The organism is Coleofasciculus sp. E2-BRE-01, from assembly GCF_040221695.1.
GTDB lineage: Bacteria > Cyanobacteriota > Cyanobacteriia > Cyanobacteriales > Coleofasciculaceae > Coleofasciculus.
Window position 1 is genome coordinate 1 of record NZ_JAVKEA010000011.1, and the last position, 57,671, is coordinate 57,671.

53 protein-coding genes and 1 tRNA gene (1 of these 54 running past the window's edge) are annotated in these 57,671 nt (G+C 45.6%); 28 read left to right on the forward strand and 26 right to left on the reverse strand.

The window, feature by feature from the left end; all coding sequences use genetic code 11:
* Both RIG66_RS01635 and RIG66_RS01640 read left to right on the forward strand, forming a co-directional pair.
* The coding region (locus RIG66_RS01635; RefSeq protein ID WP_446374580.1) for a transposase at positions 1-224 on the forward strand (224 nt) is incomplete at its 5' end.
* A 164-nt stretch (positions 225-388) separates the two neighbouring features.
* Positions 389-655 carry a hypothetical protein gene (locus RIG66_RS01640; RefSeq protein ID WP_044204786.1) on the forward strand — a complete coding sequence of 89 codons (267 nt, stop codon included), beginning with the start codon at positions 389-391 and terminating at the stop codon, positions 653-655.
* Positions 656-854: 199 nt separating this feature from the next.
* On the opposite strand, the gene RIG66_RS01645 is transcribed toward RIG66_RS01640, so the two are convergent.
* The 4 genes from RIG66_RS01645 to RIG66_RS01660 all read right to left on the reverse strand — a co-directional run bounded on the left by RIG66_RS01645 (position 855) and on the right by RIG66_RS01660 (position 5,383).
* Positions 855-1,658, reverse strand: a complete 804-nt coding sequence (locus RIG66_RS01645) for a sulfite exporter TauE/SafE family protein (RefSeq protein WP_446374582.1) — start codon at positions 1,656-1,658, stop codon at positions 855-857.
* A gap of 137 nt (positions 1,659-1,795) precedes the next feature.
* The gene (locus tag RIG66_RS01650; protein ID WP_446374584.1) at positions 1,796-3,277 is read right to left on the reverse strand and encodes a M16 family metallopeptidase; all 1,482 of its coding nucleotides are present in this window, start codon (positions 3,275-3,277) and stop codon (positions 1,796-1,798) included.
* A gap of 257 nt (positions 3,278-3,534) precedes the next feature.
* Positions 3,535-5,127, reverse strand: a complete 1,593-nt coding sequence (locus tag RIG66_RS01655) for a M16 family metallopeptidase (protein WP_446374586.1) — start codon at positions 5,125-5,127, stop codon at positions 3,535-3,537.
* 55 nt (positions 5,128-5,182) lie between these two features.
* On the reverse strand, positions 5,183-5,383 hold the full coding sequence (locus tag RIG66_RS01660) for a hypothetical protein (protein WP_446374588.1): 201 nt from the start codon (positions 5,381-5,383) through the stop codon (positions 5,183-5,185).
* A gap of 155 nt (positions 5,384-5,538) precedes the next feature.
* On the opposite strand from RIG66_RS01660, the gene RIG66_RS01665 reads away from it, so the two are divergent.
* Both RIG66_RS01665 and RIG66_RS01670 read left to right on the forward strand, forming a co-directional pair.
* On the forward strand, positions 5,539-6,153 hold the full coding sequence (locus RIG66_RS01665; RefSeq protein ID WP_006098675.1) for a TetR/AcrR family transcriptional regulator: 615 nt from the start codon (positions 5,539-5,541) through the stop codon (positions 6,151-6,153).
* 67 nt (positions 6,154-6,220) lie between these two features.
* Positions 6,221-6,784, forward strand: a complete 564-nt coding sequence (locus RIG66_RS01670; protein ID WP_446344056.1) for a Uma2 family endonuclease — start codon at positions 6,221-6,223, stop codon at positions 6,782-6,784.
* 20 nt (positions 6,785-6,804) lie between these two features.
* Here RIG66_RS01670 and RIG66_RS01675 read toward each other — a convergent pair whose 3' ends face one another.
* Complete coding sequence (locus RIG66_RS01675) at positions 6,805-7,239, reverse strand: DUF4332 domain-containing protein (protein WP_446374591.1); 435 nt, start codon at positions 7,237-7,239, stop codon at positions 6,805-6,807.
* A gap of 170 nt (positions 7,240-7,409) precedes the next feature.
* Between RIG66_RS01675 and RIG66_RS01680 the strand changes: the two genes are divergently transcribed.
* Both RIG66_RS01680 and RIG66_RS01685 read left to right on the forward strand, forming a co-directional pair.
* Positions 7,410-9,497 (forward strand): thioredoxin domain-containing protein, encoded by a 2,088-nt coding sequence (locus tag RIG66_RS01680; RefSeq protein WP_446374593.1) that lies wholly within the window; start codon positions 7,410-7,412, stop codon positions 9,495-9,497.
* A 246-nt stretch (positions 9,498-9,743) separates the two neighbouring features.
* Positions 9,744-10,823 carry an Rpn family recombination-promoting nuclease/putative transposase gene (locus tag RIG66_RS01685; protein ID WP_446374595.1) on the forward strand — a complete coding sequence of 360 codons (1,080 nt, stop codon included), beginning with the start codon at positions 9,744-9,746 and terminating at the stop codon, positions 10,821-10,823.
* Between the two features lie 277 nt (positions 10,824-11,100).
* Here the strand turns inward: RIG66_RS01685 and RIG66_RS01690 are convergent, their stop codons facing one another.
* Genes RIG66_RS01690 through RIG66_RS01700 form a run of 3 tightly spaced genes read right to left on the reverse strand, consistent with a single transcriptional unit; the run spans position 11,101 to position 12,782 of the window.
* Positions 11,101-11,571 carry an N-acetyltransferase family protein gene (locus RIG66_RS01690; protein WP_446374597.1) on the reverse strand — a complete coding sequence of 157 codons (471 nt, stop codon included), beginning with the start codon at positions 11,569-11,571 and terminating at the stop codon, positions 11,101-11,103.
* A gap of 20 nt (positions 11,572-11,591) precedes the next feature.
* Positions 11,592-11,888, reverse strand: a complete 297-nt coding sequence (locus tag RIG66_RS01695) for a hypothetical protein (RefSeq protein WP_446374599.1) — start codon at positions 11,886-11,888, stop codon at positions 11,592-11,594.
* Positions 11,889-12,782 carry a hypothetical protein gene (locus RIG66_RS01700; RefSeq protein WP_446374601.1) on the reverse strand — a complete coding sequence of 298 codons (894 nt, stop codon included), beginning with the start codon at positions 12,780-12,782 and terminating at the stop codon, positions 11,889-11,891.
* Positions 12,783-12,837: 55 nt separating this feature from the next.
* Here RIG66_RS01700 and RIG66_RS01705 point away from each other — a divergent pair, with 55 nt between their 5' ends.
* Both RIG66_RS01705 and RIG66_RS01710 read left to right on the forward strand, forming a co-directional pair.
* Positions 12,838-13,044, forward strand: a complete 207-nt coding sequence (locus RIG66_RS01705; RefSeq protein ID WP_446363316.1) for a hypothetical protein — start codon at positions 12,838-12,840, stop codon at positions 13,042-13,044.
* Complete coding sequence (locus RIG66_RS01710; protein WP_446374603.1) at positions 13,028-13,477, forward strand: type II toxin-antitoxin system VapC family toxin; 450 nt, start codon at positions 13,028-13,030, stop codon at positions 13,475-13,477. Before RIG66_RS01705 ends, RIG66_RS01710 begins: the two co-directional genes overlap by 17 nt.
* A 46-nt stretch (positions 13,478-13,523) precedes the next feature.
* On the opposite strand, the gene RIG66_RS01715 is transcribed toward RIG66_RS01710, so the two are convergent.
* The 7 genes from RIG66_RS01715 to RIG66_RS01745 all read right to left on the reverse strand — a co-directional run bounded on the left by RIG66_RS01715 (position 13,524) and on the right by RIG66_RS01745 (position 20,022).
* Positions 13,524-13,760: a DUF3179 domain-containing (seleno)protein gene (locus tag RIG66_RS01715; protein WP_446374605.1), complete on the reverse strand. Its 237-nt coding sequence runs from the start codon at positions 13,758-13,760 to the stop codon at positions 13,524-13,526.
* Positions 13,761-13,979: 219 nt separating this feature from the next.
* On the reverse strand, positions 13,980-15,332 hold the full coding sequence (locus tag RIG66_RS01720) for an NAD(P)/FAD-dependent oxidoreductase (protein ID WP_446374607.1): 1,353 nt from the start codon (positions 15,330-15,332) through the stop codon (positions 13,980-13,982).
* Positions 15,333-15,467: 135 nt separating this feature from the next.
* Complete coding sequence (locus RIG66_RS01725; RefSeq protein WP_446374609.1) at positions 15,468-16,187, reverse strand: TVP38/TMEM64 family protein; 720 nt, start codon at positions 16,185-16,187, stop codon at positions 15,468-15,470.
* Between the two features lie 137 nt (positions 16,188-16,324).
* A complete protein-coding gene (locus RIG66_RS01730; RefSeq protein ID WP_446374611.1) occupies positions 16,325-17,299 on the reverse strand; it encodes a hypothetical protein in 975 nt (324 codons plus the stop codon).
* Positions 17,300-17,640: 341 nt separating this feature from the next.
* Entirely contained in the window at positions 17,641-18,159 is a 519-nt protein-coding gene (locus RIG66_RS01735; protein WP_446346802.1) for a phage tail protein, read from the reverse strand.
* Positions 18,160-18,318: a hypothetical protein gene (locus RIG66_RS01740; protein WP_446374613.1), complete on the reverse strand. Its 159-nt coding sequence runs from the start codon at positions 18,316-18,318 to the stop codon at positions 18,160-18,162.
* A gap of 3 nt (positions 18,319-18,321) precedes the next feature.
* Positions 18,322-20,022, reverse strand: a complete 1,701-nt coding sequence (locus tag RIG66_RS01745; protein ID WP_446374615.1) for a CHASE2 domain-containing protein — start codon at positions 20,020-20,022, stop codon at positions 18,322-18,324.
* 523 nt (positions 20,023-20,545) lie between these two features.
* On the opposite strand from RIG66_RS01745, the gene RIG66_RS01750 reads away from it, so the two are divergent.
* Positions 20,546-21,424 carry a DUF928 domain-containing protein gene (locus RIG66_RS01750; RefSeq protein ID WP_446374617.1) on the forward strand — a complete coding sequence of 293 codons (879 nt, stop codon included), beginning with the start codon at positions 20,546-20,548 and terminating at the stop codon, positions 21,422-21,424.
* A gap of 123 nt (positions 21,425-21,547) precedes the next feature.
* Positions 21,548-22,387: a DUF928 domain-containing protein gene (locus RIG66_RS01755; protein WP_446374619.1), complete on the forward strand. Its 840-nt coding sequence runs from the start codon at positions 21,548-21,550 to the stop codon at positions 22,385-22,387.
* 95 nt (positions 22,388-22,482) lie between these two features.
* Here RIG66_RS01755 and RIG66_RS01760 read toward each other — a convergent pair whose 3' ends face one another.
* The 4 genes from RIG66_RS01760 to RIG66_RS01775 form a co-directional block, all read right to left on the reverse strand.
* Positions 22,483-23,469 carry a 3'(2'),5'-bisphosphate nucleotidase gene (locus tag RIG66_RS01760; protein ID WP_446374621.1) on the reverse strand — a complete coding sequence of 329 codons (987 nt, stop codon included), beginning with the start codon at positions 23,467-23,469 and terminating at the stop codon, positions 22,483-22,485.
* A 501-nt stretch (positions 23,470-23,970) separates the two neighbouring features.
* On the reverse strand, positions 23,971-24,771 hold the full coding sequence (locus RIG66_RS01765) for an inositol monophosphatase family protein (protein WP_446374623.1): 801 nt from the start codon (positions 24,769-24,771) through the stop codon (positions 23,971-23,973).
* Positions 24,772-24,913: 142 nt separating this feature from the next.
* Positions 24,914-26,398, reverse strand: a complete 1,485-nt coding sequence (locus tag RIG66_RS01770) for a BCD family MFS transporter (RefSeq protein ID WP_446374625.1) — start codon at positions 26,396-26,398, stop codon at positions 24,914-24,916.
* Positions 26,399-26,647: 249 nt separating this feature from the next.
* Positions 26,648-27,832: an RRXRR domain-containing protein gene (locus RIG66_RS01775; RefSeq protein WP_446374627.1), complete on the reverse strand. Its 1,185-nt coding sequence runs from the start codon at positions 27,830-27,832 to the stop codon at positions 26,648-26,650.
* Between the two features lie 403 nt (positions 27,833-28,235).
* Between RIG66_RS01775 and RIG66_RS01780 the strand changes: the two genes are divergently transcribed.
* Positions 28,236-28,712 carry a DNA-binding protein gene (locus RIG66_RS01780; protein ID WP_446374629.1) on the forward strand — a complete coding sequence of 159 codons (477 nt, stop codon included), beginning with the start codon at positions 28,236-28,238 and terminating at the stop codon, positions 28,710-28,712.
* A 264-nt stretch (positions 28,713-28,976) separates the two neighbouring features.
* Here the strand turns inward: RIG66_RS01780 and RIG66_RS01785 are convergent, their stop codons facing one another.
* A complete protein-coding gene (locus tag RIG66_RS01785) occupies positions 28,977-29,225 on the reverse strand; it encodes a nucleotidyltransferase domain-containing protein (protein ID WP_446374631.1) in 249 nt (82 codons plus the stop codon).
* A gap of 369 nt (positions 29,226-29,594) precedes the next feature.
* Between RIG66_RS01785 and RIG66_RS01790 the strand changes: the two genes are divergently transcribed.
* The 7 genes from RIG66_RS01790 (at position 29,595) to RIG66_RS01820 (ending at position 39,655) form a co-directional block, all read left to right on the forward strand.
* Positions 29,595-30,542 carry an aldo/keto reductase gene (locus tag RIG66_RS01790; protein WP_446374633.1) on the forward strand — a complete coding sequence of 316 codons (948 nt, stop codon included), beginning with the start codon at positions 29,595-29,597 and terminating at the stop codon, positions 30,540-30,542.
* 119 nt (positions 30,543-30,661) lie between these two features.
* Positions 30,662-33,982 carry a ribonucleoside-triphosphate reductase, adenosylcobalamin-dependent gene (gene nrdJ / locus RIG66_RS01795; RefSeq protein WP_446374635.1) on the forward strand — a complete coding sequence of 1,107 codons (3,321 nt, stop codon included), beginning with the start codon at positions 30,662-30,664 and terminating at the stop codon, positions 33,980-33,982.
* A 225-nt stretch (positions 33,983-34,207) separates the two neighbouring features.
* A complete protein-coding gene (locus tag RIG66_RS01800; protein ID WP_446374637.1) occupies positions 34,208-34,432 on the forward strand; it encodes a DUF167 domain-containing protein in 225 nt (74 codons plus the stop codon).
* A 717-nt stretch (positions 34,433-35,149) separates the two neighbouring features.
* A complete protein-coding gene (locus tag RIG66_RS01805; protein WP_446374639.1) occupies positions 35,150-36,073 on the forward strand; it encodes an NF038130 family PEP-CTERM protein in 924 nt (307 codons plus the stop codon).
* Positions 36,074-36,519: 446 nt separating this feature from the next.
* Positions 36,520-37,524 (forward strand): NF038130 family PEP-CTERM protein, encoded by a 1,005-nt coding sequence (locus tag RIG66_RS01810; protein WP_446374641.1) that lies wholly within the window; start codon positions 36,520-36,522, stop codon positions 37,522-37,524.
* A gap of 209 nt (positions 37,525-37,733) precedes the next feature.
* Positions 37,734-38,702: a PEP-CTERM sorting domain-containing protein gene (locus RIG66_RS01815; RefSeq protein ID WP_446374643.1), complete on the forward strand. Its 969-nt coding sequence runs from the start codon at positions 37,734-37,736 to the stop codon at positions 38,700-38,702.
* A gap of 197 nt (positions 38,703-38,899) precedes the next feature.
* Positions 38,900-39,655 (forward strand): PEP-CTERM sorting domain-containing protein, encoded by a 756-nt coding sequence (locus RIG66_RS01820; protein ID WP_446374645.1) that lies wholly within the window; start codon positions 38,900-38,902, stop codon positions 39,653-39,655.
* A gap of 304 nt (positions 39,656-39,959) precedes the next feature.
* Here the strand turns inward: RIG66_RS01820 and RIG66_RS01825 are convergent, their stop codons facing one another.
* A complete protein-coding gene (locus RIG66_RS01825; RefSeq protein WP_446374647.1) occupies positions 39,960-40,373 on the reverse strand; it encodes a fasciclin domain-containing protein in 414 nt (137 codons plus the stop codon).
* A gap of 81 nt (positions 40,374-40,454) precedes the next feature.
* The gene (locus tag RIG66_RS01830; RefSeq protein WP_446374649.1) at positions 40,455-41,726 is read right to left on the reverse strand and encodes a lipid-A-disaccharide synthase-related protein; all 1,272 of its coding nucleotides are present in this window, start codon (positions 41,724-41,726) and stop codon (positions 40,455-40,457) included.
* A 150-nt stretch (positions 41,727-41,876) separates the two neighbouring features.
* Between RIG66_RS01830 and RIG66_RS01835 the strand changes: the two genes are divergently transcribed.
* The 7 genes from RIG66_RS01835 (at position 41,877) to coaBC (ending at position 46,631) form a co-directional block, all read left to right on the forward strand.
* Positions 41,877-42,053, forward strand: a complete 177-nt coding sequence (locus RIG66_RS01835) for a hypothetical protein (protein ID WP_446374651.1) — start codon at positions 41,877-41,879, stop codon at positions 42,051-42,053.
* Between the two features lie 310 nt (positions 42,054-42,363).
* Entirely contained in the window at positions 42,364-42,825 is a 462-nt protein-coding gene (locus RIG66_RS01840; RefSeq protein ID WP_446374653.1) for a hypothetical protein, read from the forward strand.
* A gap of 280 nt (positions 42,826-43,105) precedes the next feature.
* Entirely contained in the window at positions 43,106-44,254 is a 1,149-nt protein-coding gene (locus tag RIG66_RS01845; RefSeq protein ID WP_446374655.1) for a hypothetical protein, read from the forward strand.
* A 58-nt stretch (positions 44,255-44,312) separates the two neighbouring features.
* Complete coding sequence (locus RIG66_RS01850) at positions 44,313-44,684, forward strand: DUF1818 family protein (protein ID WP_446374657.1); 372 nt, start codon at positions 44,313-44,315, stop codon at positions 44,682-44,684.
* A gap of 260 nt (positions 44,685-44,944) precedes the next feature.
* Positions 44,945-45,018: transfer RNA gene (locus tag RIG66_RS01855), tRNA-Pro, on the forward strand.
* A gap of 204 nt (positions 45,019-45,222) precedes the next feature.
* Positions 45,223-45,435 carry a protein IsiD gene (gene isiD, locus RIG66_RS01860; protein WP_446374659.1) on the forward strand — a complete coding sequence of 71 codons (213 nt, stop codon included), beginning with the start codon at positions 45,223-45,225 and terminating at the stop codon, positions 45,433-45,435.
* The gene (gene coaBC / locus RIG66_RS01865; RefSeq protein WP_446374661.1) at positions 45,432-46,631 is read left to right on the forward strand and encodes a bifunctional phosphopantothenoylcysteine decarboxylase/phosphopantothenate--cysteine ligase CoaBC; all 1,200 of its coding nucleotides are present in this window, start codon (positions 45,432-45,434) and stop codon (positions 46,629-46,631) included. Before isiD ends, coaBC begins: the two co-directional genes overlap by 4 nt.
* A gap of 63 nt (positions 46,632-46,694) precedes the next feature.
* Here the strand turns inward: coaBC and RIG66_RS01870 are convergent, their stop codons facing one another.
* The 4 genes from RIG66_RS01870 to RIG66_RS01885 form a co-directional block, all read right to left on the reverse strand.
* Positions 46,695-47,462 (reverse strand): response regulator, encoded by a 768-nt coding sequence (locus RIG66_RS01870; RefSeq protein WP_446374663.1) that lies wholly within the window; start codon positions 47,460-47,462, stop codon positions 46,695-46,697.
* Between the two features lie 10 nt (positions 47,463-47,472).
* Positions 47,473-47,919, reverse strand: coding sequence for a response regulator (locus tag RIG66_RS01875; RefSeq protein ID WP_446374665.1), 447 nt, complete (start codon positions 47,917-47,919; stop codon positions 47,473-47,475).
* Positions 47,903-53,740 carry a protein kinase domain-containing protein gene (locus tag RIG66_RS01880; protein ID WP_446374667.1) on the reverse strand — a complete coding sequence of 1,946 codons (5,838 nt, stop codon included), beginning with the start codon at positions 53,738-53,740 and terminating at the stop codon, positions 47,903-47,905. The genes RIG66_RS01875 and RIG66_RS01880 overlap by 17 nt, the downstream gene beginning before the upstream one ends.
* A 314-nt stretch (positions 53,741-54,054) precedes the next feature.
* Positions 54,055-54,654, reverse strand: a complete 600-nt coding sequence (locus RIG66_RS01885; protein WP_446374669.1) for a gamma-glutamylcyclotransferase — start codon at positions 54,652-54,654, stop codon at positions 54,055-54,057.
* Positions 54,655-55,061: 407 nt separating this feature from the next.
* Between RIG66_RS01885 and RIG66_RS01890 the strand changes: the two genes are divergently transcribed.
* From RIG66_RS01890 to RIG66_RS01900, 3 genes are all read left to right on the forward strand, one after another.
* Positions 55,062-55,577, forward strand: a complete 516-nt coding sequence (locus RIG66_RS01890) for an LptA/OstA family protein (protein ID WP_446374671.1) — start codon at positions 55,062-55,064, stop codon at positions 55,575-55,577.
* A 250-nt stretch (positions 55,578-55,827) separates the two neighbouring features.
* On the forward strand, positions 55,828-56,556 hold the full coding sequence (gene lptB, locus RIG66_RS01895; RefSeq protein ID WP_446374673.1) for an LPS export ABC transporter ATP-binding protein: 729 nt from the start codon (positions 55,828-55,830) through the stop codon (positions 56,554-56,556).
* A gap of 103 nt (positions 56,557-56,659) precedes the next feature.
* A protein-coding gene (locus RIG66_RS01900) for an LptF/LptG family permease (RefSeq protein ID WP_446374675.1) crosses the window boundary here: on the forward strand, positions 56,660-57,671 show its 5' portion. It continues 131 nt past the right edge of the window; 1,012 of the gene's 1,143 nt are visible here — the first part of the coding sequence; it begins with the start codon at positions 56,660-56,662; the stop codon falls past the right edge of the window.

The following is a 57,671-nucleotide window of genomic DNA, read 5'->3' on the forward strand; positions in this document are numbered from 1 at the left end:
ATTGGTTAGATAAGGCTCAAATTTACTATAAAAAAAGTGCATCAGCAATAAAACGATGGTTTGCTGAAGTTGTGGGGTATTTTGAAAGTAGAACAACAAATGGAGTAGTTGAAGGAGTTAACAATAAGCTGAAACTATTAAAACGGTGTGGATTTGGCTTCAGGAACTTTAATGATTTTACAATACGCGCTTTACTTTTGTTGAATTATTTAAACAGTTTATAACACTAAGTCCGGAAGGCCCAAATCCGCATCATACCATCCCCTATGCTGAATAGCTCTATTTTGACAGAGCTTTTCGGAGATGTCATGGTATTCAGCCCCCCCAGTAAGGGCAAACGCCTTCCGGCTAAAGGTTAGGATTGAGAGTAGTGCATTCTGATTAAAGTATGGCAAAGCAGAAACAACCCCTCACCGGAAAAGCACTGATTAAGGAAGTTTGTCGGCGGATTCGGGTTGCCCGTAGCTACTGGGATGCTCACAATAATCCTGCCTGTCGCCGAGAACGCGATCGCGCTTTAGCTCTTTATAATACCCTGACCAAAGAACAAAAAGAACAGATTCCTCAAGTGTTGCGAGTGTGGCTTCGCTACCGCAGTGAAAAATACTTCGGCGCACACCGAACACCGCCCAAGTCGAAACGAAAGTCGAAATAATACCCTTGATCCGGATTTCTCACAAAAGAGAGAAAACAACCCGTAGTCCTGGCGGGAAAAATTACATTTAATCGTCTGGAAAATTGTCCAGAAACATTAACCAATCGAGTGGAGAGCAGATATCATCGAATTGGACACGAGGCAGAATAGCCGACTCATACAATTGACCATGGAAACCCAGAAGAAAGCCTGTGCCAGTTCAGCTATAACTTTGCCATGCCTGCCAGAAAAAGTAAATGGCTAAGATAGCCAGTAATGCACTAAATGCCAAACTAACCACTTGATCTGGTAATTTAGGCAAAAAACGGGTACTGATTTGCGCTCCCAATAAACCCCCTGTACCCAGAAGTAATCCCTCAATCCATAACACATTCCCTTGTACAGCATGACCAACACAAGCCGAAATTGCGGTAATCACAATCACCCCTAAACTTGTCTGAATTGCCGTTTTAATGCTCTCTCCCAACAGTAAAATTTGCAAGGGAACTAGAATCACACCGCCACCCACACCAAATACACCAGCGAGTAAACCTGCTGTACTTCCTGTGCCAATTCTGGCTAATGCTGCTTGGCTTTTCGAGTGCGGAGTTTGTCGGGAAGTTCCTGTTTCGGGAGAGTCTTGCTTTTCTCTGGCTTTCAAACGTTTGCGGAGTCGAACTAAGTAAATATTAAGTAGGAGTAATAGTCCAAATGCCGCCTTTAACCAGTAGTCGGCAAATAATTCTGTTAAATAAGCGCCAATTGGCGCTGTTATAATAGCTGGAAAGCCAATGACTATGATCCGTTTAAAATTTATGTTACCCAGCCGCCAATTCTGTAATGTACCCGAAATCGCTGTAATCACGATTGACAAGGTACTTGTAGCAACGGCTTGTTGATAGTCATATCCTAAGGTTACTAATAAAGGTACAAGAACTGTACCGCCACCGATTCCCAAAAAGCCGGCTAGGATTCCGGCAAATAAGCCAGCAGATGCAAAAATTAATAACTGGGTCGGTGTCATTGGTTATTGGTCTTATGTCATTTGTCTGGTGCGTTACGCTACGCTAACGCACCAGACAGGGTTCGTAGTGAGGGCTTTAGCCCTCTCCGGCTAGGCTTTAAAGCACTAAAGTGCTCACTACAAACAAATTTACATCACTAACTGCTTTGTTCGGGAATGGTGATATCTAACGATGTAACATTGTTCGACAGACTGGTTAACGGAGGCTGAATCGCATCCGTATTCCCAACGACTAATGTAACCAGTTGATTGGGTTGGAGATACTTTTGAGCCACCCGTTGGACATCTTCAATCGTCGTCTCTTTCACCTTCTGCTGATAGCGGAAGAGAAAATCTTCGGGATACCCATAATATTCATACCGCATCAGCCGCGATAAGGTTTGGCTGGGATCTTGGAAGTTAAACACAAATGAGTTTAAAACTTGGTCTTTAGCAGACTCAAGTTCGTCTGGGGTGACAGGGGTGGTGCGGATTTTCTCTATTTCTGAGCGAATCGCTTGAATCAAGGATACAGTTGCTTCAGAACGAGTTTGTCCACCCGCAACAAACATTCCAGGATAGTCATGGCGAGGACTCCAGAAGCCATAGACGGAATAGGCTAACCCTTGGCGCGATCGCACTTCGTTAAATAACCGTCCGCCAAACCCATTCAGGATCTGATTCATTACATCCAACGCCGGATAATCAGGGTTATCAAATTCTCCGCCAATATGCCCCAGATACACATAACTTTGGGTGAGTTGATCCTGATCCACGACAAATAAACCCTCTTCCTTTGCCTGGGATGCAGAGGGTACGGTTATTTCTGGGGGAGGGGATGGGGGGTTCCAGTTACCAAACTTCTCCTGAATCCGCGATCGCATCTCATCGGAATCAAAATCTCCCACGATACCCAAAATCATCCGTTCTGGATGGAAGTAGTTCTGATAAAATTCCACCACATCGTCACGGGAGATATTGGCTAGGGTTTCATATTCGATCGTGCGGGCATAGGGACTCTGATTCCCATAAATCAGTTTAGTAAATTCGCGACTGGCAATATCTTTAGGATCATCATTGCGACGGGCAATTTGTCCCGCTTGTTGCTTTTTCGCCAACTCCAGCTTATCTTCGGCAAAGGCAGGCTTTTGAATCACCTCAGCAAATAAGTCAAACACCATATCCACATCTTCGCTGAGGGCATTGAAACTAGCGCTACCACTTGACGTGCTAATCCCTGTTTCCACAGACGCCGCTCGTTGTTCGAGTAACTGATTTAGTTCATCCGGCGAATGTTCTGTTGTTCCACCAGTGCGGAGAACTTCTCCCGTAATATTGGCTAAACCCACCTGATCAGCGGGTTCAAGGCGATCGCCTGTCCGAATCATCGCGGTTCCACTCACCAAGGGCAATTCGTGGTCTTCCATTAAATAGACAACGATGCCATTATCCAGTTGATAGCGAGTATACTCCGGGATCTGAATTTCTGACAGAGGCGGAAAGGTTAACTCGGTATAGTGCTTCGCCGTAGCCGCCACAGCAGGCGTGCGCGATACGACAACCAACAGCATTGTGGCAACCAGTAGTCCACACCAGCGCCAAGCTTTTCGACGGAATCTGTTCAATGTAAGATTGCTCATTAGATAAGTAGATGGGAAAAATTAAAGTTAACGGCTCTTATTGTCATTGGTCATTGGTGCTTATGTCTTATGTAAGGGTTTGAGGAATATAGCAGCTACCTTGGCAGGTTAGGACATTCTTTACTGTTCTCGGTTACACACCAAGCGTGTTACCGAGCGAAGTCGAGGTAAGCCGAAGTAAGCCGAGGTAAGCAGAGGTGTTCCCTATTCCCTGTTCCCTGTTCCCTGTTCCCTGTTCCCTGACATAAGACATAAGACTATTGACTCGACAACAATCGTCCAATGGTGCGATTGTCGGGTGTAAACGTCGATTGAGCCACCCGTTGGATATCAGCCGGTGTAACTTTGGCGATTGCCTGGAGTTCATTAAACAGATTGCGCCAGTCGCCTGTTTTCACCTGATATTCCACTAAATTACGTGCCATTCCCATATTAGAATCGAGCGATCGCAATAAGCCAGCACGGGCTTGGGTTTTCACTCGTTCCAACTCTTGGGCTGAAACGGGTTCGGTTTTGAGTTGCTCAATTTCTTCTCGCAGGGCTGTCGCTACTTCTTCAACGGTATGTCCTGGTGCAGTTAGGGCATATAACAGCATCAGATTGGGATACTTATCTCCCGGAAACCCGCTAAATCCGGCGGCGGAGAGGGCGACTTGTTTTTCTTGAACCAACGATTCATACAGGCGAGAGGTGCGACCATCGCTGAGTAAACGCCCGATAATTTCATAGACTACATGGTCAGGATGGGTACGAGAGGGTCGATGGTATCCTTCTAAATACCAGGGTTGAGACTGTAGTTCCAACGTCACCTCCCGCGTTTGTTGCTGGGGAGGTTCGACAATGTTTACTTCAGGGGCAGGGGGTTTTGCCTCATAGCGTCCGAAGTACGTTTGAGCTAACTCTTTAACCTCATCAGGATCAACATCACCCACTACCGCCATGGTTAATTCACTGGGAACATAATGAGTTTCAAAGAATTGCCGCACATCGTCGCGAGTCAGGTTGCGGATGTCTTCGTCATACCCAATTACAGGACGCCGATAGGGATGGACTTGGAACGCGGTATCCAGAAACGCCTCGATCATTTTACCGATGGGCGAGTTGTCGGTTCGCAGACGCCGTTCTTCCAGAATCACCTCTTGTTCTTTATAAAATTCCCGAAACACAGGTTCTAGAAAGCGTTCCGACTCTAAAGACATCCACAGTTCCAGTTTGTTGGAGGGGAAGCTGTAGAAATAAACAGTCGCATCGGCTGACGTGGCGGCATTTAATCCGACACCTCCAGCTTGTTCAACGATTTGACCAAACTCATTTTGCTTGACCAAGCTAGCAGCTTGGGCTTCAACTTGGGCAAACTCCTCTTTTAATTCGGCAACCTTTGCCTCGTCCCCTGCCTTTTTCGCGGCTTTAATTTGTGCCGCTAACTGATCCAAGCGGTTTAACAGGGGTTTTTCTGCCTGATAATTTCGGGTGCCGATTTGGTTGGTTCCCTTAAAGGCTAAATGTTCCAGAAAGTGAGCCACACCCGTTTTGCCTACAGGTTCATCAACGCCACCGACATCAGCATAGGTGGCAAAGGAGACAACGGGGGCTTGATGGCGTTCTAGAACAATGAACTTCATCCCATTATCCAGGCGAAACTCCGTCACCTGGTCAACGACGCCATCCAAGTAAGGTTGGATTGATTCGGCGTTCGTCGGTGGAGTTTCGCTGCGAGCCAAAGCCCCCAACGGGATACTACTCCATACTAAAGTTACGACTAAGAACGCTCCTAGGATGGAGCGCCAGGGGTATTTTTTCAAGTGAACAGTCCAACGCAGAAAACGCAAAATAGATCGGTTCTTTGTCATTTGTCATTCGTCATTTGTCATTTGTCATACTCGCTCCCTTGAGAAGCAAGCTACGTCATTCGTGATTTTTAATGTTTTGGGTTAGGGGAGACAAAATATCATAGGACAGGACTTTATCTAGTTTAGCTCCCCCATCTCCCCCATCTCCCCCATCTCCCCCATCTCCCTCATCTTCCCCATCTCCCTCATCTCCCCCATCTTCCCCATCTCCCCCATCTTCCCCATCTTCCCCATCTCCCTCATCTTCCCCTACCATGCGGCTTGTCGTTCATGACAACTAACTTTTTGTAAATTTTCACCCGTTTGGGGGAAGAAATAACCTAGTGTAAAATACGTCTGATCTTAAAAGCGTGCCTTTTCTGGCATAGATAACCTGTCGCCCATAACCCTTGCAGCTCATTTTGGAGTCCAATGCGAATCTTACATCAGCCCCCTCAATCAGAAACAGAGACAAAGCAGCGTATCCTAGATGCTGCCCAACGTTTATTTGCCAGTCGAGGGTATAACGGGACAACAACCCGTGACTTAGCGGCAAAAGCGGGTGTTGCTGAAGGGACTCTATTTCGCCATTTTGAGAATAAGAAAGCCATATTAGTCGAGGTGGCGACTCAAGGATGGGTGGAATTGCTCACGGATTTGCTGACGGAATTGAGCGAAATGGGGAGTTATAAAGCCGTGGCGCAGGTGATGCGGCGACGGATGATGCGGATGCATGAAAATGCGGATATGATGCGGGTTTGTTTTATGGAAGCCCAGTTTCACCCCGATTTACGCGATCGCATCCAGTCGGAAGTCATTGCTAAAATGTCCGATGTGGCAGAAGCGTTCTTTGAAACGGCAATGGAGCGGGGGATCTATCGGCGGACTAACCCCAAGGTTGTAGCCAGGGTATTTTTAGGCATGTTTGCTGTGGCGGGGTTTAGCGATGAGACGATTATGGAACCAGGAGCCTCCCTCAAAGATGTGCAAGACATGGCAGAAGGCATTGCTGATATTTTCCTTAATGGTGTGTTAGCGAAGGATTAGGAATTAGCAATTGAAAGTTGATCTACTCTAATAAGAATCAGTCTGTCAGTCTTGGAGGCAATCCAAAATGGTACAAGCACCTTACGTACCTTTGACACTGGAAGAGTTTCTGCAACAACCAGAAACCAAACCTGCCAGTGAATACATTGATGGTAAGATTATTCAAAAACCGATGCCCCAAGGAAAACACAGTACGATTCAAGGTGAACTTGTACCTGCGATTAATGCCGTTGTCAAACCTAAACGCATAGCGCGTGCGTTCCCAGAGTTGCGTTGTACCTTTGGTGGGCGTTCAATTGTCCCCGACATCGCTGTTTTGGTTTGTAGCCGGATTCCCCGTGACGACAATGGACAAGTTGCTAACACGTTTCCTATCGCTCCAGATTGGACAATTGAAATTTTGTCACCGAATCAAAGCCAAACAAAAGTTACGAAAAACATCCTTCATTGCTTGAAGTATGAAACTCAAATGGGTTGGTTAATTGATCCGGATGAGCAAACCGTTTTTGTTTATCGTCCCAGACAAGAAACTGAAGTGTTTGATCAGCCAGAAGCATTGCTTCCTGTACCATCTTTTGCCAGTGAGTTGCAAATTACAGTCGGAGATTTATTGGCTTGGTTGTTGGAGTAGAGACGCGCCCTAGCCCATCTCTATAATTCCCGCGCTTGTTGAATCCAGGCGGCGACTTGATCAACAGTAGGACTCAGATCACGCCGTTGCATTGTTGCCACTTGCAGTCGTAAAACTTGCTGGTGTAACTTGTGAGTCGGTGTTTGAGCAAGCTGCTTGACTGAAATAATGCCCGCGTGCAGCAATAACCCACAGTATTCATAGCCAATACTGGGTACGCGAGCTAAATCAGCCAGTGCGACCCATTTATACACATATTGTGCCTTGATTTGCAGTTGATTAGCTAACGCTTGTTGAGATTGGCGACTATTCGCTACTTTGAGGAGTTGATCTGTTGTCGTAATTCCCTGCTGCTGAAGTTTAGCGCAATCTTGCTCACTCAATCCAGGAAGATGTTCAATGGCGCGATCGCGGACGGCATTACTACGGTGATGGATTTTACTATGATTAGACATTCTGGGGATTGGGGAACAGGTGATTAAGATGTAAGGACTTTAGCCTATCATCATTACATTAGGTGGGTTGCGATCGCGAACCGCACGAAACTTCGTCCCACTGGGGAAGACCAAAACCGCGAACCGCGATACACTGATCCAGAGAGCATCAAGAGTCACTAAGAGTCACTATGACCAATCGCCTTGCCCAATGCCAAAGCCTTTATCTGCGTAAGCATGCGGAAAACCCCATCGATTGGTGGCCCTGGAGTGATGAAGCTTTATTCACTGCCAAAGCAGACAATAAGCCAATTTTCTTGTCCATTGGTTACTCAAGCTGCCACTGGTGTACGGTGATGGAAGGGGAAGCCTTTTCTGATCCGGCGATCGCACAGTACATGAATGCCAATTTCTTGCCGATTAAGGTAGACCGGGAAGAACGCCCAGATATTGATAGCATTTATATGCAGGCGTTGCAAATGATGACGGGTCAAGGGGGTTGGCCCCTGAATATCTTTCTGACGCCAGAGGATCGGGTTCCCTTTTACGGCGGGACGTATTTCCCTGTCGAACCGCGCTATGGGCGTCCGGGCTTTTTACAGGTATTGCAAGCGATTCGCCGCTTCTATGATGTGGAAAAGACCAAGCTGCAAAACTTTAAACAAGAAATTCTTGGTCATCTGCAACAGTCGGTTCTCCTCCCCGCTTCAGGACAACTCACGGCTGAGTTACTGCGCCAGGGGATGGACAAGACAATCCGGATTGTAGATAGTGGGAGTTATGGACCAAGTTTTCCGATGATTCCCTATGCGGATTTAGCCTTGCGGGGAATTCGCTTCCAGGAAATGTCCGAGGTTGATGCGTACCAAGCGTCGCGATCGCGTGGGTTAGATTTAGCCAAAGGGGGAATCTATGATCATGTTGCAGGCGGCTTTCATCGCTACACCGTAGACGCCACTTGGACGGTACCCCACTTTGAAAAAATGCTCTACGATAATGGGCAGATTGTCGAGTATCTGGCGAATCTGTGGAGTGCGGGGATTAAAGAATCTGCATTTGAACGGGCAATATCGGGAACCGTGCAATGGCTGACACGGGAAATGACCGCCTCGTCCGGCTATTTTTACGCCGCCCAAGATGCCGATAGTTTCACCGAACCCAGCGCCGCCGAACCGGAAGAAGGGGCATTTTATGTCTGGAGTTATGCCGAATTGCAGCAACTCCTCACCGTTGATGAATTGGCAGAATTGCAAGAACAATTTACGGTTACTTCTGAGGGAAATTTTGAAGGACAAAATGTGTTGCAGCGCCGTTATTCGGATCAGTTAAGCGATACCTTAGAAACGGCATTAGCAAAACTATTTACTGCCCGTTATGGTTCCCCTCCCGATAGCTTAAAAACCTTCCCCCCCGCCCAAAACAATCAGGAGGCAAAAACCAAGAATTGGTCAGGTCGGATTCCGGCGGTTACAGATACGAAAATGATTGTGGCATGGAATAGCCTGATGATTTCTGGTTTAGCCAGGGCGTATGGCGTATTTCGTAAACCCGAATACCTGGAATTAGCTACAACAGCCGCTAAATTTATTCTGGAGAATCAATGGGTTGATCAGCGTTTCCATCGGCTGAATTACGAAGGTCAAGCGTCTGTATTGGCACAGTCGGAAGATTATGCGTTATTTATTAAAGCGTTATTAGATTTGCATCAAGCCTCACTAGGATTAGCAACGGCACAGGAGTCTTCCCAATCGCCAATCCCGGATATTTGGTTAGAGGAAGCGATTAAGGTACAGGACGAATTTGACGAATACCTGTGGAGTGTGGAACTCGCAGGCTACTATAACGCTGCTAATGATAGTAGTGGGGATTTATTAGTACGGGAACGCAGTTATACCGATAATGCCACACCTGCGGCGAATGGTGTCGCGATCGCGAATTTGGTGCGTCTGACGTTACTCACGGAAAACTTGGCTTATCTTGATCGCGCAGAACAAGCCCTGAATGCGTTTAGTAGTGTGATGAACCAGTCATCCCAATCCTGTCCTAGTCTGTTTACGGCTTTAGATTGGTTCCGCAATTCTACCTTAATTCGCACCAGCGTGGCTCAGATTTTATCCCTAATGACTCAGTATTTTCCGGCGATTATGTATCGATTAGAACCCAGTCTTCCGGAGGATTCCGTTGGCTTAGTTTGTCAGGGACTCAGTTGTAAACCTACGGCTCATACCCAGGAACAATTATTGGCGCAAGTCGAGAAAAGTCAAACCCGGGGCTATTGATGTGAGCAAGTTTAAGCGTTTTTGTTGCATTGAGTAAAGGGCGACCCAATCCAATTGAGTGGAGTAGTTTGTTAATTGATGCAGGCGGGTCGCCCCTACACGGTTTCCACAGGTGCGATCGCGTCGTCTGTCCTGGCTTAACTCATAATCCGTTTAATTTGTCAAGATTGTGGTGATAGGAATTTTCCGCTTCTGGGGTGACAAAGTATTAATCGTCAACTGTGTGATGGAAAGCCCAAGGAGAACGTGAAAACTGACAGCATTTTTTATCGCTTGTTCAAAGGGTTTCCCAGTATCTTCTTTGAACTGATCAACCAATCCGCAGAACAAGCCGAGATGTATGAATTCACATCCCGTGAAATTAAGGAACTGTCATTTCGACTCGATGGGTTGTTTCTGCCGAAGAATGAACAATCAAACGAACCCTTTTATGTGGTCGAGGTTCAGTTTCAACCGGATGAGAATTTATATTATCGTGTATTTACGGAACTGTTTATTTTTCTGAAGCAATACAAACCTGCCCATCAATGGCGGGTTGTGGTCATTTATCCCACTCGTCGGATTGAAAGGGAACAACCGTTACACTTTAGGGAACTTTTCATCCGGGTTACTCGGATATACTTAGATGAGTTAGGAGAGGAGGCATCGGATTCTCTGGGGGTTAATGTTGTTAAGCTAGTGATTGAGAGGGAAAAGACAGCCCCGGAACAAGCAAGACGCTTGATTGAACAAGCCCAAGTCCAGATAACCGATGAGACGACTAAACAGAATCTGATTGATTTAATCGAGACAATCATCGTTTACAAATTACCGCAAAAAAGCCGAGAGGAGATACAAGCTATGTTCGGGTTAAGTGAACTCAAACAAACCAAGGTTTATCAGGAAGCGCAAGAAGAAGGCAGACAAGAAACCAAGTTAAAAGCCATACACCGCCTAATGCAGTTAGGTTTGAGTGTGGAGATGATTGCTGAAGGATTGGATTTGCCTGGGGAAGTAGTTCAACCAGCCGCACGGTTATTTGCTGAACAAAATGTTGTGGCTTTTATTGAACTGTTACAGCATCAACGATCGCTTTTTTCGCCTCAAGAGTTGGCTGAGTTGGCTGAGTTGATTGAACCGTTACCCAATAAGATAGAAGATTTATCTGAGGCGATCGCACAATGGTGTAAGCAGGATGGACATTCCCTACAGCGTCAGGCTTGGCGTGATCGTGTCTCTGGGAAGGTGGCAGCTATGGTAGAGGAATTATTGGCGACGAATCTTGCATCCCTGGAAACTTTGAGACCTTCGGTTAATAAAGCAATCCTACAACAGGCGATTGAGTAGGGTGGGCAATCATTGCCCACCTACCATCTGCGGTTGCTGGCTGTTGCTTTTAGATCAACTCTTGGCAGTTGAATTCAGCTAGATTAGGACACGATAAGCTGTTCGGCATTTAAACCTTAATGTCAATAATGGCGAAAGCCTTGTAGTGCGAGCATCTTGCTCGCTACTAATACCCAATTTAAATGCATGACAGCTTAGTATCGTGCCCCTACCCCATCAATTATCCCTAACGTAGGGGTACGGCATTGCCGTGCCCTATTGTCTCAAACTGAAAAAGTTAAGGAATGAGGGTAAATCGTTCAACCAAATAGCGCTGAAACTCCACCCCTTGACGCTCGACAATCTCCATATCATAAACCTGAAAACCAAACCTTTTAAACAACCCCAAACTAAACTCACTCGCTTCTGCATATAAGCGCTGAATCCTGTGACGTTTAGCATAATCCAAGAGAATGTCCATAAGCTGAGAACCAATCCCTTGATGGATGCGATCGCGCCGCACATAAGCTGAGAGAATATGACCATTATTGGCTATTCCCGCAAAGCCGAGAATCCCGGTTTCATCCACCGCCAGAAATGTTGTCCCTGACAAAATGAACTCCCGAAACCCAACCCTATCCTTAGCAAACGACGCCCAGCTATGGGTTTGATCATCAGAGTAGAATTGAGGCGCGATCGCGAGTACCGTTTCTTGATACAGTTTGGCTAATTCGGGAATATCCGATGCTTGAGCAATCCGAATCCTCATAACCTCTATCGGCGTAAACGTTAGTGCGAGTCGTGCAAAATCTCAGTCTGTTTGACGTGGAAAAAGAACTGATTCCAATTGAAATCCCAACGGAATTGTAAAAAACCCGTCATCAAACCGAAGGGAATCGCGATCGCAGCATACCCTAAGCCAATACCTGCACAGATCAACCATCCCCAGCCACTCGGTAATGTCGTTAATCCCGCCACTACGCGAATTAACAGCGTTGACAAGACGGGAACCTGTCCCAATAATACCGTTGGCGCAACCGGGAAAATTGACCCATCTCCCCCAGGAACTTGAAAGGTTTGTAACACTCACAGTTTCGCTCCTTTGTCAAGCAACAAATCGGTAATGATATCCTGTCCTCGACGGCGCATAATCGTCCGCCAACTCAAAATCCCGTCTAATAACTGATTATCCTGCACAAAGCCATCGCCCACACCAGCCAAGGTTTCGGCGTTTTGCTTCCAGTCGGAACGCACTACCCCCAAGGGCGTTAAATTCTGTTCCAGTTCCTTTCCTAACGCCACTAATGCCTGAAATCGCTGGGTTTGGGGATGATCAGGATGCTGCTGTAGCCAAGCCTGTATCTGGGGCGTTTCCTGCCATTCGAGACGCACCTTGTCACCGATTAAATCCTGGGTGGCGTCAGGGGCATTGTACACCTGAAACCAAACCCAATCGGAGGTTGAATCGGCTTGTATTTCGTCCGGATTGGGTAAAATTAATCGTCCTACCCAATCCCCGACGGAATGATATAATTTTGGGTCAATATCTTGTTCAATGGGATAAAAAGGCGGTTGATTTCTCGTTGGCTGATTCAGGGCGTAACTGGGTTCCTGGGGAATAGCCGATTGGGGTTTCGGGGAAAAACAGATCGCCGCGATCGCACAGATTATTCCTAAGACTACCAACATTACCCACTTAGACGTTCTCATGTCTGTTCCATTCCGCGATCGCCGTTTGAGTAAATTTTCCCATATAGGGTTTTCATTTGAGATGTGAAACTCGCGATAGTGGACAAAGGCAATAGCAGGAGTGTGAGTAATATCACCCGCTTCCTCGACTAATGCACAGAACGCCTCATCCTGCAACGAGTCGGCAACCGCTACCGCTTTATCCATCGCCTCGTGCAAGAACACTTCGCCAAATTGGAAATCCAGAAAGAGTAAAGCTGACTTAAAGAAACCGGGTTTCTGAACCTTCACCCCAATCCCTCAAATTCGCTAAAATATCAGCAAACCCTAGCCCCCAGCTAAAAAAATGAGTCAAACTATTGATATCACTGGACTCACCCCTGAACAAATCGAGCAAATTTATCTAATGATAGAAACCTTTAAAACTATCAATCAGCAGCAGAATCAATTAAACCCAGAACATCTCTCAGAATCAGACCTCAATTCCTTGTTTTTTGAAAGTGAAATTCTCCAACCCTTTAATCGGACTATGCTTTATGGCAACAGAAGCTAAACGAATTTATCTGGATACTAATATCCTTGCTTATGTTGCTAACACCAAAGCTCCTCAACATAAAGCGGCATTACAAATCTTTCGACCCACCGAAAGGGAAATTTTGTGTGTCTCATCACAGGTTTTAGCCGAATTTTATTCCTATATTACTAATCCTGCTATTTTAGCCAACCCTTTACAGCCAACGGAAGCAATTATCCGCATTAAACGGATTTGCCAGATGCCCCATATTTGCTTACTTTCAACTCCCGTCGATCTGTTTGAACGTTGGATGAGTCTATTGACAGAAAGACCTGTAACCAATGGAGGAGTTTTTGATTTACTCCACATTGGGATTATGTTAGCCCATCAAGTTAACACAATCTACACTTTTAATATCAAGGACTTTTCTTGGTGTTCTCAAATTGAGGCGATCGATCCGAGTCATTTTTAATCAACTACCCTAGGATAAATAGGGGGATGAAGAATGTCGCGCCCACCTAAGCGGGGCGATTTTTTCTTAATTTAAGATGAGAATCTGCCTGTTTTACTCCGGGAAAAGTGTAATAGTTGCCGTAGGGATAATCCATGTAGTCGCGGCTGTATCCCGTATCCGTAGAGAGAATTTTACTATCAGGATACTCGGCTAGCCAGTCACCAGGTTCTACAATTAATAGACCAAAAAGTAAGGCAACCAGGGAGATACCACTGAGAGTTATTTTTAGGGCTTTGTTCATGGGATAGGCTCCACTCGTAGTTCCATAGGAGTAGGCAGAAGGTAGGACTTAGGAGACTCCAGGGCAGAAGGTTTCTGATCAAAACCATGCCATTTTTCCGAAGTGCAGGGTCAAACGTCGGGGCGGGTTTAGTCATATCTGGGTGACAAAAACTGTTAATGGTAAAACCCGCCCCTACACAATCAACACTCAAAACTTCCTCACCTTCAGTTTTTTACTTCACTTGTTATCCTCATCCCCTAATGCTTTGAGCAACTTTCTGGCAATCAGCGTTCCCACAACAGCACCCGCCACCACTTTCGCGGTTTTTCCGGTTACTTTTGGTTCTAAATATTGCTGATACACTTCCTCTTTAAACCATTTCGCTGTCAACTTCAAATCCCGTAGGGGTGTGGGCAAGATATTCATATAAGTGCCTTGGCGAATGAGGTGTCCGATTTCGCCATCCACCTCAACCTGATTAGAGATGTTTGCCGCCGCCTCTTCTAACCCTAGTTTCATTAGCGTGCCTCTGATGCTAACGTCAGCAGGCTTAGGTTCTCTACCTTTGGCTAAAGCCTGGAGATTAGACGCGATCGCGTCTCCTTGTTGATGCGCCACCTGTGCTGTCGGTGGGAGGGATTGGTCTTCCACAGCCGCGCAATCACCGCCCGCGAAAACGTCGGGAAACTCTAACAGTTGCAGGGTTGGTTTGACCAATGGACGACCTTTGCGATCGCGCTTTTCCTCAGCAATAGGCAAGTCCTTAATTAAAGGATGGGTTGAAGTTCCGGCTGTCCACACAATCGTTGCGGCGGCTAACGTTTCCACCTTATCCCCCTGTTCATAGTCCAAGGAATCCGGGCGAATAGCAGTCGCTTGTGCCTCGGTCAGCAATTCCACCTTAACCGCACGGTTTTGCAACTCCTCGTATGCTGTGTCTCGCAGGGGATCATTAATATCGCCTTTGAGAATTTCGGCTCCACGATTGAGCAGTACCACCCGGATTTCTTGGGGCTGACCCCCCATTGCCTGGTACCAAGGTGGCAGCAAATCGGCTAACGTGGCGGCTAATTCTACCCCCGTCGGACCGCCGCCAATAATGGCAACGGTTAACAGTCGGCGGCGTTCTTCCCTGTCTTGGGTTTGCATCGCTTGGATCAGGCATTCCCGTAAACGCTGATCTAGTGCGATCGCGTCTTTTCCTTCCCGAAACGGCAAAGCATTCTCCTTTGCCCCCTCAACGCCAAAATAGCCCGTGACACTGCCTAAAGCTAAAACCAAATTACTGTAAGGGCAAGATGTCCCTGAGGCTAAGGTAACTCGATTCTGGTGCAGGTCAATCGTTTGCACCGCGTCTTGCACGAATGTCACGCCGCTACCGTCAAGTAACTCCTCAAAACGAGGCATAACCTCTGGTTCCTCCATTTGACCGCTGAAATACTCATAGAGAAGGGGTTTAAAGCGAAACCGTTCTTCGCGATCAATCAGAATAACTGAGCGCGGATAATTGGAACGGCTTAAATGTATGGCAGTAAACAGTCCGGTAAACCCACCGCCAAGAATTACCGTTTGCTGAATTAAATCACTCATAACCAATCAAAAACCTCGTTTAATTTCTGTAGGCGATTCCCTGGCACAATGATTTCTTGGGGTATCAACGTAAAGATGTCCGCACCCCTATTCGGGGTTTGCGATTGCCTATTGCCCATTGCCTGGCGCGTAGCGCTATACAACAGTTTTATCTAAAGCTTTCTTAGCAAGATGGGCTAGGTAGACCGTTACCGCAATCGTCGCCATTAAGCCAATTATCCGAATCACCCATTTAGCGATTTGAGTTTCCTGTGTGGTGGGTTGATTAGACATATTGACTGTGGCTAAATTGCTAGCCAGGGAACCGATGTACACGTACACCAAGGTGGCTGGAATCATCCCAATGGAACCCAAAACATAGTCTTTGATAGAAACTTGGGTAACACCAAATAGGTAATTGAGTAGGTTAAACGGAAAGATAGGAGAAAGGCGAGTCAGGAGGACAATTTTCCATCCTTCTGTCTTCACGGCTTGATTAATCGCTTTGAATTTTGGATGATGTTCAATCTGTTTATAAACCCACTCCCGCGAGAGATAGCGTCCAATTAGGAAAGCAAAAATGGCGCCAAACATTGCCGCGATCGTGACATAGATTGAACCCCAAAATAAGCCAAACAAGCAACCTCCTTTTAGGGTCAAGAGGGAACCCGGAATAAATAGTACTGTTGCTAGGTTGTAGATAATTATATATACAATTGGCGCTAAAACACCAAGACTTTCAACCCAATGTAAGGCGGTTTGCAAAAGTTCCCGAATGTCGAAATGTTTGTTGGCAATAATCAGAAAAACAACTAAACCCCCGATTAGTATCAGTTTCAGCTTTGAATTTAAGCGATATTTACTGATTTGCTCCATTTTAGTTTCCTTAATTTTACCATTGTTTTCTCTGATTACCCTCTATAAAAGCGGAGGCAGTTAACCTAAATATAGTATCAGCTATAGATTATTTTTGATTAAATCATTATAGTTTATAATTCCATGTTATAAAAAACTTAACGACGATAACGTTCTCGATCAATTTGCAAACGCTGTCGGACTAACTTGTAGACTTCCTGTGCCAACATCCGCAAATTAGATTCACTGACGAGTTCCGGTTCGGTGGATTGGGAGGATTGAGCGACTGTTGATGAAGGTTGAACCGTTACTCTAGGAGTTTGATCGGTTTCAGAAACTGTTTTTGCTTCCGCTTCAATTGAATCCGCCACATCACCAGATGTTTTTCTCTGATTAGCATAAATAGGACGAAATCCTTCTGGGGTAAACATGAACCCTTCGATGTTTTCATCATCCCTATCCTGGCTAGAAGCCGGACTATCTTCACCAATTAATTCAGCCAAACTCTCCCAAGAGGTTGGTGTAGTTTGACTAGAGGATTGACTATCTAGATGTAAATCTGAATGACTCTTGTCTAAAGAGATTGAGTTCAATCGTGAGAAACTTAACTCAGGTAAACGATTCTGCTCATTCTCAGAACGACTTAAGTACAATTCGCCTAATTCCTGATCGATTGAAGTTTCAGGAGTCAGATTTAACACCTGCAAAGATTGAAGCGAAGACCGACCTAAACTATGAAATTGACCTAAATAAATTAGGGTGTTTAAGTCTTGCCAACTCAAAGGAAGTTGTGGAAAAGATTTGGCTTGATTAACCTTTGAGTAAAATGCCGATATTTCGTTGTTGTCCTCACCAGAAATCCAGTTTCTGGGAATACTTGACCGTTGGGTGTCGTTCCTCAATCCAACGCCATCGTTAGCTTGAGCCTTTTCTGCCAACCTGACAGATTCCTTTTCCTCTGTTTGAGAGATAGCCGCTAATACAGTTCTACCCGTGGAAGAAACTATGTCTAAGTTATGAACAGTTGAGTTAGCAAATAACCCTAGAGTGGGCAATTTACCGGGCATTTGTCCCAGAGGTTTAGCCGACAGTAATGGCTTTTTTATCCCCAGTGATAGTTCTGAAAATTCCATCAATTTTTTTAAGCTTAAAATTTAGTCAGAGCAAGTTTGAGGTACAATTATCACGAACATTCCTAAACCGAATGGCACTAAAATAAGCATTTCATTTAGGGAGTGCTAAAACCCTTGATATACCGTAGCTAGTAGGGTGGGTTGAGCGAAGTCGAAACCCACCAGCCTTAAGTCAGTGACATTCTTCCTAAACCTGTTCTTCAAAACGTGCCATGGCACGTCTCTAAGTAGGTTGGTGGAAATACCCAACTTTTGTCAATATTCCTCAAACCCTTACAAATGACAAATGACAAATGACGATTCTTACCATTAAGTTTACTTTTTCCCACCAATTGATCTAGTTAGTTACTGGGGAAATAGCCAGTGTTAGCACGTTGTAAATTGGTACTAGCACCGCCGCCACCTTGCTCGGCGACAACCTTTAAGCCTTCGTAGGCAAGGGTTAATTCCTCAATCGCTACGGTGCTAGAACTCGCTTGTAAGGCTGGCGTTTTCCAACCGACTGGAATCGCACCGATTAATGTCCAACATTGCATGGTTTCTCCGGCTTGATTAAAGACCAAAATGTTGACATTACGCCGCTCTTTTTTGCCAGGATTGAGCGTTTTGTTAATCCAATCCCAAAACACTAAATCTTCGGTAATCCCCCGCTTTAGAGTAACATCATCAAATTTGGCTTGCTTGAGAAAGATGCGTTGCTGTTCGTTGACTCCTCCCTCAAAATAGACTTCTTTATCAATTTGAACTCCTAACCCAGAACACTCGCTAAATGAAGCCGTAATCTGACTTTCGATTTCGATATAAAATCGATTAGCGGTGACGTAGTTAAGTTCGTGGGTAATATTACCATTGTCAGCCATTTATAGTAACCTTCTGTAGTTTTTATAGCGTTCGCGTTGCTTCCGTAAATCCTCTTGCATAAGCTGATACACTCGATCGCTGAGTTTCCGCAAGAGTAAAGGATCTTGGGATACCTTGGCAGCAAGTTTTAAGAGAATCCTTCGTTGTTCCTGGTTCATTGTTTATCTGTTTCTCATCCGTCTTCCCCGACTTTGTAATTGTGAGAGATAACTCTCATCTTCTGGATTAAATGCTTGTTTTTTAACCGTTGGCATTGTCCCGGACGAACCGTTCGTTGAATGATCAACCTCTTCAACCTCGTCTCGTTGATCCTCCACCCGGTTTAGCTGATGTCTTAATACTCTCGCTCGTTGCAGCACTTGTTGATATTGACCGAGTTCTGGAACCTCTTCCCAATTGAGGTCTACTTGATCCGTGACTGTATTATTATAGGTTTTAGGCTTGGTGATTTGGCGGCGACGTCTGAGCTGATCAGCTCTGATCTGAATGTCTTGAAAGCTATCAGTTTCTGTGATTTGGGCGACTTGCTCTTCTTTTTGAGTTTCGTCGATTTCAATGTTAATTCTCAGCAGTTTCTTAACGGTTTTAGCCACGACTTGACCGTAGCGGTCAAGAATAACAACACTAAAGGTGCTTAAGACTAACCCGACGACTGGTGGTACTAATGGTATCCATCCCGACTGTTGGACGAATAAAGCATAGGAAATACCATACACAATACCACCAGCTACTATAGCAACCGGAATCAGAATCCAAGGACGGCGAATTTTCCAAGCCAGGGTTCCACCGACAACTGACCAGAGAAAAATCCAGAGAATTTCACTCCCCTGTGACCAATACCAAATTAAGGGGCGACCTTCTAAAACGGTACTCAGGATTTGACTGACAACTTGAGCATGAAGGACTACCCCAGGCATTAACACTCGATCCTCAGCGGCTGCACTAAAGGGTGTAGCAAAGTCATCATTGGCTGTGCTGGCGGTGTACCCGACCAAAACCACTCGGTCTCTGACGAGATTGGGATCAATGTTGTCTTCTAATACATCGGTCAGGGTCACCTGGTCAATGGCATTTTCACCTGACCAATTGATCATGATTTGGTAGTCAAATGCACCTGTGTAACTATAGTTCCCTGATTGGTCTTCTAGAGGCAGGAATATGGTGGAATCCAACTTAATGAATTCCTCTGGGGTGGTTAATTCTTCTTCGATTCCCTCTTGTTCCAGATATGACGTAGCTAACCGAAACGGTAAGGAATAGAGGAGGCTATCCGGATCTTGACACAGATGGGGATTTTCTGGGAGTGGTTCCACAAACGGAGGAAATGAAACTAACGCCGTGCGGCGGATCACTTGATCTTGATCAAGCTGCATATCGGCAAAACCAACCCGTTCGAGGGGAGTTCCAGGAGCGGGTGGTGTTCCAGGCTCAGTCGCAGAACTCATGACGCAGGCGGCGACCATGTTATCGTTTTGCTCAATCACCTGAATTAAATCCTCACGACCTTCGCCAATAGGCACATCCCGTCCAATGTCAATCCCGATCGCACGAGGTTGATACGCTGTTAGTTTCTTTAATACCGTCGCTAATGTGGCATCCGTTATTGGAAACTGGTTATAGTTGCGGATATCCTCTTCGCTAATTCCCACAACTAACACGCGATCGCTTGGCTCAGATTCTGGACGCGATCGCACGAGTTGGTCGTAAGCTTTCAATTCAGAGCCTTCTAACGCTCCCAATTGTCGCAGTCCCACAATCACCCCTGTAACGACAACACTCGTCAGAACGACTGTGCCGCCAAATGCCATGATTCCCTTACCTACGGGATGTTGGGTGAAAAATGAACGCATTTCAGAAATCATCTTGGTATTGCCTCCTGTTTCCCTGAGGGTTAATTCACTGACAACGCCTACTTTACGCAGTTTTTTTGAATTTTGAACCTTGGATTCGGATAATCAAACTTAATATAAATTAACGTGAAGTTAAAACACTATAGCCACTTTCAAAGTTTCTCCAGATATTAATCACTTTTTTTAAAGAACTGTAATGATACTAGAGTTTACAGACGAATCAGATAGAATATTAGTATATAATATATTACCCAGGCAGTGTATTGCTGTCATGGGGTTTAAATTGGACACAAAGCCAGCTTAGACGGTGAATAGGCTCATTGCCGATCACCTTAGCTGAGTCGCTATAAATAAAAAAATGAGGTAACCTGGTTTAGCGTCACGTCAACTTTACAGCTAGAACCGGAAACTTGGCTGAATAGAGAGGAGTTGCTCTGTAAATGAATACCCTAGATGAATACACAGACTTCGCTCTAGCTCTCTACTACCGCGTTACTTAAAATTGTATCCATTACTGCCATTGGCAAGGAGTAAAATGAAAAAGTCCTCTACATATCTTAAAACGTTTTCCCTGATGTTGTCTCTGGGATTAGTGATGAGTGCCAGTGCCATGGCAATTGCTGGTCTCAAACCGAGTTCACCCAATCAGGAAAATCAGAAGCTTTCAGAAACGTTAGTCGCAGGGAATAAAGGTCTACGCTTCCGGCGGCGGAGGATGCGAGCCTCTCGGCGCAGAACCGGAGGGTTCTCGCGGGGAGTCTGCAAAATCGGGGATCAAGAAAAACAAGTTAACGTAACCGCATTATTACCGCAACTTCAAAGTAAGGAGTTACCAGACGATCCCCAAGAATCATCCACCACTGAAGAAATCCCGGTTGAATTGACAGTTGAGCAAACTCCAACGTTCTTAGTTCATATCACCGAGACTGAAGCAGAGGAAGCCGTGTTTACGCTGATGACTGAAAACAGGGATGAGGTTGTTTATGAAACAACCATTTCTCTAGAAAATAAAACTCCCGGAATTGTCAGCATTAGCATCCCAGAGTCCGATCCGTCTGATCCAGAGAATAAGTTGTTACAAGTGGATCAAACCTACAATTGGTTTGTAACCATTCCTTGCGATCAGGCTGATTGGAGTCAAAATCCTACAGCAGAAGGCTGGGTGAAGCGAATTGCCAAAGAAGAGTCTCTCAAGCAAGAGTTAGCCAAAACCCCAGACATTGAGCAACCGAAAGTCTTTGTGGATCATGGCATTTGGACAGAGGCGGTGAGTTCACTAGCAGAATTGCGAGAGCGTTATCCGAATAATCCTCAAGTTCAAGCGGATTGGAAAGATCTCCTTGCATCTGTGGGATTAGAGAATCTCGTTGCAGGACGTCCCGTTAATAGTCCTGAGTCGGGGGTTGAAAATTAACACCTTCCAGACACTGATTTCTACCAGGGCATGACATAGACCGACCTTCAAAGGAAATCCTCTTGTTCCTAGCTAGAGACGTTCTGCCAGAACGTCTCTACATACATATACAGATAAATAAAAATGAAAAAGCCCTCTATCTATCTGAAAACGTTTTCCCTGATGTTGTCTGTGGGATTGGTAATGAGTGCCAGTGCCATGGCGATCGCTGGTTTCAAACCCACTTCGTCCAGTTACAATGATCAGAAGCATTCGGAAACCCTCTTCGCTGGAAATAAGGGGCTGCGATTTGGCAACCGAAAAATTCGAGCGTCTCGGTGGAGAACCGCAGGATTCTCGCGAGGTTCGGGTATGTGTTATGGAGAAAAAGTCGAAGTCACACCATTAGTACCAGAAACCTCAGAAAAAAACACAGTGCCAGTTGAAGTGACTGTACAGCCCAATCCAACGTTCTTGGTTTATGTCGGTGAGACTCAAGCCAAGGAAGCAGAGTTTGCATTGTTGAATCAAGATAAAGAGCCTATTTATTACGAAACGGTTACTCTCAACAAAACGTCAGGAATTGTCATGTTCACTCTGCCAGAACCGATGACAGAGGAGGAGGAACTACTCAAGGAATCGGAAAAATACCAGTGGGTATTTTCCCTCAGTTGTGAGGAGGGGGGTGATGCTTCTGGAAATTTGACGGTTGAAGGGTGGGTTGAGCGTGTGTCTCCAGCCACCGAACTGGCTCAAAAGTTAGCCAATGCATCAGAACGGGAAAAGCCAGCTATTTTTGCTGAACATGGTTTCTGGATGGACGCAGCAGGTACATTGGCTCAGTTACGTCAGGATGATACCGATGATCCTCAGGTTCAAGAAAATTGGCAATCTGCCTTGAACTTTGCAGGTTTAGATCAACTCATTGAAGAACCGTTGGTGAGTCATTCTGGGTCAACTGTTGAAATCAATGCTGACAATTAAGGCGCTTGACTCAAGGTTGTGAGGGATAGGTTCCAGGGAAAAGGTTTAACCTTTTCCCTTTTTGATCGCTGACAGACGTTATATCGGCAACATCTTTACACGTTCACCGTTTCCCGCAAGGCATCCAGCACGGTATCGTGAATCACACCATTGCTGACAATAACCCCCTGATTATCCGAAAGTTTGGCACCCAGAGAAAAGTTGAGGGCTTTCCCGTGCATATCGGTCACTCGTCCGCCAGCTTCCTCAACCACAATCGTTCCCGCTGCGTGATCCCAAATCTTTTCCCGATAATCGGGTGACTTAGGTGATGGCAAACGCAGGTAAAGCGATGCACGACCCGACGCGACTGCGCCATACTTGGCTTGAGAATCCATCCGCAACGAAGGTGAGGTAATGCCTACGGCTTTGGCAACGGCATCCTGTCGTGAGTGATCCCCGTGACCGGATTCTACGCTCTCGACAAAGCGCATCGCCTCCTGACTATCAGCCTTTGTCACCTGAATCGACTGAGGTTCTCCACCCGAGATGGGAACCATGGTTGCACCCTGACCCCGTACCGCGACGAAGAGGACACCCTTTTCTCCATCCGGTTGATAGGGGGAAATGGGTAGGGCGGGACACACCAGAACACCGAGTTTCACTTCACCCAGTTCTACCAGCGCTAAAGCTACGGCATATTGGTCTTGACGCAGAAACCCTTTTGTGCCATCGATGGGGTCTAATGTCCAATAGCGCCCCCCAATCTGACTATTGCCGCGATCAATCCAGTCCAATACCTGATCCGGTGTCGCATCACCAACGACAGATTTGACGTAGTGACTTACCCGATTCAGTTGATCAGCCATTTCGGGTTGACGCAACTGGGACGCATCTTCTTCACCCACCACTAGGTCATCAGGAAACGCCATCGCTAACGCTCGGCAGATAACCGCCTGGGAACCCAAATCCGCCACTGTGACAGGACTTTTATCGCTCTTTTCCATCGCTTCAGTCACCTGTTCTTGGCGAACTTGCTCACAGAGTTTGGCTGCTGTCAGCGCCGCCTCAATAGCTACCTGTTTTTCTTGGTCGTAAGACATGGTAAATCTCTATTGCTCCATAATACTCTCAAAAAACCTGGCTAAGGACGGGAAGGTAAAACACCCAATAAAGCGGCTTTAGCCCGTCCTTACCCCCAGACCCCTATTTTTTATTCTGGTAACGAGGGCAATCGCCATCGTGGGGGCTTGCGTAAAAAACTCCTATTCGTGAGCCTTTCAACGTTGATACCCTGCTACTGGTCGAGAAGCCGCTTCCTTCCCGTATTACCTTGAGTACCGTTTGGTTGCACCCTTGGGCTAGGTTTAACTTTCCCGATGTCACCACTGATCACGATCTGCCCTTTCCCTGTAGCCGGATTAATCTGTACAGTAGCAAATGGCTAGGAGCGATCGCTGTAACGCATTGACGCTTCCATAATGACCTCTCGGTAGAGTGATCATCAAGGTTCTAGCCAAGATTTTAGGGGAGCGGGGGGAGATGGGGGAGATGGGGGAGATGGGGGAGATGGGGGAGATGGGGGGGCTGACAGCAGGTTAATTCTATTGGATATAGGATTTAAATACATCCACTAATTCAGCACGGCTAACAATCAGCGTGGGAAACGATCGCCCACCGTAATCTTGACCTGCTTTCAACGGGAAAATTGGGTCGGATTCCAACGACACCCAAACCGCACCCGCTGCTTTGACAATCACCCACGCCCCAGCAATATCCCAAATCTTGGGTGTTGCTTCCATCCCGCCAAGCACCGCTCCTGTGGCAACGGTAATGAAGTTATAACTGGCAACTCCTAACATGCGAATTTTACAGGGGAAGGGTTGCTGTAAGAGGGAGGTACTGCGAGAGCAAAGGTTGAAAAAGTGATTATTACTGAGTTCATCCGGACTACTGTGGATGGAAAACTCATTCATAAACGCCCCAGGGATGATATCCGGTAATCCCGATTCCCCCGCCCAAAAGCCATGAAAGGATTGTCCAATGGGGGGGAAATGAACATATCCGAACACAGGTGTGCCATGATACAGCAAACCCAGAGAGATCCCCCAAATCGGGATGCCTCGTGTAAAGTTGGTTGTACCATCTAAGGGATCGATAATCCAACACCACTCCGTATCCGGAAACCGATGTTCCCCTTCCTCACTTAAGATTCCGTGGCTAGGAAACCGAGACGCGATCGCCCGACGAATCGTCTCATCCGCCCAATGATCCGCTTTTGTCACCAAACTCCCATCCGCTTTCTGCGACGCCTGACAGCAGCGAAAATCAGGCAGTAGTTGGCTACCGACATGGTTGGTAATCTCTTTAGCAAAGTCAAGTACAGACGCCCAAAATTCTTTCATTTATCAAACATCCATATAATCCCTCATCCAGAGTCCCTGGATAGAAATGGTTACCCTCAAAACTAGGTCAGGGCGGGTTTCGTTACATCTGGGTCAACCCAAACCGATAACGGTGAAACCCGCCCCTACAATATTATCTGTATTAGCCGTCTAAATCGTTTTCCATAACCGTCGCGATCGCTTGCTTGGTATTATCCCGGAATTCTTGCACGTCCACTCGTCCCAAAAACCAAATCGCGGCAATCATGCCTATGGCTTGCAAGGCAAATACCAAACCATAAGCTAGCACAGGTGCGGTAAACAGGGTTTCTCCAATGGACAACACCCAACCGCCGATAAAGGTAGCTAACCCCCGCGCCATCGCTTGAGATAATCCCCACGCACCGATAAAGGTTCCGGCTGTTTCCGCCGCCGTCAGATCCAGCATCAGACTTAATGCTCCCGTCGTGGTGATTCCCGCCGCTAGACCAAATAACAGCATCGCTAGCTTCAAAATCTCCCCCTGTTGCGTAAATCCGGCTAGAATAATCAGGCAGAAGCTAATTGCTACGGATAGACACCCCAATTTCGTCGTATTTTGTTTACCGATATGAGGTACGACTAAAAACCCTGTGGTACTCACACCAATTAATGTGCCTAACCCCCAATAGGAGTTGAGCCGAGTGGTTTCGCCAATGGGCATACCAAAGACATCAGCGCCATAAGGTTCTAACACGCCTTCCTGCATAAACAGGCTAATCGTCATCACCAGTAAAAAGGTGAAAAATAAACCCGTTTGGCGACTGGCTGTTAACACTTTCAGCGCCCTACCCAAGGTAACTTGGTCTTCTCGTTCCACTAAACTAGAACGGGAAGCGTAGCGGGAGTATTTTTTCTCAATTCCCAGAGTTGCCAGCAGGGTTAATCCGATAACCACCAGTGGCACGATGATAAACAGGCGGTTGAGGGGAGTCTGTAACGTTGCTAATGGCGATGACAAAACCTCTGCACTAACCTGTGAGGCGGTTTCTGCCGGATCAAGGCTGTTGAGCAAGAGTCCCCCAGTAATCCCGCCAATAATAATACCTACCATCAGCATTGACCAGGTTGTGCCAATTAACTTCGAGCGATTGTCCTCGTCAGAAACATCCACCAACATGGCGGTAAATGGGGTAGAACTGGCACTCAGGGCTAAACCATAGAGGGTGAAAATTAATGCCAATACCCCTGTCCAGCCTAATATCTCGGTATTTAATGTCCAGCCTCCAGCCGTTTGTACTGCTGCACCCAGTTGCCACATCACCTGAACCGCCAGAAAAGCCGCGATCGTAAATCCGGCGGTGCCCAGCCAAACATAACCACTGCGGTGATATCCAAATAGGGGTTTAGCATCAGAAAGTTGACCAAACCAAATTCTAGCCGGGGCAACCAATTGATGCATGGCTAAAACTCCTGTGGCATAAGCGGGATTAATTCCGAGTTCACTAATCATCACCCGGTTGAGGATACCCAAGGTGAGAATCGCCATAATCCCTAACCCCATCTGGAATAAACCCAGGCGGAACATGGTCAAAATCTTGATTCTGGGCAGGGGTTTGTCTGGGGATGAGGGAGTGGACGAGGACTGAGTAAAATCTCTGGTTTCCATAGCACCTTAGACGCGATCGCTTTTTTTGGATGACCTGATAAAACTATACGTTTCCTTAGAGTCTGTAACCAATAAACCCGATAAAATCAAAGAAATATGAACAAATGTAACGAGCTTGTAGTAAGGGCTTTCGCCCTAGATGCGGTTGGGTTTCCTTGTGTCAACGTATTCGCGGGAATCCTCGCCCTCAACTCTCGTAGGGCGAGGAGGGATAGCGGGATGCCGGAAGAATGAAGGCATCCAATTTTTTTACGCTACGCATAAACCGTTATTCCTCCTGATTAACTTGATCTTGCTGGGTGCAAATTGCCCGATACGTTTCCAGGTGTAGTCGCAAACGGAAACATTCTTTTTCTTTTTGGTATCGGTAAATCCGCTGACGTAGCCGATGTAGACTTTCCCAGCTTTCTCGGCTCTGACCAAATCACCAATCCTTGCTCCAAATGGTGTAATCGTCCCACCCTTACGCTTCCTGACTCCAGACTTATCTGGGACTTCAAAGTGCAGTTGACGGCGGAAAAATCCGTACTCTTTCCCCCGCTTCACTGCACCAGGACGGGTGATGATTTTAAATGGGGAAGGGGTCACGTTGACGCTGCCCTTGTGGGTATAACCGTATGAGTTAAAGCCAGTAAATGGGACATACTTGACGAAATATCCACAAGCTAACGCAACTCCATCAACTGCGTGGGTCTCTGGTTTAGCTATGGACTTGTTAGCCTTATCTTTTTCTAACCCTAGTTGGGTTCGGAGTTGGGATGTGCCGTTACCATTCTTCTGCCAACCATGGCGGACATAGACAGGGGTGATACCCTGAGCTTGTCGAAGGGCAATTTTTTCCATCTGGGATATCGCCCAATTCTGACCTGTCATCACCGGGGAGAAACCCTTCCCCGACTTGGCGCGTTTGCGTTTAGTCTGATCTATGTCGGCTCTGACCCGTTCATACCCAATTGCAGTTACTGGAAATATCGCCGCCAACTCTTTGACTACTCGTAATTCCAACTGTCGGGAGGCTTTAATAGATGGGGGAAGTTTACACTGTTTGCGGTTATCGAACCTGCATTGGCGGTGGTTACGCAGCTTAAACGGAACGCTCCGGTTAATCCGCCGTCCCCGTCGTCCCCGTCGTAACATGGCGCGGGTTTCCATCCGTTTTTTAACCCGCCCAAATGGGAGGATAAGGTGTAGTTGCAGCAGGGTACACCTTCCGGACTGAACCCCGACACCGGAGTAGGACTTACCCGGATCGACCCCTACAGCGATTGGCTGCACTTCCTCAGCCGATGGTGGTGTGGTGAGTTGGACATAGTAAATGTCCAAGTCTGACCATTTTTCTACCGCCTTACCTTCTTTGACCCACCGTCTAGCCCTAGACGGCTTGGTAGGCATCAGTGGTTTTCCTTCTTTGCTAACTACTGGAACACGATTCATAGAGATAATCCATTCGTGTAATGTTTACGTCTCTTAAGGCATTGATAGGGATGTGTCCTGGAATTACCCAGTGCCTAGAGATTCCTAAGCCTACATTTAAGCCGAACTAGAGAAGCGTTCGGAAGTGATTATCCCCTACCAACTCATGCCCTATTCATGTACAGACCGTCCATGGAAGGTCTCTACTGGCAGGTTATCTCTGCCAATCCGCGTCTTCACGAAGTAAGGCGCGGTTCATGAAAAGACAACAAATCGTCTGCGTTTGAGAAGGCTCTCGCTGGATTGACAACCCCGCGATCGCGCACCGACCAGCCGCCTTTAATCAGGAGGGAGCAACGCCATCCTAGCGGTAAACTATTTTTACAGCCACCTGGCTAAAAACTATTACGCTACCCTTACAGTTATGATGATAGTCGGTACGGCACAAGCCGCTCAAATTTTAAACATCTCTACCGCTCGACTAAGAGTCCTGCTGATTTCCGGCAGAGTGGAAGGAGCCTACAAAACCGGGAAAATGTGGTTAATGCCCCTCTTTAACGGCAAACCGATCATTAAGCCCGGTCAAAGAGGTCCGACACCCCGTTGGCGCAATCCCAGAAAGCCAGCGAAAACAATCATTCACGTTAACTCACACAGAATTCGACAGAATCATAAAAACAACTCACAACAGCCCGTAATTACGGTAAAAAAGTGGTGCGACCCCACGCCAGCAAAGGAGCAGGAACACAGAACCAGCAAGACTAACTTGTATGGACATGAGGTAGAAATACCGGGAGGATGCCGCGTTGTTTATCGTCCCGATAGCTCCAGATGTGGTGCTAAGGTCTGGATCGAAACGTTTTACGATGTTAGGGTGATTGCTTGGGATCACAAAAGCTAGGACAAAGCCTTTGAGACCCATAAAATTAAGAAATGTAACTGACGCTGCTCTCCCTTGGCTGAAGTCGTTGCGACTGGTTTTAGATTATGTCTAGGTTGTTTTGATGGCTATACCTTCTTGGCTGACATTACGGTAAAAGGCTGTAGTTTGATTTTTAAGTTGAGTAAGGGTGGAGAAGGTGCAACTAAGTAGCACTTCATATTTTAGGCATAAGTCGGTAACAAAGTTGTTAATTCTTCTACTTTCTTGGTAAAAATTAAAGTCTTATTTTAAGACGATTAAAACATCAATATCAGAGTCTGGTTCTGCATCGCCCCTTGCTTGAGAACCATAAAGAATGATTTTTTCTAGTTGTTGTTGATAAACTTTCTCTAAATAGGATTTGAGTTCTTGGAGTATATTGGTTACTTGAGGAGGAAGTTTTTTCTGTCTTGATTGAGTGAGCATCGTTTGGGTTATTGTTGGGAGTTTTATGGACTGTTGATGTCTAGTTATAGCTGTTTGGTTTGGCATAAATCAAGAAGTCCAACCCACTCCTTCTCTTTTTACAGATGACCTTTTGAAAAACGTGGATTCTAAGACATTGTTCAGTGACGGGTTAAAACCGCATCACTATCACTATAGAATAAACGTAGATTTTGGCTTGGCAAAGACTATGGCAACTCTCTTCCTTGAACTCTCTCCTTGATTGCCGCGATCGCCCTTCAACATTCTCTGCATCTGGTTACCCGAAACGAAGACGACTTTGCCGGGACGGGTGTCGCGATCGTAAATCCTTGGTCTGCTTAGGCTGTTTGAGCATCCGACCTCATCTAAAAGTCCCCACCAGCAAAACCCGATACAATAAACATTAAGAAATGTAACGAAATCGGAGCGCAGGGAATGACGATACAGACAACCACCTTGGCTGAAAATGGTCCCACCGTAACCAGCGTAGGCATTGGTACTTGGGCGTGGGGCGATACGCTGTTTTGGGGCTACGGCAAAGATTATGGAGTATCTCAGGTACGAGACGCCTTTGCCGCTACCTTAGATGCGGGAGTCAGCTTTTTTGACACGGCGGAAGTGTATGGATTAGGAGAATCCGAGTCGCTGTTGGGACGGTTTATGAAGGAATTAGGGCGTCCAGCCCAGATAGCCACAAAATATTTCCCGGTTCCCTGGCGGTTTACGTCACAGTCGGTATCTGACGCTTTAACGGCTAGCTTAAAACGGTTACAGGTTGAGCAAATAGAACTGTATCAGGTTCATTCTCCCTTTAGCTTCTTTATGAGTCAAGAAACCTTAATGAATGCGCTGGCGGATGAGGTGCAACGGGGGAGAATTGCCAGTGTGGGGGTAAGTAACTACTCCGCCGAACAAATGCGGGAAGCGCACGGTTATCTAGCCGCCAGAGGAATTCCCTTGGCAGTGAATCAGGTGCAATATTCCCTACTGGAGCGGAAAATTGAACGGAATGGGGTTTTGGATACGGCGCGGGAGTTGGGGGTGACGATTTTGGCGTATAGTCCTCTAGCCCAAGGATTATTAACCGGGAAGTACACCCCAGAAAACGAGATGAAACCCACGGGGGCGCGTCAGCTTGATCCGCGTTTTAGCAAAGGGGGGTTAGAGAAAATTGCCCCTGTGATTCAACTGTTGCATCAATTAGGGGAAAAATACGATCGCACGCCTGCACAGGTGGCGTTAAATTGGTTAATTGCCCAAGGTGTCGTGCCAATTCCGGGGGCGAAAACTGCCCAGCAAGCCCAGCAAAATGCCGGGGCGTTGGGGTGGAGTTTAAATCCGAGTGAGGTGGAACAGTTGGATCAGGTGACTCGTGGTTTGTAGAGACGTTGCATGCAACGTCTCTACACCTAGCGCAAACGGATGAATTTTTCAAGCTTTGACCGCTATATCTGACATGACCTATAGTCTAGGTTTAGCGGAAATTAACAGTAGATTATCACATGGTAAGAGAGCTTGAGCGAAAACGCATCAATGGTGATTTTCCGGAAACGGCAGCGACGGCAAATCCGGTGTTTTTCAGAACCTACAGCCGCCGCACAGCCAAGGGTAGAGAGACGTGGAGGGAGGTTTGCGATCGCACTATCCAAGGCTTAAGCAAACTGGGTAAGCTGACTCCAGCAGAAACCGCCCTGCTGGAACGGATGATGCATCAAATTAAAAGTTTACCCTCAGGACGCTGGTTATGGGTCGGCGGCACCGATTGGCTGGAAAATCCGGAGAATTTCTCTGGCGCTTATAATTGTACGTCTACGAATGTGGTAGACTGGCGTGCCTTTGGCTTAATGATGGATCTCGCCATGATGGGATGTGGTACAGGGGCGGTTTTAGAACCCCAATACATCAACCAGTTACCCCCAATTCGCAATCACTTGAATGTAATCTTAGAGGGTGAAATTGGCACAACGCCACCAGAGGAACGGCGCGAAAAAACCGAGGTCAAAATTGATGGGAATCAGGTAAAAATTTATGTCGGCGACTCCCGTCAAGGGTGGGTTAAGTCCTATCAAAGTCTGTTGGAATTATCCACAAATGAACAATTTTCTGGTGAAGTTCAGGTATCCATTAATGTGAGTGATATCCGTCCCGCCGGAGAATCCCTAAAAGGTTTTGGTGGAGTAGCAAATCCGATTAAATTACCGGAACTGTATCAGCGATGTGCGGCGATTTTAAATAAAGCCGTGGGACGGCAATTAAATTCAGTCGAATGCTGTCTATTAATTGATGAAGCTGCTGTTGTGGTTGTAGCCGGAAACGTGCGTCGTTCTGCCGGTATGCGCCAGGGGATTAGTAATGATGAAAAGTTTGTTAATGCTAAAGATAACCTGTGGCAACAAGATGAACATGGAAATTGGCGGATTGATCCGGAACGTGATGCGTTGAGGATGGCGAATCATTCCCGTGTTTTTCATCATAAACCCACCTTAGATGAATGTATTGCAGCGGTTCGCAAACAATATTATTCTGGTGAAGGTGCGATTCAATGGGCGGGAGAAGCTGTAGCACGAGCAAGTTGTGATTTGTTAGATACTCCAGCCTTGAAAAAAGAGTTTTTGCAAGCTTATGAACAAGGAAATGGGAGTCATTGGTTAAAGGAAAAGTATCCGAATTTGACCCCCGATGAAATTGAACATCGCTTGCAGCGGTTTGGCTTAAATCCCTGCGTGACGGCTGATACTTGGGTGCATACGGAATTTGGTCCCCGCCAAGTTAAAGATTTAATCGGGAAGCAGCATGGAACTTACGTTAATGGGGAACTGTTTAGTACAACAGCCGATGGCTTTTTCTATACGGGCGATCGCGCCGTCTTCACCCTAGCCACAAAAGAGGGGGTTTCCCTACGTCTGACGGGAAACCATCAACTTTTGCGTATTAGCGCCCAAACCCAAAAGCGTCAATACACCGAATGGGTAGCGGCCGAGGAATTGCAACCAGGCGATCGCGTATGCTTGCACAATCACCGAGGAATTCAGCCGTGGCAAGGTGTGGGAACATTTAACCAAGGATGGTTATTAGGGAGTCTTGTTGGTGACGGATCACTCGCCCAAACTCAAGCAATAGTGCGATTCTGGGGTGACTCTCCTGTCAAAATGGCAGAGTCTGAAGTAGCAACCCTCCAAAACAAGGGTGTTTGTACTGTAAATTTAGGGGGTGATTCTGATCGCCAACTGGATTTACAGCAAGTGGCGTCGAGTGGGTGGGATCAATTAGCCGCACAGTTCAAGATTCATCGCGGTCAAAAAATAGTGACGCCAGAAATTGAACAAGCCAGCTACGAGTTCTATCAGGGATTCTTACAAGGCTTATTCGATGCCAATGCTAGCGTGCAAGGAACGCAAAATAAAGGCATTAGTGTGCGTTTAGCCGCAAGTAATCTTGAGTTGCTTCAAGCCGTACAGCGGATGCTGCTGCGTCTAGGAATCGTTTCTACGGTTGATCAAAATCAGCACGAATTGGTGATTGCTAATGACAATCTGATTGAGTTTCGCGATCGCGTGGGTTTCCGTCAGCCGGAAAAACAGCAGACGTTGGATAATTTACTCGACGGATACAAGCGTAAGCTAAACCGGGAACGCTTTGTTGTCACCGTTGAGTCGGTTTCTCCTACTGGTATCGAATCCGTTTACGATTGCACCGTTCCAGGTGTCTCTCGGTTTGATGCCAATGGCATTGTGGCGCACAATTGCGGTGAAATTATCGGATCGGTATTCCATTGTAACTTAGCCGAAATTCACCTAAATCAAATTGATCCGAATAACGAGAAAGAACAAGAGGAGGCATTCAGTGCTGGGGCGCTTTCCGTTGCCATTTTGCTCAACCATACGTTTGTTGAGGAACGGTATCAAAAATCACGGGAATTAGACCCGATTGTTGGCGTCTCCTTCACCGGATTATTTGATTTCTTTGTCAAGGCGTTTGGCGCAGACTGGTTACACTGGTGGGCAGAGGGACGCCCCGATACTGACCAAGGTGTACAGTTTAAGCAACAAGAAAAAGCCTATTTAACCCGGTGGCGCGATATTGTGCATCGGGTGGTTTGGGAGTATTGCGATAAGCATGGGATTAAACGCCCCAATCGCTGTACAACAGTGCAACCGTCTGGGACAAAATCTCTACTCACAGGCGCATCTCCGGGTTGGCATCCCCCTAAGGCACAGCGATTTATTCGCCGAATTACGTTCAGAAAGAATGATCCAGTGGCGTTAGCTTGTTTGGAATACGGGTACAATGTCACTCCTTCCCAATCCGATAAAGATGAAAACGGGAATCTCTTAAATGATCCGTTTGCTGAAGCCTGTTCGGAATGGCTGGTGGAAATTCCCGTGGCTGTATCTTGGGCAGATTTACCGGGTGCTGATGAAATTGATATCAGTCAGTTTTCGGCATTGGCACAAATGGATTTTGCCATGCAAGTTCAGCGCTGGTATGTGACACACAACACCTCGTCCACCTGGGAATTGCGCGTCAATGAAGTTGAACCGTTAGGAGAACGGATTTATCAAGCAATTCAGGATGATGACGGGTATATTTCAGCGGCGCTGTTGGCGCGGTTTGATGATCATCAATCCTTCCCACGTTTGCCTTTTGAACCGATTGATAAAGCAACATACAACCAATTAATGCAAGAGGTGCAACAGCGACGGAAAGTCTCTGAGTTCTATTCGGCTTTGGAGAAATATGATGCTGGCGAATTAATCGAAGCTGGACCCGTGGGTTGTGATTCGGATAAATGTATGTTCCCGGAACAGACACCGAATGCATAATTCATCATTCGGATAAACCTACCGACTAAAACCATTCGAGTTTCCTCCCCTTGACAAGGGCTTACTTTTCACGGGATCTGGAAAACCTCTCTCCAAACCTCTCTCCATCCCCCCTTTTTAAGGGGGACGGAAGGGGGATCTAATCGGGAAGAGGGGGATGGTATAACACAATTAAATCGCTTGGTGTTGTTCATTAATGCAAGCGGGTCGCCCCTACAGGTGGATATGAAAAAAACGGTGAAAGTTAAACCCAATTCTAAAAAGCAATCGATAGAAGAAATGGTGGATGGGACTTTAAAAGTGAACCTGAAGTCGCCGCCTGTGGATGGGAAAGCGAATAAGGAGTTAATTGAGTTATTGGCAGAAAAATTCAATGTTACCAAGTCTCAAGTTCAGATTAAATCAGGGTTGTCGTCTAAAATAAAATTAATTGAAATCGTTGAAGATTAGAATTTTCTTCCAATTTGAGATCGATTTCGTAGTTGCGCTTTAGTGCTAAAAACGCTTAATTCAGCGTATTCAATCTGATATTTTAGGTTCCCGCGCAAGATTTTGACAAGATTAAGTTGTCATGCATTTAGATTGGGAATGGGTAGCGAGCAAGATGTTCACACTACAAGGTTGCAAGGTAAAAGAAAACGATAACTGACGAGAAGGACATGATCTAATGATTCATAAATCTCAATATTTTTGCCAGTAAACTGGGGAATAAACGTTACAAAAATTAAAAAATCAGGCATTTTTCTCCCTATTTAACTCGTCCTAAGTCTCTAGTGCAAGAAGGCAGAACGCAGGAAACAGAAGTAAAGAAAGCTTGTACAGTAAGCTGTTGCACCTTTTTCAACTGAATAGTTATCTGCCGCGTTGCACTAGGTTTTCCTAGTCTTCTCTAAATCTTCACAGAAGCCTATAGAAGTTTTACACGGGCTTCACCCATTTTAGAAATCGGTATCTCTATAATAAAAGATATCTGAGAGCCGACTGGGTTTGATAAGTAAGGAGAAAAGTGCAACCCAGCGAATCGATAAAATTTCGCTAACTTGAAAGGCTTATGTTGTCTTGTCATTTCCTGAAATCCAGGACGTGAAGGGCGAATATATTGCCATGACAAGCGAAATTATACAACCCTTAAACTTTGTAACCACTCAATAAGTAAGTAAATAAATCATGAAAAGCAATCTGAAAAAACTACTGTTTGGCGCATCAATTATTGCTAGTGTCACTGGGCTTGCCACTGCCCCAGCTGCTGCAACAACGTTTACTCTCTCTGGTTCAGACATTATTAAATATGACGCGATTAATACGGATAATGATGGTATACCGGATACAACGGTAGCCAATCCAGCCGCAGATATCAATGCTCTCCTACAAGGAAATTGCAGTGTTCCCGCCTATGAGCCTCAATATCAATGTCAACCCGGTGAACCCGGTGGAAACCTAGAATTATTCGCCAGCAGCGAACAACTTGACCTAGATGAATTCAAAGCGCATCAGGACGTTACCAGTTTAGAAGCGACGTTTGATGATGGTAGAAGCATGACACTGAGTAGCCTCACCGCAGTAGACTGGTTTGGAAATGACCTAAATACTGTCTATGGGGCAAATACATTAGCCAATAGATGGTTTAGTGATGCCCTGGATGCCTATAATATTAACGATTTATTACTTGGCGGTTTAGGTTACACTCGAGGGAGTTTATACAATACATTCCTGAACAACGGTGGATTCCAACGTTTCAGTGACGCGAATATCAGCTACGTCAATAACAATAACGGCACAGTGGATATTGGTTTAGCGGGTCACTATGACGCGACACACATGTTGTTAGGCGCAGGAATAGGAACGTTAGGTTCACCTTTGCAAGCCAGTGAGGTGGTTAAAGTGACCCATAACGGCAGAACCACCTATGCTTATACCTTCAGTGCGGCTAGATCTACCCTATCGTCCAACGATGGCACGCGATCGCACACTGGAGTCTACGATCCACAGTTTACGCTTGATCCAGTTGATGTACCAGAACCCTCGATTCTACTCGGCTTAATTGGGGTAGGTGGTTTAGTCGTCGCCAAACGTCAGAGCAAAAAATCTTAGGTCAAATGTCGCTGAGATAGGCATTTGTGACAATTAGGGCAGTTTTCAGGGAGCCAACAGGCTCCCTTTGTAGTTTGACGATCTGATTTTTGTCAGTGAGTAGGCATACTTCGGTGGCGATACACCATTTTTTTACAAAATGCCACCAAAGGTATACAGATTGCTAGATCAATTCATATATATTTAGTTGTTGAGTGCTTTTAGCACATATAAGAGAAAATGGCTACAACTTCATCGAAACTTTATCGATTTTTTGCGAAACTTCATGTAAACTTTATAAAGAGAAGAGGAAATTTGTGTGCAGGCGACGAAAGCTCAAGGGCTGACGATATCGCCTGTTAGAGGGCAACCAGAGGTTATTAGAGCCAAGAGTGGGTTAGCCAAAGCCTAACCCTGTGTATGTGCTTTTAAGAAGGCTCAACCTATAAAGTCACGGAGATACTGCAATGAAAACTAATATCAAGAAACTGCTCGTCGGGGCATCAGTTGTCATGGGTGTCAGTGCGATCGCCACCAATCCAGCGTCGGCGGCATCTCTGACTAACCCTATGGTGACTGGTGAAAAAGGAGAAGACTATTTAATCTACGAACACGTCCCCAATCTAGATCCTACAGCGAGTACGGATTTTACAAGACTCAACAACGATGCGGATTTGGAAACAGTTCTGCAAGGAAGTTGTTCGGTTGGAGGAGCGTTCATTCCTAGTAACAGTTGTGAAAAGGGGGAACCAGGGGGCAATGTTGAGCTATTCGCCAATAGTGAACAACTATCCCTTGATGAATTCTTGAATTACGACACAACGACCAGCTTAACGGGTGATCTTGGGGACAAAAGCATTACCCTGAGTAGTTTAACGGCAACAGATTGGTTTGGGGAAGGCTTAGATACTAACTATGAAGCCGATAATTTGGCGAATGAGTGGTTTGAGGCAGCTTTAGCATCCTATGGTATCACCAATGATCTGCTAGAGACAGCGAACATGTTCATACCCGAAATTCCTAATAGTAAAACAAGTCTTTTCAACGCATTCCGGGATAACGGTGGATTTCAACGATTCAGCGATCCGAATATTGCCTACGTTGACATGGATGATATGACAGGAAGCCTAGAGGTTGGGCTAGCGGGACACTATGATGCAGTTGATCTGATCTTTGATGATCTAACTTCGTTCCAAAAAACTGCCTTGTCAGAGTTTTTGGGCGGGAACCCTATCCAAGCTGCTGAACTCGTCAAGATTACCTATGAGGGAGAGACGACCTACCACTACAGCTTCAGCGCCGCAGAATCTGGGTTGCTTGAACAGGGGGATATGATGTCTCATACAGGTCTCTACGATCCTGAGCTATCGACTAATGCGGAAGTGGAAGAGGCTCCTGAACCCTCCTTTGTACTAGGAAGCCTGTTGGCGGCGGGAGGTATGTTTGCCGCCAAGCGCAAGCAGAAAAAATAGTCAGCCGCAAAATAGAACATTTGTATTATAGGAGAAGGAGGTGACTCCCTCCTTTTTTTTGTGCGATCGCCTCCCCACGACTTGACGATCCAGAAAATTCATCAAAACTTCATATAAACTTCACCGTTACTTTATCTCATCAGGTCTATACATCCCATAGATTAAAGAGGGAACACGTATATGTAATGTTAGGAGAGCGGCAAATCGATATGAACAAGCTATCTATAGCAGTTGCTGGAGCTGGAGTTATGACTCTCGGCGTGGTAGGTATGGCTCCGGCTGAAGCGGCTCACTTGACAAAAATTGACTCCTCTGGATCTGTTGCGTTTGACGTAGACGTTAGTCCCTTTGTGTCGTCATTTTTACCATCAGAGCTTCAAGCGCTCCTTGATCCACAACAGGTAGATTTCGAGAGTACAATGATTGTCGATAATCCTCATGGTCGGTTATCTGATGCAGAAGATGAAGAGCTAACGTTGGGTCTTAGCCATGTTGAAGACTATTTAGAGGCACTCCTACCTAGTGTCTTTTTACCATTGATCGATGATATTGACTTTCAGGGTTCTGTTCTAGATTCCCAGAACAACTTGCTCTCTGAGTTTGATGTCTTTTACCGAGATAATGAAATTGTTGCAGGTAACTATGAATATACCAATATAAAAAGCTGTCTAGAGAGTACCTGTAGTGTCTTATTTAACGGGAATGCTAGCGCTTCTTTATTTTCCTCTTCCGATATTAATTTGATAATAAGCGGCGGTTTTACCCAAACCGCAATGTCTCTGGTTGATGACAATTCTACAGAGCCTGGTTTAGTATCTTTCGACTATTCAATCACTCCAATCAACTCTATACCCGCACCGATCGCTTTGTTACCTGTTGATTCTGAAGCCGAACCACCTGTTGCCGAAGAACCATCTCCTCAACCTGAACCTGAACCTGAACCCCCTATGCAAGGAGAACCTGAACCTGACCCCCCTGTGGGCGTGGGCGAGAACCCCTCTGCTGAACCTGAACCTGAAGCCGAACCACCTGTTGCCGAAGAACCATCTTCTCCTACAGATCCATCGGAAGAATTTGGTGACGAATCTGATATCGCATCTGTACCGGAACCTACCACATTATTAGGACTATTTGGCTTGGGTGGTTTCTTGGCGGCAAAACGTAAGCAGAAAAAATAGTAAATCTTTCAGCATAGAAATTCTTTTGCATTTACGGGAGCTAGCTGGCTCTTTTTTTTACTCATATTAACACCGAATCGACCCGCCAGAATATTCATCAACACTTTACATAACTTCATAGTTGCTTTACCTAAATAAATTGTTACATCTCATAGATTAAGAAGGAACACGTAGATGTAACCAGGAGATAAATCGACATGAATAAGTTATCCATGGCAATTGCTGGAACTGGAGTTATGGCTCTCGGTGTGGTAGGAATTGCTCCGGTTGAAGCTGCTGATTTGACCAGACTGGATTATTCTGGGTCTGCCAGTGTGTCTTTACCATGGTTATTCTTAGATGGAGGAACTACAGTAGATTTGCCAGTGGATGCGAGTACCGTTGTCGATAATTTCAGTGGTAGGCTAGCTGACACAGGTGATACTGAATTAACGATTCCTTTCCTCAGTTATTTAGAAGAGTATTTGCCTGAATTTTTCAGTGATCGAGTTTCTCTTAGTGCTTTTGAAGGGAGCGGTTCTATTTTTAGCGATGCAGCTAAAACCAATGAACTTTCTGAATTCGAGTGGTCTTACAACTCTGTTAACGATATTGTTACTGTAGATGGTTACGATTTCAACAATATTGAAACCTGTTTAGTTGGTACATGTTATCTAACGGGTAACGGTGAAGTGTCCGCTACTTTGGCAACACTATTCAATCCCACTGTTAATGCTGAACTGAGGTTTGATCTGAGCCAAACAGCTACACCTGTGTCCTATAACATACCAGTAGAACCGGGTGTTCAAGTTACAATCCCGCCAACACTTGACATGGCATCTGTACCCGAATCTGTATCCTCGTTAGCCGTCAATTCTGAAACCGAATCTGTACCGGAACCTGCCACATTGTTCGGGTTATTTGGCTTGGCTGGTTTCTTCGCCGCCAAACGCAAACGAGCGAAAGTGAGTTAGATTACGCGATATTGCTGTTCTGGGAGTCGCTTGACTCCCTTTGACTTGTGAGGGTTTGATTGTCACAAGTGAATGGTCTAGTTTTTATAAAAATATTTTTTCAGATTTATGATTAATTATTAAAGTAAGATTTTGCAGCACTGGTAATAAATTCCCCAGTTATCGTGAGGTGGGCAAGAGCAATAAACGATAATATCAGCATTTCAAGGTTTATAAGTCTTGCCCACCCTACATAAAATCGGCTTACCCTTGACTGGTGCAAGAGCTAACAAATTAGTGACTAAGTATGCAAAAGCCGAAAAAATCAACTGGACATTATGGCTGGCATCAAGATTGAGTCAATCACATGAATAACACCGTTATCCGCTAGGATATCGGGCTTGACAATAATAGCCTGATTCACTTTATAACCACTAGATGTATCGATCGCTAATACTGAGCCTTCCATGGTTGGCACTTCTTTTAACTCGACCAGGTTATCGCTTCTGACATCTCCGGAGACAACATGATAGGTAAGAATTTTCTGGAGTTTGGGGATATCCTGCAAGAGTGTGTCTAAGGTTCCCTCTGGCAGTTTCGCAAATGCCTCATCAATAGGGGCAAATATGGTATAGGGACCAGGACTCTTGAGAGTATCGACTAAATTGGCAGCCTCAACCGCCTTGACTAGGGTGTTGAACGAACCAGCGTTGATGGCAGTCTCGACAAGATTGGGCATGAGTTTGATCGGGTTTTGAATGAATCTCCTGTTTAGGAATACAATAGTTTGGTTCAAACTAACATCTTTCAAAGGTTAGAATTATTTCTCAAACCGTTCCATAAAACAATCGGCAATGCGTCGCGCTGCACCGGATTGACCCATACGACGACGACCATTTTCGGCAATCAGTTGTAAGCGATCTGGGTCTCGCAACAACTGTTGGAGGACTTGGGCGACTCGCTCGGGTTGTTCGACTAAAATTAAGGATGGTCCTAATAGTCGCGTTTGCGCTTCGGCAAAAGCTGGGGTGTATTGAGGACCTGTTCCTGGAATTGCGATCGCAGGTTTTCCTAGTCCGACAAATTGTTCGGTTGCGGTTCCCGCCATGGCAATGCAGCAGTCGGCTTTGAGCAGACAAAGGGTATAGTCGTCTTGGGTTAATATCAAAGTGCCATTCTGATTGGTTAACGCGATCGCACTCGGGTCATTCAACTTCAGGTTCACATTGATGTCTTCCAGAGGCTGCTGACGCCATCCATACCCTATCAACGTTTCTTGTAAGGGTTCAAGACTTAAAGCGGGTGCGATCGCGCCGAGAAACACCACTGATCGTTGCTTATAAGCCTCCAATAACCCATTTGCGGCTAGGGCGATTTTCTGCCAATTCTGGTAGGCTTCTGGCATTCTCGAACCCGGTAATAATGCAACAATCAAAGGACGCTGCATTTCTTTTTGTTCAGCATCGGGTTCATAGAATATCGGTTCTGGGTGTTCCGGTTCAATCCCATCCATCATCGGGTTCCCTAAATCCAATGCCGGAATTGACCATTTTTGCAAAATTTCTGTTGTCAGTTTATCTCTAGGAAACACCGCCTTGCATCGCTTGCGACTCATCAACCAACGTTCCCACGGCAAATACACCGAACCAGACCATCCTTCGCGACGCTTACGATTGGGTAACCATCCCGCTTCATCCCGCAGATAATACTCCGATTTAGCCGTTCCCACAAAGGCGTAGGGGGCACCACTTAACCACGCAAACAAAAGCGGGACAATATCCCCCACCGCTAAAATAATCCCGCCGCGTTTCGCCCAACGGCGAACCGCTTTCAATTGCGCCCATGTCAATTTCAACAAACCACTCTGCACATCGCGCAGCAGGTGACGCCCTTCCATATAGATAAAACCACCAGAGGGCATGGTTTGCACAGGTCCAACAATCGGAATATCCAATTGCCGATAGGCTGCACCTTCACCCACTAATGGCAATGCGGCTAATTCGGGCGCATCTGGGCTAGCGTTGAGTTCCTGTAAAATTCGGACAGCAATGACATCTTCTCCGTGCCCGTTGCTGATGCACAGCAGTTGCATAGTTTGGTTATCGGTGATTTGGTAATATCACTATTAATTTACCGGAAATAATGGGTCTAAAGTCCCGTCCTTCTAGGGCGGTGAGGATGTCAAAATATAGCAGAGGCACAATTTCCGACGGCAGCAGAACGGATTCGATGCATTGGACAAGTGGCTGGATGGAAGGGTGAAGTCGTAATTGCGTCACCATCCCTGATGCCAGACAGTTGGAGTTTGCCCTACAATTTAGAACAGAATTGGGTGGTCGATTCTACCCGCATCCGCCAGGAATTAGGTTATGTTGAACCCGTCCTCTTAGCAGAAGCACTGAAGTGTACCATTGAGTGAGAACGAATTCACTTGCCTGAAACCGTTTCCTCAGCAGCAGCACCAGAATTGCTGGACTATGATACTGAGGATGCAATCCTAGCTCAATTGGCAACGATTAGGAGTTTGTAGGATAAGTACAACGGCGATTGCGTTAAAACAGGAGTAAACCCCTGCCCTAGTGACAATGAACCAGCCCAACAATCTCGGTCTGGAGAGTTCCAATCATTTTTTGATAGTGAATCATTCGCCTAAATTATCCCCGGAGTCGGACAAACTAAACACAGAGACATTAGATTCAGGTGTCTCGCCTGAACCATCCAAATCATCAATGACATCGGCTTTAGGTATCCCATCTGAAAAGCCAAAATTATCAATGACTGAAAAATGTGGGTTAAATAATCAGTTATCAATTGTTGATCCGCGTCGTCGGAATGGTTTAATTATCTATAAACGTTATCACGCCGAGTTTGCTGGACCGGGTGCCGCCGTCGGTGGAATATTTGATCATGATTGTCGGCAAGTGATACCTGTGGGGGATATGAAGTTGCTCACCCCAGAATCAGCCGATGAGCGAAAACGTGCTTGTTTAATTCGCCGCCAGTGGGCGCAACTGACGATACAAATAACCAATCATCCCACATCAGCCAAACGTGCTCAGAAGATTCTGAGTCAGTTTGAGGGCTTTTTTGATGCCGAAACAATTGCCAAAATACCTGACGAAGCCTTTGCCCTATTGGTGGGTGTATTTCCTTATACAATTCAGATGATTCGAGATTCGCCAAGGAACTAAGTAGGGTCTGCTGAATAAGTGTTGTGGTGAGGGGGAGTGGGGGAAGCGGGGGAAGACTTCGGCGTGAGCGCGGACCCCTGAGCCTGTCGAAGTTCAGTCGAACGCTGGGGAAGCTGGGGGAGCAAGGGTACATTGGTTGAGTTTATTTCCACCAACCTCCTTAATAATGCTCCAGATGAGGATATTACGTTTTGTGAATATTGGACTCATCCGAATCAAACACCAATGATACAACTTACTGGCTGAGTTAAAACAATATTAAACTCATGATCGAGTAACCATGAATCATTCCTCCAATCCAGTTCTGGAGAGTTCCAATCCTTCCTGGATAGTAAATTCTTCACCTAAATTATCCCCGGAATCGGAAACTCTAAGTACAGAAACATCAGGTTCAGGTTATCCACCCAAACCCCCTAAATCATTAATAATTGAAGAATTTGGCTTCAATAATCAGTTATTAGTGGTTGATTCGCGTCGTCGAAATGGTGTAATTCTCTGGAAACGTTATCATGCCGAATTTGCTGGACATGGCGCTGCTTTTGGGGGCATATTGGATCAGGATTGTCGGAAAATAATACTTGTGGGTGATTTAAAGCTGCTCACTCCAGCATCAGCCCAGGAGCGACAACGAGCTTATTTAATTCGCTGCCAGTGGGCGCAACGGACTGGACACATCACGGGTTACCCAACACCAGCCAGACCCGCCCGGAATATTTTGAGTCACTTTAGGGAATTTTTTAACGCCGAAACCATTGCCCAAATGCCAGACGAAACCCTGGCTCTTTTGGTTGAAGCCTTGGCGCTGTTAGTTGGGGTATTGCCTCATACCATTCAGATGATCATCCGAGATTCGCCAAGGCATCATTCCTTGCTCGTAAATTCTTCGCCTAATTTATCCCCGGACTCGGAAACTCCAAGTACAGAAATATCGGGTTCAGCTAATCCACCACAATCACCCAAAAAGTCGCTAATAGTAACAATGCCTGGAAAAAATTTTTGGTTAAATAATCAGTTATTAATCGTTGATCCGCGTCGTCGAAATGGTGTAATTCTCTGGAAACGTTATCATGCCGAATTTGCTGGACCTGGCGCTGCCGTTGGGGGGATATTTGATCAGGATTGTCGGCTCATGATACCTGTGGGAGAGTTGCAGTTGCTTACTCCGGAATCAGCCGATGAGCGCAAACGAGCTTATTTAATTCGCCGCCAATGGGTGCAGTTAACTAGACAAATAACCAGTCATTCAACACCTGCACAACGAGTCCAGCAAATTCTGAATCAGTTTTTGGGCTTCTTTGGCGCCGAAACAATTTCCCGAATGCTAGATGAAACCTTTGCCCTGTTGGTAGAAGCTCTTGCCATGTTGGTTGGGGTATCTCATCATACCGCTAAGAGGGTAATCCGAGATTGGTTAGAACAGCAATCTTAGAAATGATTCAAATGAGGTTAAGTTATATAAATGTTCCTCAAACTCTGACCAATGACCAATGACCACGGAACGAATTGTCAAAAGTGGCTCAGGTTGGCGTCTAGGTTGGAATCCTCAGGCAACTCATTATCAGGGGTTAGTGGGTACAGATGAGTGGGCAATCGAGCTGACTCAGGCGGAGTTAGACGATTTTTGCCGATTGTTAGCACAACTTGCTCAAGCCATTGAAGACATCGCTGATGAGTTGGTCGATGAGGAGAAAATCACCTGTGAAGCCGAAAGTGATTTGCTCTGGATGGAAGTGGAAGGTTATCCGTCTGCCTATACACTACGCTTGATTTTGAACCAGGAACGTCGTTGTGAGGGGAGTTGGCAAGCCACAGCCGTTCCCGGTTTGCTGCAAGCAACTCAGTCTCTAAAAGTCTTTTGAGAGAGTTCCAGAGGGGGCTATGAATGGGAAAGATACCTGAGGTGTGTGTAGGGGCGACCCGCTTGCATCAATGATCAACTCGAATCCACTCCATGACATTGGGTCGCCCTTTCCTGTCGATGAGAGCCTGTTGGGTTTCCTGGCGTCACAACCTACAGGATTTTTTGTTCTGACTGCTTCCCCTCAAACCCTTGTATGAGAACGTGTTTCTGGAAAGTTGTTAAAATGATGAATCTTATGATAATCTAGGAAAGGTTTCACGGGGCGTAGCGCAGCTTGGTAGCGCACCACTTTGGGGTAGTGGGGGTCGTGGGTTCAAATCCCGCCGCTCCGATCGCAAGACCAAAATTGACCCTAGGGATTTTGATGTCTCTAGGGTTAATTCATGGTTAAGGATTCATGACTCAAACCGAAAAATCTTACCAGAACCTTAACAAAAAAACTCCCCAGTTCTGTGCTTGAATGGCGATAATAGAAACGCGGCGGTAATAGCGCTCTGTGCAATGTACACCAATCCGATTCAAGAGAGGCGTGAGCAATGGCAACGTTAACCATGTCCCAGCGTGATTTGTCGGCTTTCACGAAACAGGATATTGCTGAATTAGCAGGACGTTTAGAACAGGACGAATATGACAATGCGTTTGCGGGGCTCGATGACTGGCATTTGCTGCGGGCGCTAGCCTTCCAACGTCCGGAGTTAGCAGAACCCTACCTCTACTTGCTAGACCTAGAAGCGTATGATGAAGCGTGAATAAGTCGCGGCGAGTATTGATAGGTATAGGCGGTGGTATCGCCGCCTATAAAGTTTGTCAGGTTATTTCCACTCTGTTTCAGGCTGGGGTGCAAGTTCGGGTGATTCTCACCCAAGCGGCTCAAGAATTTATCACCCCCCTGACTATTTCCACCCTCTCGCGCCATCAGGCGTATACCGATCGCCTATTTTGGCAACCGATTCACGATCGCCCCGTTCATATCGAGTTGGGCGAATGGGCTGATTTATTCGTGATTGCCCCCCTTACTGCTAACACGTTGGGCAAGTTAGCTCACGGTTTAGCCGATAATTTATTAACCAATACCGTTCTCGCCTCCCATTGTCCCGTACTCCTTGCCCCAGCGATGAACACGGATATGTGGGAACAGCAGGCAGTACAACGGAATTGGCAAAACCTATTGAGCGATTCCAGGTATCATACGGTGGGACCCGATGCCGGACGATTGGCGTGCGATCGCGTGGGTGCAGGGCGCTTGGCAGAACCCTCCGAGATTCTCGCTGCTATTTATTCGGTGTTATACACAGGCGGTAAGCGGGATTTAGTCGGCAAACAGGTTTTAATTAGTACCGGTGGCACCAGAGAACATTTAGACCCTGTGCGCTTTATTGGCAATCCCTCTACGGGTAAGATGGGATTGGCATTGGCACAAGCCGCCAAACATCGCGGTGCCAAAGTGGTGTTAGTTCATGCGCCTCTAACCGAACCCATTCCCCCCGATATTCAGGCAATTTCCGTTGTCAGTGCGGCTGAAATGCGTCAGGTCATGTTATCTTATTTCCCTGAAGCGGATCTGGTAATCATGGCTGCCGCCGTCGCCGATGTCAAACCTGCCGATCATACTTCAGAGAAATTACCCAAAGCCCAGCTTCCCACTGCCTTAGCTTTAGAACCTGTACCCGATATTTTGGCAGAGTTAGGACAGCGCAAACAAACTCATCAACAGTTAATCGGGTTTGCAGCACAAACTGGTGATATTGTCAAGCCTGCATTAGAAAAATTAAACGCCAAGAATTTAGACGCGATCGCCGCCAATCCTATTGATCAGCCGAATGTTGGATTTGCCAGCGATACCAATCAAGCCATTTTCATTGATAAACAGGGACGCCAGGAGTCGGTTCAACCGTGCAGCAAACTTGAACTCGCCCACGCCTTGCTTAATTTTATACGTTTGTAGTAGGCACTTTAGTGCCTCAAAATGCTTGATTTCCCAGCACTAAAGTGCTGACTACGAACAGCCTTATTCATGAATATCTCGTCCTTCCGCAATAAGTAAAATAACCCGTTCCTCCTCATCTTTTAACGGTTTAAGCGAAAAATCCATGCGAACCATGATGCTTTCCTGTTTGCGAAACTGAACATCCTGTCGCACCAAATCACCATTAGCCGCCTTTTTAATCGCCGCTTTTAACCACTCCTGTATAGAGGGGCAGTGATTCCAACACTCCAGTTTCCATACGGGTAAACCGAGTAAATCATCTAATTTATAGCCACTCGCATTTAATGCCGTTTCATTGATATCCACAATCAATCCTTCTGGAGTCAGCAACATCATGGATTGAAAGGTTTGATTGAAAATTCCCCGGAAACGTCGTTCACTATCCTGGAGTTTTTTGAGAATTTGTCCCCGTTCAATCCCGTAACGAATCGTTTTCACTAATAAGGGAATGGTAATATCATCCTTAAGTAAATAATCTTGCGCCCCATGCGCCATTGCTCCTAGGGCTAATTCTTCGTCATTATTTCCCGTTAACACAACAATGGGCAGATAGGGAATTGCCTCTCGGAATTCGGTAACGGTTTCTAAGCCATCAGTATCAGGAAGATTCAGGTCTAACAAAACTACATCAATGGGGAGATTTGTACAACTCTCAATCGCATCAGCGAGTCGTTCAACATGATGAAGTTGCCATTCGGTTGGGTCTAAACGAGAAAATCGATGACGCTGCAAGCGAGCATCACTAGGGCTATCCTCCACTAATAGAACATGAATTAGGTGTTTGTCCATAGGACGGGTCTCACTCCGAGGGCAATTGAACTGCCGCTAACCAAAATTCTTCCAATAGCCGAACCATTCGCATAAACTGTTGAATATCGATAGGTTTGGTAATATAGCAGTTGGCATAACGTTCATAAGACTTGAGTATATCCTCTTCATCTTCCGAGGTTGTGAGAACGATCACGGGAATCCGTTTGAGCGTGGGGTCTGATTTGACCGAGGTTAATACTTCTTGACCATCCATTCCCGGTAAATTCAGATCTAACACAATCAAATCTGGACGAGGAGTGTTAGCATAATCTCCTTGCTGGAGTAAGTAGTCTAGGGCGGTTTCCCCATCTTCTACCCAATGCAAGTTGTTGGCAATTTTAGCTTGCTTAAAGCTGATCTGGATCAGATTCGCGTCACTGGGGGAATCTTCCACCAGTAAAATTTCAATGGGTCTAAATCTATAATGGCTGCTCATCGGAGGATATCAAATAGGGAAGGGTGAAGAAAAATGTGCTACCAACTCCAGGTTGAGATTCCACCCAAATCTGTCCACCGTGGCGTTCGACAATTTTCTTACAAACGGCTAAACCGATACCTGTACCCGAAAACTCGCGCCGGGTATGGAGACGTTTGAAGATGACAAAGATACGGTCGAGGTATTTGGGTTTAATCCCAATTCCATTATCCTTGACCTGAAACAGCCATGCATTCTCTCTTAATTGTGCCTCAATCTGGATGTGAGGGGGGCGATCGCGGCAGAATTTGATCGCGTTGGCGATGAGATTTTGAAACAGTTGGATCACTTGAGTGGGATCAGCCTGAACCGTGGGGAGGGAATCGTGGCTAATCGTCGCTTGGCTTTCTGCGATCGCGATCTGTAAATTCTCACTCACCTGACGCAGTATAGCATTACAATCGGTCGGTTTCCCCTCTGGTGGACGAGTCCCCAGGCGAGAATACATCAGCAAGGCTTGAATTAACTGGCGCATTCGGGTTGCACCATCAATGATAAACGCCATATAGTCTTGGGCGGATTCATCCAGTTGATCCAGGTAGTCTTGTTGTAAAAGTTGGGTATAACTTGCCACAGCGCGTAACGGTTCCTGCAAATCGTGGGAAGCAATATAGGCAAATTGTTCCAATTCTTGATTAGAACGTTGCAATTCCTGGGTCAGTTGTTTAAGTTTTGCTTCCGCATCGCGACGTTCAGCAATTTCCGCTTGTAGGACGTTATTCATGGCGCTTAAGGCTTGGGTGCGTTCTTCGACTCGCCGTTCTAATTCTTCTCGTGCATTTTGTAAGATATGTTCTGCTTGTTTTTGCAGGGTGATATCTTGAGACATTACCATCCCAGCAAAAATTTCACCTTGCTCATTTTTCACCGGAAGCGTATACACTTGATGGGTGCGATCGGCAAATGTCATTTCCGATATATTGGTTTCTCCGGCTAAGGCTGACTGATACAGAGGTTCGATGATTTTACAAACATCGGGTGATAAGACATCTGTAATCGTTTTTCCTTTTAACTGTTCAGGTTCAAAGCCGCCAGCCCTTACCCCCTCGCCTTCTGCTAACAAGAAGCGTAACTCTCGATCAAATAATAGAACCGAACCATTAGGAAAATTTTGCGTCAGGGTTCGATAAAGTCCCTCACTTTTACGTAAAGCGATTTCTGTGCGTTTGCGTTCGGCAATTTCCGCCTGTAATGAATGATTAAGTTCCGCTTGTTTTTGCCACAGACGAGCATTTTTAATCGAAATCGCGGCTTGGGCTGATATTAGATTTAACAGTTCAACTCGTTCGGGCGTAAATGCCGCGATCGCTAAATTATTTTCTAGATAAAACAGTCCAATCAATTGTCCTTGATTTAGCAGGGGCGCACAGACGATAGATTGGGGTTGATTGTGCTGAATATAGGCATCGGTAATAAATCTATCCTCAGACGTGGCATCGTTTAAGACTAAAATGTCTTGCGTCCGGCTGACATAATGGATAATCGTGGTGGGAATATCTTGGCTGGTTTCTAAGGGAATCGATTGCAAGACAGCAATACTATCTAAATCCCCCCGACACGTTGCTTCAATCCGTAACTGTCCCTCCCAATCCAATAGTAAAGCGCCTTGTGTCGCGCCAGCATTTTCGATTAAAATTTTCATTAAGCTAATCAGCAACTTATCGAGGGCAATTTCACTAGAAAGCGCTTGGAATGTTTTAATAATCGTGGTCAAGTCTAGCACAGCGGCAAGATGACTCCCCGAAACTGAGTCCGTATGTGAATTGGTAAGTGTATCTTTGATATTAACCGAGGTTAAGGCGTCGGTAAATAAGCCAGAATAAGTCTTCTCTAAATCTTCAACCTTTCGCTTGGCACCCCAATGTTGATAACCATGGCGTGCTTTTTGCATGTAGAGTTGAGCAAACTTTACCTTACCTTTACTCAACCAAAACTTGGCGGCTAGTTCATTTCCTAAAGCTTCATGGTGAATAAAGCCATTGGTTTTGGCTAAGTCAATGGCTTGATCATAGAGATCCATTGCTTTTTCCGTTTGACCAGAAATCCGTGCCATTTCTGCATTAATTAATACATAGTTATGCCGAAAATTTTCTGGACAATTGTCTGCCCAACCTTTCATCTGAACTTGAGCAATAATCAAGGTTTGCCAATAATCAGCTTGTTGACTCTCCGCCGCCTGAGGATAGAGTGCGGTTAGAATCAGGGATATATAAAAATTATGTTCAGCTTGGATGTATAAACCACGAATAAAGGGCAGGTATTTTTCGGCTGATTTAATCCAATTAAGTGCTGCTTCGGGTTGGTTGTAGAGATAAAGAACCCAGGCTTTAATACTGTAAAATGTACAAAGACCACCAAACGTCTGATAAGTATGGCAGCTAGCTAAATAATTGGCTTCACTCATCTCATCAGTATCAAACACCTCTTTCGCTTCCGTTCGTCCACATAAATTTCCAATAGGCAGTTTACAGGCTAAAATCATGTCTGTTACCCATTGGTTTTGAGTTTTGCGGCTAAAGTGCAAAAATGTATCAGCTTGGGTAAGGACATCGGTTAAGCTTGAGCCTTGATTGAAGGCATTATGAAATTGATTGTTTAAGATATAGCCAACATATTGAAAATCCCCAGCGTCCATTCCCGCCTGATAAGCTTCATGATTAATCGACTCAGCACATTGAATCGGCTTGACCCAGGAATTCAAAAATGTCGCCAAGAAATGATGGGTGCGACTGATATAAATTGGATGATTAAACGTTTTGCTCAGTTGACAAGCCAGTAAACCAAAGGCATACCCAGACTGATAATCTCCCCAAAGGGAACCTAGGAGTAATCCATAATTGGAATAGCCTTTAGCTGATTCAGGAGCATTACCATATTGTAGGGATAAATTGACGAGTTTTACCGTAACCCACGCATAACTATCTTGATCAAAGAAATAGGTGGGCGGATCGAGACTTAATAGTAAATTGACTGCCGCTTTTGTCACCCTGTCGGTCATGTAGGGTAAATCAATTAGACTGGCAATGTGCCGAGTTCCTAAATTTCGTTTTAATTCAGATAATTCACGATTTAAGCCGCTTTTTACATTAGTGTCGGGAAAATCGATACCGATTTTTTTTAGGGCTTGGCGTCCGACTTTAATGGCTTCTTTATAGTTGGCTAGCATGGTATGCTGAACAATAAGCAGGTTATACAGTTCAGCCTGTTCTATAACGGATTTAGCTTGAATTAAACTCTGATGAATTAAATGCTGTGATGATTCAAAGTCACCATTCAGATATTCAACTTCAGCGAGTTCCTTATGAAGTTTTAAGGTTAATGAATACTGGTCAGTCCAGCTTGTTTCACTTAAGGTGAATAGTCCGTAGTTTAGGTAATCTCTAGCGGCGGTATAAGCCGTTGCTGACTTCGCTTTTTTGGCAGCCGCTAAGTTTAACCGAGTTAATTCAAGTCGTTCGTGAGTCGTGGTAATCGCGTAAGCTTTCCAATTGAGATGATCAACAATATCAAAAATTCGCTCATATTTTTGATAGGGGGATAGCTGGCCAAGCAACAGCCGACCAATGCGCCAGTGAACGGTTTCTTTTGATGCTTTATCCATTAAAGCATCAACCGCTTGTTGTACGCGATCGTGCGAAAACTTATAATATTGAATTAAATGAAAATAGTTTTGCGATTTTTTCGTCTGAGGTTCAATTAATCCTAACTGAATGGCTGAATATAAATCATCCCAGGTTTCATTCGGAGTTTTCTCATGAATTTTGGCAAGTAAATCGAGTTGAAAATGATTTCCGATACAAGCGGCTAAACTTAAAACATGTTGAGTGCTTTCCGGAAGTTTTTTCAACTTGCCAATCATCAACTCCACCACGTTATCTGTAATCGCCGTTTCTTCAATCCGGTCGATATCCCAAGTCCACTGACCAGAACCTTCCTTGGTAGAAGAACTAAATAAAATCAGATTCTCCTGGGCAAGGGTTTTGATAAATTCTTTAATAAAAAAAGGATTTCCTGCAGTTTTACGAACTATGAGTTCTGCTAAAGCAGTAACAGATTGAGCATCTCTGTGTAAAGTTTCGGAGATTAACTCAATAACCTGTTCCCGGTTCAGGGGGGTTAAGATAATTTGGTTGAGAATAACGCCAAGACTACAAATTTTATCGAAGCTAATCATTAAAGCATGATTCGGCTCAACTTCATTGTCTCGATACGCACCAATGAGGAATAGATGGTAGATTGGGTCATCTGTCAAAATAAATTCCAGCAACTTTAGGGTAGCTGCATCAGCCCATTGTAAATCATCTAAAAAAATGACTAAAGGATGTTCAGGTTTACAGAAAACCCGCATGAAGGCTTGAAAGACTAAATGGAAGCGATTTTGGGATTCAGCCAATCCTAATTCAGCTCCTTCAGGCTGAGTACCAATAATCAGTTCAACTTCTGGAATGACCTGGATAATAATTTGTCCATTGCGACCTAATGCTTCCAGTAATATTTTTCGCCATTCCCTAAGTTTTGCTTCACTTTCAGTTAAAATTTTTCGGATTAATTTGGAGAAGGCATTAACCAAAGCTGAATAAGGAGTATTGCGTTGAAATTGATCAAATTTTCCAGTAATAAAATAACTATTTTCCTGGATAATCGATGGGCGAATTTGCTGGATTAGAGCGGACTTACCAATGCCAGCATCACCCGTAATCAGAATAATTTCACTCAACCCTTTTTGGGTATTTATTGCCCCTTGCCCCTTTTGGAAACAAGCGATGCGAAAAAAAGCGGCGAGGAGGGCTTGAGTTTCACGTTCCCGACCATAAAGTTTTTGGGGAATTTGCAATGTTTTCCCCAGATCTTGACATCCAAGGGGGAATTCTTTTATTTTACCAGTTGTTTTTAATTTCTCTAAACAATACTCTAAATCTGCCTTGAGTCCTACCGCACTTTGGTATCGCTTTCGCGGTATTTTTTCCAATAGTTTCATAACAATATTGGAAATGGCTTGAGGACAAACTTTGTTTAGCGTTAATTCCTCCTCGTCCCCAGCTTCTCCAGCGCCCTTATCTTTTTCCTCAACACTATTTGACTGCAACGTTACATGAGGGGGGAGAGGCTGTTGAGCCAGATGGCAATAAATCAACTCCATGGGTTCACCTTTATCGAAAGGAAGATGATGGGTTAATAGTTCATAAAGAGTGACACCTAAGGAATAAAAATCCGTGCGGTAATCTAGAGGGCAATCCATCCGTCCAGTTTGCTCGGGTGATAAATAGGCTAATGTTCCCTCTACACTAGACGATTGTTTTAGCGAATGATTTTCGCTAGATACGCGAACCGCGATACCAAAATCAATAATTTTGAGTTGTCCCGTTACCGGATTGAAAATAATATTTGATGGATTAATATCTTTATGAATTATATTAGCGGCATGGATTTGACCTAAGCCTTCTGTAATCTTAATCGCAATGTCCAGAATATCGGACAGTGAAAATTTTGTTGTATTGAGTAATACGTTTAATGATTCTCCACCAATGTCTTCAAATATGATCACCAACCTATTCTGATAATCGAGTAAGTCGTAGGCGTGAATGACACCCGCCAGTTGCCAGTTATGAGTAATTTCATATTCAGTTTTATAGCGGTTAAGTTCTTCAGACGTAGGATAGTCGGGTTGGAGAAGTTTCAAAATAACAGGTTGAGTATCGACCTGTCGGATTCCCCGATAGACTATAGAATTAGAGCTTTCGTATATTTTGGAGAGAATCTGGTAACCCGGAAGGATAATCACGGTGGGATTTCCCTATTAGTGCGCTGTTCCAGACGTAGGAATGGTACGTCTATCTAAAAACGGTAGCATTTTGATGGGAAAGTGTCTCTTTTTTTATAGGATCAGTGGTAGGTGTTAGGTTTTTTAGCTGCCAACAGACAATTGACACCCTACACCCTTGCTCAACCGAGCTTTTCACCTTAAGTTGACACCAATCAGCCCTCACCCCCAGCCCCTCTCCCAAGCTTGGGAGAGGGGAGTCAGAAGGGAGTAGGAAGAGAGGGGAGGGATGATAAACGCACAATCAATCACCCGATCCTTGTCGGAGGTGCTGACTACGCGGAACGTAAGGATTGGGTTTGCCAGTGACGCTGTTGAAGCTGGTGCATGTGGTTAAAGAGTTGCCAGCAGTAAGATTCGCTTAGCCCACAAGTAATAGCCCCACGCAGCACAACATTAAAATACCAATCGTTCGGTGCTAATTCTTCGGCTAATTTTTCCACAACCACATAAGTCCGGACATTGTGATAGATTCGTCCTTGACAAGACACTTCTACGGTTTCTCGTCGATAGCCACCACGGGGTACTTCTTCCCGGTGATCAAGAGGATCACTAAATCGCTCAGGTAAGCGGTATAAGACGCCTTCAACCATTGCGTTTACATCGGGGACGATATCTAGTACACCACAGTTACGCCGTGCTGATTTGCGGTTAAATCCCAGTCTATATCCTTTGAGAACGGCTGAACCTAGGACGAAAGCATGAGTACTTTCACCTAGCGATCGCTTTAAATCAACCGGACACATACAGGAGCCATAGGCAAAGTAGTAAAAGGTTGGCTCAGTCTGGGGGAACTGTAGCACATTAGCTACGGGTGAAGACGGTTCAAGAGACGGTGAGGGTGAATCTTGGCGATCGCGCGGCTGAGTTGTCATCGCTGGCTAAAGACTACAATACTAAACGGCAAAGGTAATATATTTTCAACGAAGTCAGCAGAACGAACTGTAGCCGATTTTTCAGTTACGGGTTTGGGGTAGTAGAGACTTAGCATACTACGTCTGGGAAGCTGGGGGAGATGGGGGAGTCATAGAATTCCTTCATAGTCAAAGTTCCCATTTTCAGTGCCATTGTACTGAGGATAGTCACGATGAAACATGAGCAGGTGTTGATTCGTCAAACGAGTTACCCTCAACTGGCGAGAAGAATCACACTTGACATCTGTGAATGGGGTATTAACAGAGCTAGACGGAATTCCCGATGAATCGCCAGTAGTATAATACAAAGGTCTGAGGTTGAAAGACTTCTCGGATCTGCCCGACACTTATGGCTGATAAATAAACTGATGAAGTCCTGCTTATTTTATATGGTTAACCTGAAGCGGCGTCTAGGCATAGCGCTGATACTGCCAATTAGCCTGATGGGAGCGATCGCGCTTCCGACTCCCCTCAAAGATGCCCAAGCCCAAACTGGAGATGGACGTGCTATCACGGTTCGGGCAGATGTTCAAGAAGCGAATTCCCAAACGGGTGTTGTCACAGCGCGGGGGAATGTACAAATTGATTATCCGGCTCGCCAAATTCAAGCAACGGCGGCTCAAGCCCAATATTTTAGTCGAGAACGGCGCATTGTTCTCACGGGGAATGCTTACGTTTTGCAACAAGGCAATAGTCTGCGCGGTGAAACGATTACCTATTTAATTGATGAAGGGCGCTTTGTTGCTCTACCCAAAACTGAACAACAGGTTGAATCCATCTATATTGTGTCTGATCCAGAAGCTCCAACTCAACCTGTCGCGCCGCCTGTAACTCCTCCCTTTAATCCAAAACCTGTGTTCAAAACTCCAGTAAGTGATCCATAATTGTTATTTGTCATTTGTTATTCGTTAGAAAACAGGCTAACTTAACATTTAGTCGGGGCGGGTTTAGTTACATCTGGGTGACAGCCAATGATAGTCGTTAAACCAGCCCCTACAGACGAAAAACTCGGTTGGGGCGGGTTTAGTTATATCTGGGTAAACAGGAAACGATAGTCGTAAAACCTGCCCCTACCACAGATGCCATGGTATGTCTCTATACCATCACCAAACTTGCCAACTGAGGTAGCTATTCTTGAAAATCGTTTTAGAGAATATTCATAAATCCTATAACAAAAAGTCTATCGTTAACCGCGTCAATCTATCGGTGGCACAAGGAGAAGTTGTAGGGCTGCTAGGTCCAAATGGTGCGGGAAAAACGACCACATTTTACATTGCTATTGGTCTAGAAAAACCAAATCAAGGCACAGTATGGTTAGATGATAATGACATCACCAAGCAGCCGATGCACCAGCGGGCGCGTTTTGGGATTGGCTATTTGGCACAAGAACCCAGTATATTTCGTAATCTGACCGTTCGGGATAATCTTCGACTGGTGCTAGAGCAAACGGGTGTACCCCGTCAAGAATGGCGCTGGAGGTTACGAACGTTGATCGAAGAGTTTGGCTTGGAAAAAGCAGCGAATACGATTGGGAGGCGGGTTTCTGGGGGTGAACGCCGTCGCACAGAATTGGCAAGGGCGTTAGCTTCAGGCGTAGAAGGACCCAAGTTTTTATTCTTGGATGAACCCTTTGCTGGGGTTGATCCGATTGCTGTGTCTGAGATTCAGAAAATCATCGCCCGGTTGCGCGATCGCGAAATTGGCGTTTTAATTACGGATCATAATGTTCGCGAAACCCTAGCCATCACCGATCGCGCCTATATCATGCGAGATGGGCAAATTTTGGCATCGGGTAGTGCTGAAGAACTTTACAACAACCCGTTGGTGCGACAATATTACTTAGGTGATGAGTTTCAAAAATAATCCTGGCTGTTTCTCGATGTTTCGTAAATAGCCCTCAAACCCTTCCATAAACAAATGACGAATGACAAATGACGAATGACGAATAACAAATGACGAATGACAAATGACGATCCGTAAATCTCTACCTCTTTTCTCCTTCATTCCTGGCGTATCGGTGATGGATCGTTATATTATCACCGAACTCATTCCCCCATTTTTATTTGGTATGGGAATGTTTTCCTCAGTGGGGGTAACGATTGGTAGCTTATTTGACTTGATGCGGAGAGCGGTGGATGAAGGACTACCCGCCACATTGGTGCTGAAAGTGCTGCTGTTGAGTTTACCTCAGTTCATGGCGTATGCTTTTCCTACATCTGTCCTGTTAGCCACCTTATTGACTTACAGCCGTCTGTCTAGCGACAGTGAACTAATCGCGTTGCGAAGCTGCGGGGTGAGTATTTATCGCCTAGTGCTACCCGCGTTATTACTGAGTTTGATTGTTACTGGCATTACCTTTGGATTTAATGAATACGTAGTCCCTGCCTCTAACTATCAAGCCACGATAACCTTAGAAAAAGCATTAGGAGAAGAAAAACCCACCTTCAAAGAGCGCAATATCTTCTATCGAGAATATGGGGAGGATAAGACACTCAAGCGCTTATTCTACGCTCAAAATTTTGATGGTGAGCGGATGAAGGGCTTAACCATTCTCGACTGGTCTCAGCAAGGTCTTAACCAAATTGTCACCGCTAATTCCGCAATATGGAATATAGCGCAAAGCACTTGGGATTTCTATAACGGTACGATTTATTTAGTGTCACCGGATGCCTCCTACCGTAACATCGTGCGGTTTGAACACCAACAACTACAATTACCTCGCATTCCCTTGGATTTGGCGAGAAAAGACCGCGATTACGATGAAATGAACATCACTCAAGCCAGAGAACGCCTAGAGTTAGAGCGCCAGAGTGGGGATGAGGAGGACATTCGCAAACTCAAAATCCGCATCAGTCAAAAATTTGCCTTACCCTTTGCTTGCGTTGTTTTTGGCTTAGTTGGGGGATCATTAGGCAATCAACCTCAGCGTACCAGTAAAGCGACAGGCTTTGGGATTAGCGTGTTAGTGATTTTCGCGT

What these genes read in the sequence shown, in the direction of transcription:
- RIG66_RS01640 (WP_044204786.1), top strand. Translation starts at nt 389, where the DNA reads ATGGCAAAGCAGAAACAACCCCTCACCGGAAAAGCACTGATTAAGGAA.
- RIG66_RS01645 (WP_446374582.1), bottom strand. Translation starts at nt 1,658, where the DNA reads ATGACACCGACCCAGTTATTAATTTTTGCATCTGCTGGCTTATTTGCC.
- RIG66_RS01650 (WP_446374584.1), bottom strand. Translation starts at nt 3,277, where the DNA reads ATGAGCAATCTTACATTGAACAGATTCCGTCGAAAAGCTTGGCGCTGG.
- RIG66_RS01655 (WP_446374586.1), bottom strand. Translation starts at nt 5,127, where the DNA reads ATGACAAAGAACCGATCTATTTTGCGTTTTCTGCGTTGGACTGTTCAC.
- RIG66_RS01660 (WP_446374588.1), bottom strand. Translation starts at nt 5,383, where the DNA reads ATGGTAGGGGAAGATGAGGGAGATGGGGAAGATGGGGAAGATGGGGGA.
- RIG66_RS01665 (WP_006098675.1), top strand. Translation starts at nt 5,539, where the DNA reads ATGCGAATCTTACATCAGCCCCCTCAATCAGAAACAGAGACAAAGCAG.
- RIG66_RS01670 (WP_446344056.1), top strand. Translation starts at nt 6,221, where the DNA reads ATGGTACAAGCACCTTACGTACCTTTGACACTGGAAGAGTTTCTGCAA.
- RIG66_RS01675 (WP_446374591.1), bottom strand. Translation starts at nt 7,239, where the DNA reads ATGTCTAATCATAGTAAAATCCATCACCGTAGTAATGCCGTCCGCGAT.
- RIG66_RS01680 (WP_446374593.1), top strand. Translation starts at nt 7,410, where the DNA reads ATGACCAATCGCCTTGCCCAATGCCAAAGCCTTTATCTGCGTAAGCAT.
- RIG66_RS01690 (WP_446374597.1), bottom strand. Translation starts at nt 11,571, where the DNA reads ATGAGGATTCGGATTGCTCAAGCATCGGATATTCCCGAATTAGCCAAA.
- RIG66_RS01705 (WP_446363316.1), top strand. Translation starts at nt 12,838, where the DNA reads ATGAGTCAAACTATTGATATCACTGGACTCACCCCTGAACAAATCGAG.
- RIG66_RS01710 (WP_446374603.1), top strand. Translation starts at nt 13,028, where the DNA reads ATGGCAACAGAAGCTAAACGAATTTATCTGGATACTAATATCCTTGCT.
- RIG66_RS01715 (WP_446374605.1), bottom strand. Translation starts at nt 13,760, where the DNA reads ATGAACAAAGCCCTAAAAATAACTCTCAGTGGTATCTCCCTGGTTGCC.
- RIG66_RS01720 (WP_446374607.1), bottom strand. Translation starts at nt 15,332, where the DNA reads ATGAGTGATTTAATTCAGCAAACGGTAATTCTTGGCGGTGGGTTTACC.
- RIG66_RS01725 (WP_446374609.1), bottom strand. Translation starts at nt 16,187, where the DNA reads ATGGAGCAAATCAGTAAATATCGCTTAAATTCAAAGCTGAAACTGATA.
- RIG66_RS01730 (WP_446374611.1), bottom strand. Translation starts at nt 17,299, where the DNA reads ATGGAATTTTCAGAACTATCACTGGGGATAAAAAAGCCATTACTGTCG.
- RIG66_RS01735 (WP_446346802.1), bottom strand. Translation starts at nt 18,159, where the DNA reads ATGGCTGACAATGGTAATATTACCCACGAACTTAACTACGTCACCGCT.
- RIG66_RS01740 (WP_446374613.1), bottom strand. Translation starts at nt 18,318, where the DNA reads ATGAACCAGGAACAACGAAGGATTCTCTTAAAACTTGCTGCCAAGGTA.
- RIG66_RS01745 (WP_446374615.1), bottom strand. Translation starts at nt 20,022, where the DNA reads ATGATTTCTGAAATGCGTTCATTTTTCACCCAACATCCCGTAGGTAAG.
- RIG66_RS01750 (WP_446374617.1), top strand. Translation starts at nt 20,546, where the DNA reads ATGAAAAAGTCCTCTACATATCTTAAAACGTTTTCCCTGATGTTGTCT.
- RIG66_RS01755 (WP_446374619.1), top strand. Translation starts at nt 21,548, where the DNA reads ATGAAAAAGCCCTCTATCTATCTGAAAACGTTTTCCCTGATGTTGTCT.
- RIG66_RS01760 (WP_446374621.1), bottom strand. Translation starts at nt 23,469, where the DNA reads ATGTCTTACGACCAAGAAAAACAGGTAGCTATTGAGGCGGCGCTGACA.
- RIG66_RS01765 (WP_446374623.1), bottom strand. Translation starts at nt 24,771, where the DNA reads ATGAAAGAATTTTGGGCGTCTGTACTTGACTTTGCTAAAGAGATTACC.
- RIG66_RS01770 (WP_446374625.1), bottom strand. Translation starts at nt 26,398, where the DNA reads ATGGAAACCAGAGATTTTACTCAGTCCTCGTCCACTCCCTCATCCCCA.
- RIG66_RS01775 (WP_446374627.1), bottom strand. Translation starts at nt 27,832, where the DNA reads ATGAATCGTGTTCCAGTAGTTAGCAAAGAAGGAAAACCACTGATGCCT.
- RIG66_RS01780 (WP_446374629.1), top strand. Translation starts at nt 28,236, where the DNA reads ATGATGATAGTCGGTACGGCACAAGCCGCTCAAATTTTAAACATCTCT.
- RIG66_RS01785 (WP_446374631.1), bottom strand. Translation starts at nt 29,225, where the DNA reads ATGCCAAACCAAACAGCTATAACTAGACATCAACAGTCCATAAAACTC.
- RIG66_RS01790 (WP_446374633.1), top strand. Translation starts at nt 29,595, where the DNA reads ATGACGATACAGACAACCACCTTGGCTGAAAATGGTCCCACCGTAACC.
- nrdJ (WP_446374635.1), top strand. Translation starts at nt 30,662, where the DNA reads ATGGTAAGAGAGCTTGAGCGAAAACGCATCAATGGTGATTTTCCGGAA.
- RIG66_RS01800 (WP_446374637.1), top strand. Translation starts at nt 34,208, where the DNA reads ATGAAAAAAACGGTGAAAGTTAAACCCAATTCTAAAAAGCAATCGATA.
- RIG66_RS01805 (WP_446374639.1), top strand. Translation starts at nt 35,150, where the DNA reads ATGAAAAGCAATCTGAAAAAACTACTGTTTGGCGCATCAATTATTGCT.
- RIG66_RS01810 (WP_446374641.1), top strand. Translation starts at nt 36,520, where the DNA reads ATGAAAACTAATATCAAGAAACTGCTCGTCGGGGCATCAGTTGTCATG.
- RIG66_RS01815 (WP_446374643.1), top strand. Translation starts at nt 37,734, where the DNA reads ATGAACAAGCTATCTATAGCAGTTGCTGGAGCTGGAGTTATGACTCTC.
- RIG66_RS01820 (WP_446374645.1), top strand. Translation starts at nt 38,900, where the DNA reads ATGAATAAGTTATCCATGGCAATTGCTGGAACTGGAGTTATGGCTCTC.
- RIG66_RS01825 (WP_446374647.1), bottom strand. Translation starts at nt 40,373, where the DNA reads ATGCCCAATCTTGTCGAGACTGCCATCAACGCTGGTTCGTTCAACACC.
- RIG66_RS01830 (WP_446374649.1), bottom strand. Translation starts at nt 41,726, where the DNA reads ATGCAACTGCTGTGCATCAGCAACGGGCACGGAGAAGATGTCATTGCT.
- RIG66_RS01840 (WP_446374653.1), top strand. Translation starts at nt 42,364, where the DNA reads ATGACATCGGCTTTAGGTATCCCATCTGAAAAGCCAAAATTATCAATG.
- RIG66_RS01845 (WP_446374655.1), top strand. Translation starts at nt 43,106, where the DNA reads ATGAATCATTCCTCCAATCCAGTTCTGGAGAGTTCCAATCCTTCCTGG.
- RIG66_RS01850 (WP_446374657.1), top strand. Translation starts at nt 44,313, where the DNA reads ATGACCACGGAACGAATTGTCAAAAGTGGCTCAGGTTGGCGTCTAGGT.
- isiD (WP_446374659.1), top strand. Translation starts at nt 45,223, where the DNA reads ATGGCAACGTTAACCATGTCCCAGCGTGATTTGTCGGCTTTCACGAAA.
- RIG66_RS01870 (WP_446374663.1), bottom strand. Translation starts at nt 47,462, where the DNA reads ATGGACAAACACCTAATTCATGTTCTATTAGTGGAGGATAGCCCTAGT.
- RIG66_RS01875 (WP_446374665.1), bottom strand. Translation starts at nt 47,919, where the DNA reads ATGAGCAGCCATTATAGATTTAGACCCATTGAAATTTTACTGGTGGAA.
- RIG66_RS01885 (WP_446374669.1), bottom strand. Translation starts at nt 54,654, where the DNA reads ATGACAACTCAGCCGCGCGATCGCCAAGATTCACCCTCACCGTCTCTT.
- RIG66_RS01890 (WP_446374671.1), top strand. Translation starts at nt 55,062, where the DNA reads ATGAAGTCCTGCTTATTTTATATGGTTAACCTGAAGCGGCGTCTAGGC.